Origin of the sequence: Pseudomonas sp. Root401 (assembly GCF_001425105.1) — a bacterium.
Lineage (GTDB): Bacteria > Pseudomonadota > Gammaproteobacteria > Pseudomonadales > Pseudomonadaceae > Aquipseudomonas > Aquipseudomonas brassicacearum.
In genome coordinates, this window is the sequence record NZ_LMDO01000065.1 from 1 (window position 1) to 56,193 (window position 56,193).

Consider the following 56,193-nt stretch of genomic DNA (forward strand, 5'->3'; position numbering starts at 1 on the left):
ATGAAGCGTTTCATGGGCAGCCCTTGCGATGAAATCCTGGGGGAATCATAGCAAGGGTTGGCTTCGGTGTTTTTACACACTCTGGGCCCAGCGCGGCTACCTCGGCATCCATGCCGAGGTGCCCACTGCGCAATACCTTCGTTCAGCCAGCGTGGTTAACGGGGCGCCGAGATCAACGTCCACCGCGAGGCGGCCTAACAGCCGACCTGGTTCTGGGTGGGACCGCGTTTTTCCTGTGGGAGCGAGCTTGCTCGCGATAGCGGTGGCTCAGCCACATAGAGGCCAGCATGTGCCCCGCTCTTGCTTTGCTTTGGATCGTGATCTTGATCTGGACGCCCCGTTAAACCACGCTGGCCGAACGCAGGCATTGCGCAGTGGGCCACGGAGCAATGCCTGCGTTCGGGCACACCGAGCCTAGGCGAGGTGCCGAGTGGTGGGGCAAGAGCGTTTTGGTTACTTTTGACTGGGCCGGCTTCCGGGCTTTTCAAAAGTGACCCTGTAAGAGCGGAACCATAAGTAGCCGTTACCCAAATAACGGATATACACACCAACCCACGGTAATCTCTAGACCCTCAGATCACCCAGCGGATCATAAGGCTTGGGCTTGCGCTCATCCTTCTTGTCCAGAGGCGCCTTGGCCGGCCCTACCGGATCGACCTGGGGATCCTCAAGGTCCGGCGAATCCGGATCAAACCCCAGGTCATCACCGCTGGAATGCTCTGACGAATGTGGCCCCGTAGGTGTTTTCGACTGTGCCATGCGTGCCTCCTCCAATCACGGTCGGAAAAATGCCCAACCCTGACGATAAGAGCCTCAGGCCTGCCAGGTTGTGCCCGGCAAGTGACGAACGGGGTGAACGATCAATGCGCCGCTTCCAAGGTCTTGGTGGCCCGCGCCGCCGCTTGCTCCTGCCCTGCCCCGCCCAATTCGGCCGCCGCTTTGAGCCACCGCTGCGAGTCGACATTGGCCGGAAGCTGCGTGGGACGCTGGACCAACACCGCCCAGCCGCCTGCGCTCTTGAAGGCCGATTCGAAGGCGCTGAAGCTCATCAACTGCCGTCGGTTCATGCCTGAGCGCAGCAATACCGTCTGCTTCTGACGGTTGTAGCCGGCGAGAATCCCGTACCGAGGCTCGGCCCAGAACGCCGAACCGTCGACATAGCGCACCAGCACCGGATAGCCCGCCGCGACCTGTTCCAACAGCGCGGGCAGCTTGGCGTCGAGGGGATACACCAGCAACCCGTATTCGCGCGCCAGGGTTTGCATATTCTGCTGCAAACCGGCTTCGCCACCCGGCAGGTGCAACGGTTTCTCCAGCAGCCCCGGCGTGATCACCGTGCCTTGCAACGTCAGCAGGGCCGCCAGGGACTGGGGGGCGCCCTGGTACATTTCACCGCGAAAGAACGGCACGCTGTTGAGCTCCACCCGCTCGGGCAGGCGCTGGATCTGCGGCGACACACTGCCCGCACACCCCACCAGGGCTACGAGGCAGGACACCGCCAGTACCAGTGATCGAAAAGATGAAATGACCGGCGACATGATGACTCTCTTGTTCAGGCACCCGGCATCCGGGCCAGGCTTGGGTCGACGATCATAAGGCGCGCACAGCCCTGGGTATAGCCATAACGGCAGTTTTACGAGCGCGATAGAACGAACCGATCCGTGCCCAACCGCCACGGATCGATTACCTGCAACACTTGAGCGACTAGACTGTCCATGTATTAGGTGCGTGATCCCGGACCAGGGATAAAAGGAGGCACAGATGAGCCTGACCACGACAATTCTGATGCTGATATTCGGCTGGCTGAGCGTAGCCACGGCCATGCTGTGGGGCGTGCTCCGGATTACCCGGCGCCATCATCACTCGCCACCTGCGCAATCGGAAAAAACCACCAAATCCGCGCGACGCCACGCCACCGCACACTGAGCATTCGCTTTTCAACCCCTCAAAAAAAAGCCACCCGGGCCTCGACCCGGGTGGCTTCTGTCTGCCTGGCATCAGGCGTTGTCGGCCAACGCCCTTTCCCTGGCCCGACGGGACAACATGTTCAACACCTCGATTGCCGCCGAGAATGCCATGGCCGCGTAGATATAGCCCTTCGGCACATGGGCACCGAAGCCTTCGGCGATCAGCGTCATGCCGATCATGATCAAGAAGCCCAGGGCCAGCATCACCACCGTCGGGTTGTCATTGATGAACTTGGCCAGCGGTTCGGCCGCCAGCAGCATCACCAACACCGATACGACAACTGCGATGATCATGATCGGCAAATGCTCGGTCATGCCCACGGCCGTTATGATGCTGTCGATGGAGAACACCAGGTCCAACATCAGGATCTGACCGATTGCCGCGGCAAAGCCCAGGGTCACGCCGGACGTGGCCGACTTGGGATCATCCGGTGCGGGGTCCATGCTGTGGTGGATTTCAGTAGTCGCCTTCCACAGCAGGAACAGGCCACCGGCGATCAGGATCATGTCTTTCCAGGAGAACGCCTGACCCAGGATTTCGATGACCGGTTCAGTCAACTGCACAATGAAGGCAATGGTGCTCAACAAGCCCAGGCGCAGGATCAGCGCCATGCCGATGCCGATCCGCCGTGCCTTGGCACGGTGCTGGGCGGGCAGCTTGTTGGTCAGAATCGAAATGAAGATCAGGTTATCGATGCCAAGCACGATTTCCATGACCACCAGAGTTGCCAGGGCGATCCACGCGGTGGGGCTGGCGGCGAGCTGTAAAAGATAATCCATGGGTCAGTCCTGACTGATGTGACGTGTTAGATGGTTTTGGTCGGGGTTTGTGTTTCATCAGCTTCGTCCGCCGGTTTTTTCTTCGGGCTGATCAACCCGCCGGTGGCTTCGCTGATCGCCTGCTCGGCAGCCTTGTGGGTGTCGTCGATGGCCTGCTTGGCGGTTTCTGCAGCCTGCCCCATCAGTTGCTGGGCACTTTTTTCAGCCTGTTCACAGCCCGCCAGCGTCGCTGCGGATATCACCAACAGGGCCGCAAGCCCCAGGGATTTGTATGTCATGGAATGAATGCCTCTTGAGAGAATAGAAAGCGCACGAAAGTGGCCCGCCAATGGCCAGGCATTCTAGAGACGCGAATAGTTCAGGAAAATTCGTATTTTCAGCGGTTATACTTCGGTTTTTACGAATCTGCGTGAACCCATGCTCAACTACCGACAATTGCATTACTTCTGGGTGGTGGCCAAAACCGGCAGCATCGTGCGCGCCTGCGAGCAGTTGAACCTGACCCCACAGACCATCAGCGGGCAGATTTCCCTGTTCGAGCAGACCTATAACCTCAAGCTGTTTCGCCGTGTCGGGCGACAATTGGAACTGACCGAGGCCGGCCGCCAGACCTTGCCCTACGCCGAACACATGTTCCAGTTGGGCGGTGAGCTGGAATTGATGCTGCGAGCCCAGCCCAACGAGCAGCAAACCCTGTTTCGGGTCGGGGTGGCGGATGTGGTGCCCAAGTCCATCGTCTACCGGCTGCTGGCACCGACCATGGAGCTGAGTGAACCGCTGCGCATCACCTGTCGCGAGGACAAGCTCGAACGGCTGCTGGCGGACCTGGCGATCCAGCGTCTGGACCTGGTGATTTCCGACAGCCCGATGCCGACCCACCTGGACATCAAGGGCTACAGCCAGAAGCTGGGGGAATGCGGGATCAGCTTTTTCGCCACCGCCGCGCTGGCCGAACGCTATGGGCAGGATTTCCCCCGCGGCCTGCACGACGCTCCGCTGCTGATTCCCGGGCCGGAAACCGTGGTACGCAGCCGCTTGCAACGCTGGTTCGCCGAGCAACAGATCCAGCCGCGTATCGTCGGCGAGTTCGACGACAGCGCATTGATGCAGGCCTTCGGCCAATCAGGCAGCGGGATTTTCATCGGCCCGAGCGTGATCGCCGAAGAGGTCAAGCGCCAGTACGGCGTAGAAGTGATCGGCCAGACCGATGCGGTGAGCGAATCCTTCTACGCCATTTCCGTGGAGCGCAAGGTCAGCCACCCCGGCATCGTCGCGATCGCCGAAGGCGCGCGTCGCGAGTTGTTCAGCGCTTAGCAGGTGACGCGAGGTTTGAAAGTCATCAGGAGCAACGCCAGCAGGATCGATACGAAGATGAACCCGGCCGCGGCAAACCCGACACTGCCCAAGCCCAGGGTATCAATGACCCGGCCACCGACCAGCGCCCCCAGGCCAATCCCCAGGTTGGCCCCGGCGATGTTCAACGATGCGGCAAAGGCCGGGGCCTGCGGGGCCGCCTTCATCAGTCGCACATGGCTGACCAGGAACAAGGCCGCCTGGGTCACGCCCCAGATGCCCATCGCCGCCGCCAGCGCGAGGGGCGAATGAATGCTCGGTACCAACGCCACCATGCCGCCGATCAGGAACAGGCAGAAGACCATCGATGCGATCAACGGATGCCGGTCCACCGCCCGGCCGCCCAGGGAATTGCCCAGCAACCCGACGGCGCCGAAGCCCATCAGGCACCAGCCCACCAAGGTGCCATCGAACCCGGCGAGGCGCTCGAGGATATCCGCCAGATAGGTGTAGGCGGTGAACATGCCGCTGAACACCAGGATCGACAACAGCACATGCCCTTGCATCAACGGGCTGCGCAGGATCTTGAATTGCGAACGAAAGCTCACCTGATGCTGGTGCAGGTTGGTTTTCGGCAAGTAGATAAACAGCAGCAAGGCCTTGGCGAAGGCGATGACCGCCAGGATCGCGAACGCGCTGCGCCAGCCAAAGGCATCGGAAATCAACGTGCCTACGGGAATACCGAACACCGTGGCACAGACGATGCCAAAGCCGATCCGGGCGATGGCCCGCCCAGCCAACTGTGGCCCGACAATGTCCACCGCCGTTTCACTGGCCAACGCCCAGAACACCGGCAGGCCCAGGGCCGGGATCAACCGGGCAACGGCCATCACCCAGATGTTGGGGGCGACTGCGGCGAGCATGTTGGCCAGGCCGAACATCACCAGCACGCTGATAAACAACTTGCGCCGCTCAAAGCGGGCGAACCAGGCAGTCAGGAATGGCCCGAACGCCGCCACCGTAAACGCGAACAACGTCACCAGCAGCCCGGCCTGGGGAATGCTGACGTGCAGGTCGCGGGCGATAGAGGGCAACAGGCCAACGATGACGAATTCCGTGGTCAGCACGGTAAAACCGGCGGCCGACAACAGGAAAATGGGTAACAACATGCAGAACTCCAACAAAACGACGACACCAGCGCGAGTGGCCTGTGTGGTCAGTTCGTTAGTTCAAGTTCGGATGACAGGAGTCCATAGCCAAGGCGCTGCGACGAGTCATAGCCCGCTATGGCGAGGAGCAGCAACGCAGGATATGGGCTTCTGGCGCCGAACTTGACTAACAGAACCGACCATACAGGCCACTAAAGGCCCGCTGGCGGAAAGAAAGTGAGAACGACAAAGCCTAACAGAATGCGCGCGTCATACAAACGCTCGGCATGGCCCGGATAAGGGTGACGGACTGTCACAGGTCCGTCAGATTTTTCACCGGCTGTGATAAAGTCCGCGGCCTGCAAACGCCGTACTTTCTCACGGTCCGCTCATGTGGCCTGCCCGCTTGTTGCCCTGACTCGTCGACCGTCGCACACAATAAAATCAGAGATGCCGCTATGACAGCTTCGTCCGTTACCCCTATGCAACGCCTCAAACGCACCAGCCTGGTGACGCAAATCGTCATCGGCCTGATCGCCGGTATCGTCCTGGCTTGGCTGGCGCCCGACCTGGCGAAATCCACCGAATTCATCGGCAAGGTTTTCGTGTCCGCGCTCAAGGCCGTGGCGCCGATCCTGGTGTTCGTACTGGTCATGGCCTCGATCGCCAACCACAAGCATGGCCAGGAAACCCATATCCGGCCGATTCTGTTCCTCTACCTGCTGGGCACTTTCGCCGCAGCGGTGGTCGCGGTGGTTGCCAGTACGCTGTTTCCCTCCAGCCTGGTGCTGTCGACCCAAGACGTCGCGGTCACGGCGCCCGGTGGCATCAGCGAGGTGCTGCAAAGCCTGCTGCTGAGCGTGGTGGATAACCCGGTCCGGGCGTTGATGAACGGTAACTTCATTGGCATCCTGGCCTGGGCCATTGGCATGGGCATCGCCATTCGTCACGCTGGCCAGACTACCCGCACCGTGCTCGAAGACCTGTCCAACGGCGTGACCGTCATCGTGCGCGTGGTGATCCGCTTCGCCCCGCTGGGGATCTTCGGCCTGGTCGCCTCGACACTGGCCACTTCCGGCTTCGGCGCGCTGCTCGGCTACCTGCACCTGCTCACCGTACTGATTGGCTGCATGCTGTTCGTGGCGTTGGTGGTCAACCCACTCATCGTGTTCTGGAAACTGCGTCGCAATCCCTACCCGCTGGTATTGACCTGCCTGCGCGAGAGCGGTATCACGGCGTTTTTCACGCGCAGCTCGGCGGCGAACATTCCGGTGAACCTGGAACTGAGCAAACGCCTGGGCCTGCACGAAGACACCTATTCGGTGTCGATCCCACTGGGCGCGACCATCAACATGGCGGGCGCCGCCATTACCATCACCGTACTGACCCTGGCGGCCGTGCATACCCTGGGTATCGCAGTGGATATGCCAACGGCCGTGCTGCTGAGCGTTGTCGCGGCCATTTGCGCGTGCGGCGCATCCGGGGTGGCCGGTGGTTCGCTGTTGCTGATCCCCCTGGCGTGCAGCCTGTTCGGCATTCCCAGCGAAATCGCCATGCAAGTGGTCGCGGTGGGTTTCATCATCGGCGTCCTGCAGGACTCGGCGGAGACGGCGCTGAACTCGTCTACGGATGTGCTGTTCACAGCGGCGGCGTGCCTGGGTGAGGAAGAGAAGCTCGCGCGTACGGCGTAATCAGGGAAAGAACTGAATCTTGCGATGTCGGTGCCGCCCTCATCGCGAGCAGGCTCGCTCCCACAGTGGATCTGTATCTGCCGCAAACCTTGTGGGAGCGAGCCTGCTCGCGATAGCGCCAGATCGCTCACCGCAAATTAGCATGCTTAACCACCTAGACTGCAGCCACAAAAAAGCCCGGGAACGGCCCACACCGTCCCGGGCTTTTTCACGCCTGCGGGGTTAAAACGCGCCCATGTAGTCGCGCTTGCCCACTTCCACGCCATTGTGGCGCAGCAAGGCGTAAGTGGTGGTGACGTGGAAGAAGAACTGCGGCAGGCCGTAGGTCAGCAGGTAGTTCTGGCCGCTGAAGCGCTTTTCCTTCGGCGTGCCCGGACGGGTGACGATTTCGATACCTTCCTTGCCATCGATCTGCTCAGGGCGGATGCCGTCGATGAAGGCCAGTACCTTGGCGATCAAGGCTTGCAGCTCGGCGAAGGTGGTCTCGCTGTCGTCATACTTCGGCACTTCGATCTCGGCCAGGCGGGCGGACACACCTTTGGCGAAGTCCACCGCGATCTGCACCTGGCGCACCAGCGGGAACATGTCCGGGTACAGACGGGCTTGCAGGAAGGCGTTAGGGTCGATGTTCTTCGCGGTGGCGTGAGCTTCGGCCTTGTTCAGAACGTCGCTCAACGCGTTGAGCATCTGCTTGAAAACCGGGACGGAAGCGGCGTACAGGGAAATAGTCATGGCGATCTCATGCAGGTGGCAGGAAAGAATGAATCAAACGGCTGCGATTATAGCCACGGCTTGTTGCACAGCTTGTCTTTTATTGCGCAAGGATTAGGCTAGGCGGCTTCCACAGCATAGGGAACGCGCGATGAGCATCGAAGAACAAAGCCAGGCTGAAGAACCACGGCTCAATAGCACGGAAATCCGCATCCTCGGCGCGCTGGTCGAGAAGCAGGCCACCAACCCCGAGACCTACCCGCTGACGCTCAACGCCCTGGTACTGGCCTGCAACCAGAAAACCAGCCGCGAACCGGTGATGAACCTCAACCCGGGCCAGGTCGGCCAGAGCTTGCGGGCACTGGAAGGTCGCGGCTTTACCAAACTGGTGATGGGCAGCCGCGCCGACCGCTGGGAACATCGGGTCGACAAAGCCCTGGAGCTGGTACCGGCCCAGGTGGTCCTGATGGGCCTGCTGTTCCTGCGTGGTCCGCAAACAGTCAACGAGCTACTGACCCGCAGCGGGCGGATGCACGACTTCGAAGACGCCGAACAAGTGGTGCACCAGCTTGAACGCTTGATCGCCCGAGGGCTGGCGCTGCTGGTGCCACGCCAGGCCGGCCAGCGCGAAGACCGCTATGTGCACGCCATGGGCGACCCGGCGGACATCGAGGCCATTCTCGCCGCCCGCCAGCACCCGGTGGAGCGTGGTGCCGGCGGCGCTGTCTCGCTGGAGCGCATCGAAGAACTCGAAGCGCGGATCGCGGCCCTGGAAGAACGCCTGGCAAGACTGGAGTAATCGCAGGTATCGCCGGTAGCGATCTATGCAGGAGCCGTGTAGGAGCTGTGTAGGAGCTGTCGAGTGCAACGAGGCTGCGATCTTTCCCCGACAAATTGAATCCCAGGTGAAAAAGAAAGATCAAAAGATCGCAGCCTTCGGCAGCTCCTACATGGACCGGGCGAAGGCCACGGCTTTTTCAAATTGCTCCAGGTTGGGCCGCACGCCGGTGTACAGCACGAACTGTTCCAGGGCCTGGATCGCAATGACTTCCAGCCCGGTGATGACCCGCTTGCCTTCGGCCCGGGCGCGCACGATCAGTGGCGTTTCCGACGGGATCGCCACGACATCGAACACAGTTTCTGCCGCGACGATCGTCTCGGGCTCAAACGCCAACTGGTCGGCCTCCGGGCCGCCGGTCATGCCGATCGGCGTGACGTTGATCAGCATCTGTGGCCGTCGGGTACCCAGCTCAGCTTGCCATTCATACCCCAAGGACTCTGCCAGGGCTCGCCCGGCGGCTTCATTGCGGGCAACGATCAGCCCGTTCTTGTAGCCCCCATCGCGCAAGGCACTGGCCACAGCCTTGGCCATGCCGCCGCTGCCGCGCAGGGCAAAGGTCGAGTCCTTGGGCACCGCGTGGCTTTGCAACAACTGGGCGATGGCGATGTAGTCGGTGTTGTAGGCCTTCAGATGGCCGTTGGTATTGACGATGGTGTTGATGGACTGGATCGCGGCGGCGGAAGGATCCAGCTCATCCACCAGGGCAATGCAGGCTTCCTTGAACGGCATCGACACGCCGCATCCACGAATCCCCAGGGCACGGATACCGCCCACTGCTCCAGGCAGGTCCTGGCTGCTGAACGCCTTATAATAGAAATTCAGGCCCAATTGTTCATACAGGTGATTATGAAAGCACAGGCCGAAGTTTCCGGGACGCCCCGATAGCGACATGCACAGTTGGGTGTCTTTGTTGGGATTGATCTGCATGCGTGTCTCCTTGCAATTCACTTTCGGACAGACGGAATCGCCGCCGCGAAAGGTTTTATTCGATGATGCTACCGCCAGCCCCCGGCACGGTCTCAGGTCCCCGGATGACGGCGGCGCGGTAAAGAAAAGCGCTATAGACCTTACACAATATTTACCCAACGGCGTCGCAAATCCTGAGAAAATCGCTGTCATAGCAAGTATCCCCGCGACTCTCATCGGGTCTGTTGCAGACTACAGGCGTCGGGGCCGAAACGAGGAACAGCCATGAATCGTAAACTTCCCATCATCGCCCTGCTCCTGGGGGCACTCGCGGTCACCGGCCAGGCATCCGCCAACGGTCGTGGTGGTTGGGAGGGGCCCGCAGTGTTTGGCGCAATCGTCGGTTCGGCCATCATCGGCTCGGCCATCATCAACCGTGATCGACCTGTGTATGTGCAGCAACCGGTCTACGTCCAGCCACAGCCGGTCTACTACCAGGCACCACCACCGGTCTACTACCAGCCGCAGCCGGTGTATGTAGAGCGACCGATCTACTATCGCCCAGCGCCGGTTTATTACGGGCCACCACGGGGCTACTACTATGGCCCGCCTCGTGGGCATTACGGTCGCTGGTAATCAGCTTCCCGGGGCACGCACAAAAAAGCCTGTGATCGATGATCACAGGCTTTTTCATGTTCGCTGGGTTTCAGTTTGCTCCCGCTGGGCTGCGCCGTAGGAGCTGTGTAGGAGCTGACGAGTGCAACGAGGCTGCGATCTTGTCCCAGACAATTGAGTCCCAAGCGAAAGATCAAGATCANGCTGACGAGTGCAACGAGGCTGCGATCTTGTCCCAGACAATTGAGTCCCAAGCGAAAGATCAAGATCAAAAGATCGCAGGCTTCGCCAGCTCCTACAGAGTCCAGCGGGAGCAAGCTCCCTCGCCACAGGGATTTTTGATCGTTCCCACGCTCTGCGTGGGAATGCATCCCGTGACGCTCTGCGTCACACTCCAGAAGCGGAACGCGGAGCGTCCCTGGCGACATTCCCACGCAGGAGCGNCGCTCTGCGTGGGAATGCATCCCGTGACGCTCTGCGTCACACTCCAGAAGCGGAACGCGGAGCGTCCCTGGCGACATTCCCACGCAGGAGCGTGGGAACGATCGATATGTATTTTCAGCCTTAAAAATCAAATGGTTGCAATTTGTTCCATGAGAGTTTGCTCCCGCTGGGCTGCGCCGTAGGAGCTGTGTAGGAGCTGACGAGTGCAACGAGGCTGCGATCTTGTCCCAGACAATTGAGTCCCAAGCGAAAGATCAAGATCAAGTAGGAGCTGTGTAGGAGCTGACGAGTGCAACGAGGCTGCGATCTTGTCCCAGACAATTGAGTCCCAAGCGAAAGATCAAGATCAAAAGATCGCAGGCTTCGCCAGCGCCTACAGAGCCCAGCGGGAGCAAGCTCCCTCGCCACAGGGATTTGTCAGACGTGCTCACTGCTTTTCAGACGGATCGGCGCATGTTCCGCCGCCCCGTGAACAGGCTCAGCCACCACGGGAATCTCATTGCCATCGCAATCATGCAGCTTGCCATCGCTGAAGTAATCACCTTCACGTAGCGCTGCCAGGTCCTGGTAGCGCAACACTCGCTCGGTGCCGGCGGCGAAAACCGACTGCTGGTCGGAGTTACCGGCGGTGAAGTGGTTGAACGCCAGGTTCAGCGCGATCGCCATGATTGCCGAAGAACTGATGCCCGAATGAAAGATGGTCGCGAACCAGCTCGGGAAATGGTCATAGAAATTCGGTGCAGCGATGGGAATCATGCCAAAACCAATGGAAGTGGCGACGATGATCAGGTTGACGTTGTTGCGGTAATCGACTTTGGACAGCGTGCGGATACCACTGGCAGCCACGGTGCCGAACAGCACGATACCGGCACCGCCCAGTACCGAGGTCGGCACCGCCGCGATGACCCGGCCCATGAACGGCAACAGGCCGAGCACCACCAGGAACACCCCGCCGGTCGCCACCACGAAACGGCTCTTGATCCCGGTCACCGCCACCAGCCCGACGTTCTGGGCAAAGGCACTCTGGGTGAAGGAACCGAAGATCGGCGCGATCATGCTCGACAGCATGTCGGCCCGCAAGCCGTTGCCCAGGCGCCTGGAGTCGACTTTGGTGTCGATGATCTCGCCCACCGCCAGGATGTCGGCGGAGGTTTCCACCAGGGTCACCATGATCACGATGCACATCGACAGGATCGCGGCGATGTGGAAAGTCGGCATGCCGAAATGGAACGGGGTCGGGAAGCCGAACATCGGGCCCTGGCTGACCGATGAAAAGTCCGCCATGCCGAGGAACACGGCGATGACGGTACCAATGACCATCGCCAGCAGAATCGACAAGCGCGAGATGGTTGCGTTGCCCATTTTGCTCAGCAGCAGCACCAGCACCAGGGTCACTGCGGCCAGGCCGATGTTGGCCATGCTGCCGAAATCAGCGGCGTGGCTGTTGCCCCCCATGGCCCAGCGCGCCGCCACCGGCATCAGGGTCAGGCCGATGGTGGTGATCACGATGCCGGTGACCAGTGGCGGAAAGAACCGGGTGATGCGCGAAAACACTGGGGTAATCAGCAAACCAATCAGGGACGCGGCGATCACCGCACCAAGGATGGCTTGAAAGCCGCCTTCCCCGCCGCTGCCGACAATCGCCACCATGGTCGCCACGCCCGAGAACGATACGCCCTGCACCAAGGGCAGTTGGCAGCCGAAAAATGGCAGGCCGAGGGTTTGCAGCAACGTAGCCAAGCCCCCCGCGAACAATGACGCGGCAATCAACAGACCGATGTCCGCGGGCGAGAGCCCGGCCGCCTGGCCGATGATCAACGGCACGGCAACGATGCCACCGTACATGGTCAACACATGTTGCAGGCCGTAAGCCATATTCGCGCCGACGCCAAGGTTTTCGTCCTCGGGCCGAGGGAGTGAAACATGGGGCGTTTTCATGGTTCGGGAGTTCCCTGTTTTTTGTTATGGGCACACTGTATTCAAAACTCAGGACAAATGTCCATAGAATTGTATACAACTTGTTGCCATACGCAGGAACAGGCTCCCCGGCCAGCAACCTTTTTATGGCTGGAGCAACCCCACGATCGCCGGCCGCAACAGCTCGCGCGGCGGCACGCGCAGGCCAAACTCTTGTTCGAGCAAGTCGATCAACTCATCGGCATCGGCGATCACCCGGCGTTCGCTCTCATGCCCGATCCGATGCACGGCATAGCTGTTGCCGTTCAGCGTCTGGCGCAACCCGTCACCGGTACGCGCGACCATCAACCGGCCCATGAACGGCGATTCCGGGTGGTTGCTGACATACCAATTGCCGAGGGTGTAGTCGATGTCTTCCTGGCGTTGCAGATCGAACAGGTACATCGGCCGCCATTCGTCGGCGACGTTGGCGCGCAGCATGTAACCATCCGCATGGGTTTCGATGCGGTACGGCTCATGGGGCGTGGCTTGGGCATCACGGCTGTCCAGTAGCAACGGCGCAGTGGGCACCATGCCACCAAAGCCGACGTCGGTGATGTAGCGCACGCCGTCGAACGTCACCAGGCTCAGCCGGTGGGTCCGGGCAGCCCAGGTGCCTTCAGGCGCATTCATCACCACGCGCCCGGTGATGCCGCGGGCATCGAAACCCAGTTCCTGCAACAACGCCAGGAACAGTTGGTTGAGTTCATAGCAATAGCCGCCGCGCCCTTGCTCGAACACTTTTCGTTCGACCGATTCAAGGTCGATGGGCACGGGTTGACGCAGTAACGTCGACAGGGTTTCAAAGGGGAATTCGGCGGTATGGCGCTGTTGCAGTTGGCGCAACGTGTCGAGGGTCGGCGCTGGGGGAGCGTCGAAACCCAGGCGCCGCAGATAGCGGGCCGTGTCGCTCAGTTGGGGGTGACTCATGAGGGGTGTCCTTTTCCAGGGTCGGCGCTGCGCTCACGACAAGCGCACTGCCATTGGGCGCCAGGTATAAGGCATTCCCCTCACAGAGACAACAATCGACCGGGATGCCTCGCCTGGTCACCGCCGCTTGCGTGACGCCAGCCGGATCCAGGTGGGCGCATGGTCACTGGGATGGGGTTGGTTCCGGACCCAGGCATCCACGCCGGCCTCGCTCAGGTAAGCGCTGGCCGCCGGGTTGAGCAGCAGGTGGTCGATACGCAGCCCGGAGTTTTTCTGCCAGTGCTGGCGGAAATAATCCCAGAAAGTGTAGATCCGCTCGTCCGGATACAGGTGGCGCAACGAATCGGTCCAGCCCTGGTCCAGCAGCCGCTGGTAGCACGCGCGGCTTTCTGGCTGCAACAGCGCATCCTTGAGCCAGGAGCGCGGGTTGTAGATGTCCATGTCGGTGGGCACCACATTGTAGTCACCGGCCAGCACCACGGGGTGATCGCTGGCCTGCAACCCTTGGGCGTAGTCGATCAGCCGTTCGAACCACGCCAGCTTGTAGTCGAACTTCGGACCCGGTTGCGGATTGCCGTTGGGCAGGTACAGGCAGCCCACCAGCACGCCATGCACCGCCGCCTCCAGATAGCGACTATGGCTGTCGTCATCCCCGCCGGGCAAGCCTCGGCGGCTCTCCAGCGGCTGCGCGTCACGGGCCAGGATCGCAACGCCGTTCCAGGACGCCTGCCCATGCCAGATCGCCCCGTACCCCACCGACTCCAGCTCCGCCGCCGGGAAATCCTTGTCCACGGCCTTGAGCTCCTGCAAACAGGCAATGTGGGGTTTTTCCCGCTCCAGCCATTCCAGCAGGTTGGGCAGCCGGGCCCGGATGCCATTGATGTTGAAGGTCGCGATCCGAAGGTTTTTCATAGCGCCAGAACTCGAAATGCCAGGTCACAGTTGTGACCGACAACCGGACTGGGTGGTTGCAACAGGTTTTCAGGAACCCGTTTTCGGCAACGGCAAGCCACTCTCCAATAAGTGTGCAAAGGCTTGCTTGTCGATCGGCCGGCTGAGGAAATAACCCTGCACTTCGTGGCATTGGTCCGAGCCCAGTGAGCCGAGCTGAGCCTGGGTTTCCACGCCCTCGGCAGTCACCGTCAGCCCCATGGCCTTGCCCAGGTTGATGATCGCCTGCACCACGGCGCGGTCATTGCTGCTGTTGCTCATCGAAGCAATGAAGCGCTTGTCGATTTTGATGCCATCGAATGGATAGGTGCGCAGATAACCGAGGGACGAATAACCGGTACCGAAATCGTCCATGTTCAAGCGCACGCCCAGTTCCTTCAGGGCATTCATGACCTGCAGAGCGCCATCAACGTCGTTGAGCATCACGTTTTCAGTGATCTCCAGTTCCAGGCGACTCGCCGGGAAACGGGTTTCGATCAACACCTGTCGCACATCCTCCACCACATCGCTACGCTCGAACTGCGCCGGCGACAGGTTGACCGAGACCATCAGTTCTCCCGGCCAGGTCAGCGCGGTTTCGCAGGCTTCGCGCAATACCCATCGCGAAAGCGGAACAATCAGGTCGGTTTGCTCGGCCAACGGAATGAAGGCGTCGGGGCTCAACAAACCTTGGGTCGGATGCTGCCAGCGAACCAACGCCTCGACCGCCACGATCTCCCGACCGTCGACGGTGTAGCGCGGCTGGAAATGCAGGACGAATTCGTTTTTCTTCACAGCCTGGCGCAGGTCGCTTTCCAGTTGGCGACGATGCTGGATCTGATCGTTCATCTGCGAGGCGAAATAACACCAGGTTTTCTTGCCCTCGGACTTGGCCTGGTACAAGGCAATGTCGGCGCAGCGGATCAGTTCTCCGGGTACATAACCCTGGCGGCGGCTGACAGCGATGCCAATGCTCGCGCCGATGTGCAACGAATGGGTTTCGTAGAGGATCGGCTGCTGCAGGCTGTCGATCAACCGCTCACAGAATCGATCGATCTCAGTGGTGCGCTCCATCCCATTGAGCACCACCACGAACTCGTCCCCTCCCAGGCGCGCCACCAGGTCTTGCTCGCGGGTACAGTCGCGCAGTCGCTGGGCCACTTCCAGCAACACCGCGTCGCCGGCCGGGTGGCCGAGGGAGTCGTTGATCGGCTTGAAGTTGTCCAGGTCGACCATCAGCAAGGTCAGCGGCGCGGAATGCTCCTTGGCCACCAGCGCATCATCCAGGTGCCGCGCCAGCTTGTTACGGTTCGGCAGGCCGGTCAGCGCATCGTGCATCGACAGATGTTGGACCTGGGCATGGGCCGCCACTTCATCGGTGATGTCGCTGGCGGTGCCGCGATAGCCCACCACCTCGGCCTTGTTGTAGATCGGGCGTGCCGATACACGGCAGAAACGCAATTGCCCGGAATAGTCGCGGTAGGAACAGCGCAAGTTGCTGGCGTTCTGTTCCTCCGTCAACTTGCCCAGCCAGAGGGCAATCGGCGTGGTATCGCAATACAGCAGTTGCTCGATGTCCTGCCCCAGCCATTGCTGGTCGGAAAACCCGGTGACCGTATTGAAACGCCCCGACAGATAAGTGATGCGTTGCTGCCCGTCGATTTCCCAAATCCAGTCGGAAGCCGCCTCGGCCACGGCTCGGAAGCGCTCTTCGCTGGCCTCGAGGGCATGCGCCGACTGTTCCAGGCTGTCGTAACTGGCGTCCACATGCCGTGCCGTGCGCAACGCATAGCGAGAAAAATAGGCAGTCAGCAGTGCGAGAATAAACAATGCGCCACCCAGCGGCGGCACCAGGGACCAGAGCAATTGCTGGCCCGGCCGCTCCAGGCGGGACACCAGGCTGAAACCGGTACTGTCCAGCGGCACGGCCGGCTGGCCGGGCTCAAGCTCGATGTCTTTCTTGAGGTTCAGGTCGGTGAGGCCATAACTCTTGCCCAGTTTGCGCAGCTTGACCGGTGTCAGTTGGTCGACGAACAGCAAGACCGAGGTGCCTTTGGACTCGACCTGGGGCCGTTCGTCGTTGGGCAGAATCACCGAAGCCGTGACGATGGCCGGCCAGCCCTCGAACAAGGTGTAGCGGGTCGTGGACATCGTCAGGTCGGGCTGCGCCTGGAGTTGGTCCACCAGGTCCGTCAGCGGCGTGTCCATATGAACCGAGGCGTCATCCTGGACATTGCGCCCGCGCACCACGGCGTATTTGGTGCGTTGCCGATCAATGACAAACACACCCTCGTATTCATCGTTGGTGAACAGGGTCTTGCCCATGTTCTGTTCGGCGTAGGCCCATTGCACGTCGACTTCGCCGTTGAGGCGCTCGTAGGCCGTGGTCCAGTAGGCGTAACTGGCGATGTAGTTTTTCGCGGCGGTGGTGCGATTCTCGAGGGCGCGCTCGATATAGAAATGCGTCTTGTGCACATCCTCCGCATCCAGTTTTTGCGCAATATTGAACAACGCGGCAACCGCCACCAGAACGCCAAGGACAAATAGTGCCCCGACCGCCACGACCAGGCGACGGGTAATCGGTGTGTGACGCGCAGTGTTTGAGGGGGTATCGGCAGCGGAATCCATTGATCTGCTCCTGTCCTGTCAACGCTGGCTTGGATCGAGAACGGTGAGGATCCGCGGCCAGTCCATGCTCCCAACCTTAGCACCCGCTGCCTGATCATTTGGCGAGCCCACGGTTTTTTGCGAAAGAACCTACACACCTCGTATATGGCACCAGCGCAGTGTCTGAACAATGGACCGTGGTACGTAGTCGATGATTCCAACCGATCTCAACGATCCGAGCGCGCCAGCGTATCGAGCCCACCTTCCGTCGATAACACCGCCACACGGTTGCGGCCGCTGTGCTTGGCCTGGTAAAGCGCCGCGTCGGCCCGCTGGATGAAGACTTCGATGCTGTCCAGGCTGCTGGGCACAAAGGCATAGCAGCCCAGGCTCACCGTGAGGTAGCCGGTCGGGGAGCCGGAATGGGTGATGTGCTTGTCGATGACGCTGCGACGAATCTGCTCGGCCAACGCCATGGCCCCCGAAAGATTGGTGTCAGGCAACAAAACCGCAAACTCTTCGCCGCCATAACGCACCGCCAGATCGGCCTTGCGATGGCAACAGTCCTTGAGCACCTTGGCCACTTCCGCCAGGCAATGATCCCCGGCCACGTGCCCATAGGCGTCGTTGTAGCGCTTGAAGAAATCGATATCGAGCATGATCAGGCTCAAGGGGCTGTGCTGGCGGGCACCCCGGCCGAACTCGACGTCCAGGGCCCGTTCGAACAGGCGCCGATTCGCCAGGCCGGTGAGGCTGTCATGGGTGGCAATCAGCTCCAACGCTTGCTGAGCCTTGCGCAAGTCCGCTTCGATCCGTTCGCTGTTACGTACCTGGCGCACGAATACCCAGCCGAACAAGCAAATGCCCAGCACCACCAGGCCGACAATGAGGCTGGATTGGAAAGCCCTGTCATGCCACCCCGACAGAATCGCGCCTTCAGACATCGCAGCAGTGACCACCAACGGATAGGCCTGGAGATGTTGGTGCCCATACAGCCTGACGACATCGTCGATGGCCGAACGGATGAGTGCATCGCCAGACATCCCACCCGCCAGGCCATGGTTGTAAATATTTTCCTGGGCCAGCGGGTGACCGATCCGCCCCTCATCGAAGGGGCGCCGGGCCAAGAGTGTCCCGTCAGACAAAGCCAAGGCCATCTCGCCTTGCTCATCCAGGCTGAAGCTTTTGAAGAATCGGTCGAAGTACGACATTTTGATGCCGGCCATCAACACGCCTTGGAAGTTGCCATCCTGATCGTTCAAACGGCGGGAAACGGGAATGATCCATTCGCCGTTTTGCCGGCTGCGAATCGCCGGGCCGATATGAGCGATCAAGGAGGCATTCTGTTGGTGGAAAGCAAAATAATCCCGGTCCGCGACCCCTGCGCCCCTGTGCAGGTAGTCAAAAGAGGTCACCACCCAGTGACCGTGCTTGTCGAACAGGAACAGGCCATGCAATTGCTCAAGCGATTGCACACGGCGGGCAAAGGTTTGCTGCAAGCGTGGTTGTACAGCGGGGCCGTAGCCATCGATCTGGATCCAATCCGTCAGACTGGCCAACACCAGATCAGCCTGGAGGAAGGTGTCCTGGGCCTGCTGGGCCATGGCCCGGGTAAGGGTTGCCGAAGCGACGCGGGCCGACTCCAGGTCGTGGCTGCGCGACTGCTCCAGTTGCAGGTAAAGCAAACCGCACAAGCACAGGCACACCGCCGCGATAAACGTAACCGCTGCCTTGAGCAACGGCAGGCGCTTCAAGGCACCGCCAGGGACGTGGAAAGGATCGAAAATAGGGATAGGCAAGCGAATTCCTGAAGGGGGCAAAACATGAGCGAATTCGCTCAAAGCCCCCAATATTCGTGAGCTTAGCCTACCGCTTGTGAGGCGGCAATTTGCCCGTGCAGCAGAGCCGATGGGTGGCTGCAGTGGATCCAAAAACTCGCCCAGGAGCCAACAAAAATACCCGTTTCAGAACGACGAAATTCCTCGGGTAGGAGCTGCCGAAGGCTGCGATCTTTTGATTTTGATCTTTCGCTTGGGATTCAAGTTTTTGATCTTTCGCTTGGGATTCAAGTGTCTGGGGAAAGATCGCAGCCTCGTTGCACTCGACAGCTCCTACACAACTCCTACACAACTCCTACACAACTCCTACACAACTCCTACACAACTCCTACACAGCTCCTGCACAGCTCCTGCACAGCAACATCGCTCCTACAGCGCAGCCGAGCGGGAGCAAGGTCCCTCGCCACGGGATCAGGTTGTGGCTCTCACCGTACCGGCGGCACCCGGATCTCCCCGGCCCGGCATTGTGTCCTGACGCCCCTGCCACACGCGGCGAACGCCAGGTCCTTGTCCATGCACACCCGCACTTCCGACAACTGCGGCCCGCTGCAAATCACCGCAATGCCGTCAGGCGCGATGCCTGGATTGCTTTGGCGGAACAGTCGGACGATGTCATCAGCCTCGAAATAATACGAGGAATTGAACGGTTGCAGCTGCGGTGGGATTTTCACCGCGCCCAAGGCTTTGTCGGCAACCTCCAGGTAGCCCATGGCCCCCAGGCCACTGCAAGTGCCGTGCTTGGACCATTCATGCGCCATCAACTTGCGGGTGGGAAACAAGGTCAGTCCCTTGTTCTGCTCCGCCGCCGTCAACGGCACCTGGGGCGCACAGGATTGCGGCCAGCCGCCCCGGGTGTATTGCGGCCAGAGACCATGGAGCACAAAGCCGTAGCCCTTGCCGGAACACTGCGCATCCTTCTGGTGAGTCAGGCAGAACGTCGGCGACCAGGACAGCGCCAGCAAGTAGTAATCGAACACCCCGGCCACGGATTGCGCCCGTGCGTTGCCGGATTCGCGGGCATTGGCCGCGCCCATGGAGCCCAGTGTCAGTACGATCAGTACGACAATGGCAAGACGTTGTTTCATTGACCCACTCCTTGGGGCGATTGTGCGAAAGCAGGATGATCGGGCGATGATTGTTCCAACCTTGTGTTTCAAATCTCTGAAGGGCTGTTTTTTACAAGCAAACCTTGCCGGGGGCTATCTAAATTGCGTAACGCCCCATAACGTAGATCGCCTTTGACTTTCACGTGCCCCGTCGCCCATGAGCAAACCGATCCGAACCGATGACGAACAGCCCCTGACCCGACCCGACGCCGTCAGCCTGCGCGTGGCCTTCTGGTTCTGGCTCAAACTGGGCTTCATCAGCTTCGGCGGCCCTGCGGGACAGATCTCGATCATGCACCAGGAGTTGGTGGAGCGCCGACGCTGGATTTCCGAACGACGCTTCCTGCATGCCCTTAATTACTGCATGTTGCTGCCGGGGCCCGAGGCCCAGCAACTGGCCACATACCTGGGCTGGCTGATGCACCGAAGCTGGGGCGGGGTGATCGCCGGGGCACTGTTCGTGCTGCCTTCGTTGTTCATTCTCATCGCGTTGTCCTGGCTGTACGTCGCCTTTGGCGAAGTGCCGATAGTGGCGGGCATTTTCTATGGCATCAAGCCGGCGGTAACGGCAATCGTGGTGCATGCCGCCCACCGGATCGGCTCCCGCGCACTCAAGAACAATTGGCTGTGGGCGATCGCTGCGGCGTCGTTCACCGCGATATTCGCCTTCAACGTGCCCTTCCCGCTGATCGTGCTGGGTGCCGCCGTCATCGGTTACCTGGGCGGTCGCTGGGTACCGGAAAAATTCAGCCTGGGCGGCCACGACGACAAGCACCAATCCTTCGGCCCGGCATTGATCGACGACGACACGCCGCCCCCGGACCACGTCCGGTTCAGCGCCTTCAGGCTCGCCCGGCTGGCGATCATCGGTACCTTGTTGTGGGCGTTGCCAATGGGCCTGCTGACCGCGGTGTTCGGCTGGGAAGGCACGCTGACGCAAATGGCCTGGTTCTTCACCAAGGCTGCATTGCTGACGTTCGGCGGCGCCTATGCGGTTTTGCCCTACGTGTACCAGGGCGCTGTCGGACACTTCGGCTGGCTGACGCCGACACAAATGATCGACGGCCTGGCCCTGGGCGAAACCACGCCCGGGCCGCTGATCATGGTCGTGGCCTTCGTCGGTTTCGTCGGAGGCTACGTGATGCAGGTGTTTGGTCCCGAACAGGCGTTTCTCGCCGGGGCCGTCGCGGCCACGCTGGTGACCTGGTTCACGTTCCTGCCCTCGTTCCTGTTCATCCTCGCCGGCGGCCCGTTGGTGGAATCAACGCACAACGCGCTGAAATTCACCGCGCCGCTGACCGCGATTACCGCGGCGGTGGTCGGGGTGATCCTCAACCTGGCGTGCTTCTTCGGTTACCACGTACTCTGGCCCAACGGTTTTGCGGGTGCCCTGGACTGGCCGTCGGCAATCATCGCAATCGCGGCGGCCATTGCGCTGTTTCGCTACAAGCTGGGGGTGATCCAGGTGTTGCTGGCTTGCGGGCTGGCTGGGCTGGCGGTGCACTTGCTGCGCTAGACGAGGCGTTTGCTCAGGTACGTCGCCGAAGCCGGGCACAAGGTTTTGAATTGGGCCGTCGCACTGATCGAAGCAGGCGCCAGCGAGCGGTCCCGCGCCTGATAGCCCTGGCCGGCAAAAAACGCCGCGGCGCTGTCAGTCAGCAGATGGAGCTGCTCTACACCCTCACGTTTCGCAAACGCCTCGATAGCGGCCAACACCGCCGCGCCAGTGCCCTTCCCCCGCTGCCCCTCGAGGACAACCAGCGAACGCAGCAACCGGTCAGCCCCCTCCCCCTCGATGCCAGCAAACGCCACATCGACGCCTTGGTGGCTGAAGCTGAAGAACTGTCGACCGGGATACGCCAGATCGTCCACGGGAAGACCGGCCAGGGTGAGCGCATCGCGCAAAGGTCCCAGGTCGTTATTGCTCAGTGTTGTCATGTGCATGACTTGCTCCTCGTAAATTGTTCCGGTGATCGTCATCGCACTGAAACTCAACAACACACCACCCCATGACCCAGCGCAAATGAACACCCCAGCCCATCAGCTAAGCTCAACCTATCATCACGACAGGGAATCGACATGAGCAAGGCAGACGAGCTAGCGGCCAAACTGAGGAAAACCCAGCAAACCCGCGCGGATACCGACAACTGCGCCGACCTGGCGATCGAGCACTGGCCCGCCCAGGTCTACGAACTGTATCGCCAGATCGAAATCTGGTTGGCGCCCGTGTGCGAGGCGGGCCTGGACATTCGACGCAACCCCACCCATGTATTTGAAAGTCATTCCAGCGGTTCGACGTACAGCTACGCCATCGATCAATTGGTGATCGAAGGCAATCATCACCGCATTTCATTCGACCCGATTGCGCGTTTCTCGTCCAAGGGCGAAGGCTGCATCGAAGTCCATATGAAGGAGCAGGAACACTGCATCGTGCGCACACTCGGCGAACATGGTGAATCGCTCTGGCATATCCAGGCACTGCGCCTGTCCGCACAACCGCATCCTGAACCGACCATGCTGGACGAGGACACCTTGCTCGCGCTGGTCGAGCAAGGCCTGGGGCTTTAACGCAAATGGGCGACCCTTGAGGTCGCCCTTTCAACTGTCTTTGGCTTTGCGTCCGCGCGAGGTCCCCTTCACAGGCACGCTGTTGCCATATTCCGTCCACCAGGTCGTCAGCGCTTCCATCGTCGGCCCAAGCCCTCGGGCCTTTTGCGTGATTTCGTATTCCACCCGCGGCGGCACTTCTGCGAACACCGTGCGAGACACCAGGCCGTCTCTTTCCAGCTCGCGAAGTTGCGCCGTCAACATGTGTTGCGTGATGCCGGGAATGGCCTTTCGCAGCTCCCCAAAGCGGTAGATCCGCTGATTGAGCAACCACATGATTTCCAATTTCCACTTGCCCGAGAGCAGCGCGAATGCGCGGCGCATTTGCTCGTGCATGTTGATGCTGGCGTGCTCATTAGTCTGGTTTTCCATACTAACCATCACTTTTTCATCCTTCTTGTGGGCTTTCATGTTAGGCGACATTCTCGCCCCTTGTCGATTCAACCCAGCCCACTCAGGAAGAACCTCATGATTGAACACTACCTCTACTGGATCAGTACCGCGGCGTTGGCCCTGCTTTACCTGGCATCCGCAACGCTGTACGTCACCAAGAAGGCCTGGGTCGGCCAGGCGCTGGCCGACCTCGGTTACCCCAGCTATCTGGTACCGATGCTCACCGTCCTGAAGATCCTCGGGGTGGTCGCCATCCTGTCGCGCACCAGCGTGGCGCTCAGCGACCTGGCTTATGCAGGCATGCTCTATCACCTGCTGTTGTCGGCGTCCGCGCACATCGGCGTGCGCAAGCCGCGCGGTGCACTTCCTGCAGCGATAGGCATCGTGTTGCTGGTCGCTTCCTTCCTGACCCAGAATGCGGTCCGAGAAGCTCCGTCGCCTTATGCGCCTGGCATGGCGCAGCACCAGGTCATCCTCGACTGACGGATATTTATCTCAACCCACCGTGCTGTAGGGCGTTGCTTGCGTTGTTGATGAAGACTCCCGGAGCGCTGACCGAGCGGCCAGCACCGCAAGAACAGCGGCAACGCCCAACACCGCCGCACTGGTTTCGAAGGTCGCGCGATAGCCACTCAGGTCAAACAGAAGGCCGCCCACTGTCGCGCCCGCGGCGATGGCGAGCTGGACGATCGCCACCATCAGGCCGCCGCCGGCTTCGGCATCTTCCGGCAGCGTTCGCGAAAGCCAGGTCCACCAACCTACGGGCGCCGCCGTGGCCACCAAGCCCCAAAGGCCGAGCAGGACGGTCGTGATCGTTACCGAGCCACCGAACCCCACCAGGGCAATGGCAATCGCGGCCATCAACAGCGGGATGACGATGAGCGTCCGATAGAGGTTGTTTTTCAGGCAGGCCCCGATCAGGAAGGTGCCCAGCAAACCCGCCACACCGATCACCAGCAACATGAAGGACAGCATGGAAACGCTCACCTGCGTCACCGTTTCAAGGAACGGGCGCAGGTAGGTGAACAACATGAACTGGCCCATGAAAAACGTGCTGACCGCCAGCATGCCGAGTGCGACCGGTGCCCGGGTCATCAACTTGAAGACATTGGTGCTGCCCTGCTTTCCCCGCGAAGGCATGGAGGGCAGGCGTAACAGCAGCCAGACCAGGGCGATGGCGGCGACGGGCACGATGCAGAAAAACGCGCCACGCCAACCGATGACCGCCCCCAGGAAACTGCCCAGCGGCGCAGCGATCACCGTCGCCAAGGCATTGCCGCCATTGACGATGGCCAGCGCCTGCGGAACCTGATCGTCCGGCACAAGCCGCATGGCGGTGGCCGCCGACAACGACCAGAAGCCGCCAATCGCCACGCCGATCAATGCGCGACCGAGCATGAATACCGCATAGTTTGGTGCAAACGCCGCCACGGTGCCTGAAACGATCATCAGCAAGGTCAGCCCCAGGAGAAGCCATTTGCGATCGACCCGGGCGGCAATCGATGCGATGAACAGGCTGGTGATCAGGGCAAAGGCGCCAGAGACGGCAATGCCTTGGCCGGCCTGCCCTTCGCTGACGTGAAGATCGGCCGCTACCGGCGTCAGCAAGCTGACTGGCATGAACTCCGAGGCAACGAGCACGAACGCGGCGAGGGCCATGGCAAGTACCGCGCCCCAGGCGGGCTGGACTTGTGGCGATGAGTTATCTGTCATTGGAGGACAATCCTGTGTTTCTTTGATGGATCTGTGGGCAGATTGACGGCGGCATATTCAACACCACTGTCTCAGGCAGACCGCTATCGCGAGCAAGCTCGCTCCCACAGTTTTGAATGGGGGTGTTCACATATTTCGTGCCCGCCACACCTCCCCCCTGTGGGAGCGAGCCTGCTCGCGATGACGGTGGCACATCGAACATCACCGTCTCAGGCAGACCGCTTTCGCGAGCGGTCCGCTGGCGCCTGTCTTCAGCCGACCAAGGTCGCGTTATCGATCACGAAGCGATACTTCACATCGCCCTTGAGCATGCGCTCGTAGGACGCGTTGATCTGCTCGGCCCGGACCAGTTCGATGTCGGCGACGATGCCGTGCTCTGCGCAGAAATCGAGCATCTCCTGGGTCTCGGGGATGCCGCCGATCATCGACCCGGCCAGGGTGCGCCGCTTCATGATCAGGTTGAAGACATTCGGCGAAGGATGCGCAGTTGCCGGGGCGCCCACCAGGGTCATCGTGCCGTCGCGCTTGAGCAGCACCAGCAACGCGTCCAGGTCGTGAGGGGCTGCCACGGTGTTCAAGATGAAATCGAAACTCTTGGTGTGCGCCGCCATTTCTTCGGCATTGCGCGACACGACGACCTCGTCGGCCCCCAACTGCCTGGCATCCTCGCGCTTGGACTCGGACGTAGTGAACGCCACGACATGAGCCCCCATAGCATGGGCGAGCTTGATGCCCATGTGGCCCAGGCCACCGATGCCGACCACGCCGACTTTCTTGCCCGGCCCGACGTTCCAGCGGCGCAGCGGCGAATAGGTGGTGATGCCTGCGCAAAGCAGCGGCGCGACGGCGGCAAGCTGGGCTTCGGGGTGACGAATGCGTAACACATAGCGCTCATGCACCACGATGTTTTGCGAATAGCCACCCAGCGTCCAACCGGGTTCATCCGGGGTGGGGAAGTTGTAGGTCCCGATCATCCCGTCACAATAGTTTTCCAGGCCGCTGTCGCAGTCGTCGCAATGCTTGCAGCTGTCGACGATGCAGCCAACGCCCACCAGGTCGCCAGTCTTGAAGCCGGACACATGGGCACCGACCGCCGCGACCCGACCGACGATTTCGTGGCCCGGCACGCAAGGGAACTGGGTACCCGCCCACTCGGCACGCACCTGGTGCAGGTCCGAATGGCAGATGCCACAAAAAGCGATGTCGATCTGGACGTCGTGGGCGCCCGGCGTGCGACGAGTGATCTGCAGGGGTTCAAGGGGCTTGTCGCCCGCGTGGGCGCCATAGGCTTGTACACGCATCAGAAGACTCCTTGCTGGATTGAATGAGGTTCTATCTTCAGGGCTCGGCCCGGCCGGCCGGTAGTGCATTACGCTGAGATACTTGCCTGATCCTATGAGTGTTTCTATTGCGTATAGGCAGCGCTTCGCTTGGCGAGTTAATGTTCTGCCTATAGCGCTTGAGCTCAGATGACACCCGGACCCGACATGGCCATTCAACGCAGATCCGTACAAGAGACTCTGGCCGCCATCATTGGCGCCCGGACCTCACACCCGGGCGACTTTGAAACGCCCATCGCCGGCCTCGTCTTCTTTCGGCGTGACGCCCCGGCGCCGCCGGTGATTTGCATGATCGAACCGAGCATCGTGCTGGTGGCCCAAGGCGAGAAGCAGGTCTGGATCGGCGGCGAAGCCTATGGCTACGACACCGGGCGGTTCCTCATGACCTCCCTGGACATCCCGGCCAATTCCGAGGTGATGCAGGCCAGCCCGGAACAGCCCTGCCTGGGCCTGGTCCTGAGGCTCGACTTGCGCATGGTGGCCGATCTGATCGCCCAAGGCAGCCTGTCGCCGCCGCGTGATCGAGCAGTCGGGATCGGCGCGGGAATCGGCACCGCAACGCCGGACCTGCTGGCGCCGTTCGCACGCCTGCTGGGGTTGCTGGATGAACCCGAAGCGATCCCCATCCTGGCGCCGTTGATCCAGCGCGAGATTCACTACCGGCTGCTGCTCAGCGACCAGGCCGCCCGACTGCGGCAGATCGTTTCGGTCGATAGCCAGGGCTACCGGATCGCCAAGGCCATCGACTGGTTGAAATTGAACTACACCGAACCCGTGCGCATAGACGACCTCGCGGCACGGGTGCAAATGAGTACGCCGACGTTTCACCACCACTTCCGTCAGCTCACGGCGATGAGCCCGCTGCAATACCAGAAGTGGCTGCGGTTGAACGAAGCAAAACGCTTGATGCTCAACGAGCACGTGGACGTGGCGAGTGCGGCTTTCAAGGTGGGCTATGAAAGCCCTTCCCAGTTCAGCCGCGAATACGCCCGCTTGTTTGGCGTGCCGCCCAAGCGCGACATTGCGGCGTTGCGTGAGCCGGCCAAGGCTGGTTGATTCATCAGTGGGAGCAAAGCTTGCTCCCACTGAGCGGTGCCTTTTGCGCCAACGCAACGCACCTCTGCGCCAGGATCATCGTTGGGTCAACCAGCGCCACCCTGTGCCCATTGATCTCGAACGACTCGCAATGTTCCAGCACCAGCGGCAACTCCGTACACCCCAGGATCAACACCCCCGCCCCCAGCTCGCACAGATGCTCGGCCGCCAGCAACAGTTGCTCCTTGCAGAGCCCCTGCGTAAAGCCGGCCTTGATACCGCGCGGTCCGTAGATGGCGTCCATGACCATCGCCTGGTAATCGACACCTGGCGTGAGCACCTGGAGCCCGGCATGGCGCGCCGCCTGGTGATAGACCTGGCTCTGCACCGTACCGGAAGTCGCCAGCAAGCCAATCGCCTTGCCCGAACCATAGGTGCGCGCGATCCACTCCACGGTCTCGCTCAGCATGTTCACGATGGGCACCCTCAGGTGCGCCTGGATTCGTTCGACGAAGGCATGCGCGGTGTTGCAGGGAATCGCAATGGCGTTGGCGCCGGCACTTTCGAGACGCTTGCAGGTGGCATACATCGCCATCGTCGGGTCGGTTTCATCGCGCAGCAGGTTGGCCGTCCGATCCGGTATCTGCGGGTTTTGCTCGACCACCATCTTGATGTGGTCCTGGTCCTTTCCCGCCGGGGTATTGGCCACCACCTTGGCCATGAAGTCCACCGTGGCGGCAGGCCCGACGCCGCCCACGATGCCCAGTTTGAACGGTGGGCGCCTGGGCTGCTGGTCCAGCGTTGCAAAGTCGGCGTAGATCTCATTGATGTCCAGCACGGTGATCCCGCGACGCTGCAAATCGGCACAGACCAGGGACAGCTCGGTCATGCCGGGCAGGATCACCGTCGCACCCTGGGCCTGCAACGACAGGCACGCCTGGTAGACCGCTTCAAGCGGCACGCCTTCGAGGTGGCCATCCTTGATGCCGTTGAGACCGTACATCGCCTCCATCAACCCCGCTTGAGCGTCTGCGTCGGGGTAAACAATCTGGAAGTCTTTGCCGAAATGTCGCTCGAACAATCCGCAATGGCGCACGAAGTCGGAGGCGATCACCCCCAACATCGTCTGGGGCGGCACCGTGTGGCTGACGTGCCGGGTCAAGGCAGCCATCATGTCCAGCACGGGAATGCCCAACTCCTCCTCGATTTCAGCGCGAAAGGTATGGCTGGCGAAACATGGGAGCATCACCGCATCGAAGCCACTGTCCTCGAACGACTTGCACACCTGGAACACATAGAACTTGCGCGACGTCATACTCGCGCCCTGGTCCAGCGGCAGCAGCACGTCCTTGAAGGGGTGCTGCTCGAACAGGAAATGGTAGCGCCCCTGGTCCTCGAGCACCGCCCGGGACTTGACCAACTTGTAGAACAGATCGCCCCCGGCCAAAGACCCAAGCCCGCCGACGATGCCCAACTTGCGAACCACAGAGGCCTTGTGACTCGACTTCGCTTTAGCCTTCATGAACGTCTCCTCAAGCCACCGGCACCGGCTCGGATCGTGACCGAACTGGAGCGTGTGCGCCCTCGTCCTCGTCGGCTTCTTCGTGGGGTTCGGACTTGGCGACCACCGCCGTCGCAATGCTGTTGCCCACCACGTTGGTGGCCGTGCGGGCCATGTCGAGGAACTGGTCGATGCCGATGATCAACAGCAGCCCCGCCTCGGGAAGATTGAACATCGGCAACGTGGCCGCGACCACGACCACCGAAGCCCGCGCGACACCGGCCATGCCCTTGCTGGTGATCATCAGCGTCAGAAGAATCAGCATCTGCTGAGTGAAACTCAAATCAATGTTGTAGGCCTGGGCGATGAACAGGATGGCGAACGCCTGGTACATCATGGAACCGTCGAGGTTGAACGAATAACCCAGGGGCAACACGAAACTGGACACGCGTTTTGGCGCACCAAACTTCTCCAGCGCCTCGATGGTTTTCGGGTAGGCGGATTCGCTGCTGGCGGTGGAAAAGGCCAGGAGAATCGGTTCGCGAATAAGCTTGCCGAGGTGAAAAACCGAGCGACCAAGGAACAGGTAACCGGCACCGAACAGCAACGCCCAGAGAATCAGGATCCCCAGGTAGAACTCAGCAATCAACTTGCCGTAATCCACCAGCAGGCCAAGCCCCTGGGTGGTAATGGCCGAGGCAATGGCGGCAAACACCCCAATCGGCGCGAACGCCATCACGTAGTCGGTGATCTTGAACATCACCTTCGCCAGCTCTTCGATGGAGTCGGTGATCCGGGTGTAACCCGCCCGTTTCACGCCGGCCAGTGCGAAGCCGAAGAACAGCGAAAACACCACGATCTGCAGGATCTCGTTGTTGGCCATCGCTTCGGCAATGCTGCGCGGAAACACATGGCCGATGAACGCCTTGAGACTGAAGTCACCGGTGTTGACCGGCACGGCCGCCGTTGCATGCTGGGCCACATCCATGTTCAACCCGGCACCGGGTTGAAACAGGTTGACCAGGCCCATCCCGATCAGCAGCGAGACGACCGAGGCGGTGACAAACCAAGCCATCGCCCGAGCCCCGATCCTGCCAACGGAACGGGAGTTGCCCATGCTGGCGATACCACCGACCAGCGTCGCAAAAACCAGCGGCGCGATGATCATCTTGATCATGCGCAGGAAAATATCAGTGACCATCGAGAAGTAACTGGCGATCTCTTTGGCACTTTGCTCGCTCCCTGCGAAATGGTGACACGCCCAACCAACAAGTACGCCCAGGGCAATGCCCATTGCAATTCGACGTGGGAGCTTATTCTTCTTCACGGTGCTGTCCTCAAGTAGTTCTTGGAGTTTTTTACTTGGCAGGGATCGATTCTAAGGAGCGGATTCGGAGGGATGATGAGTAATCCTGCTAGCCCCATGCGCTTTTGGAATAGTTAGCGAAAGGCCGCGCTATGCCGGGGAGTTGCACAGTAAAATCGAGCCCTCACAACGGGGATTCCGATATGCAACTCAAATGGCTGGATGATCTTCTGGCGATTGGCGAATGGAAAAATTTCTCCCGCGCCGCCGAGGTGCGTTGCGTGACGCAATCGGCCTTGTCCCGGCGCATCCGCTCACTTGAGGAATGGGTGGGCGTCAAGCTGGTGGACCGGGGCACCTACCCTGTCCAACTCACCCCCGCGGGAGTCACCTTCTGCGATGAAAGCCGAGAGGCCCTCGCCGGATTACTGAGGTTGCGCTCGACATTGCGTGACGTGGAACGAATGCCCGGACGCTCGATCCAGATCACCGCCGGCCACAGCCTGTCGATGACCTTCCTGCCCAAGTGGCTCTCGCAGTTCCAGCAACACAACGAACAGTTCAACGCCCGGGTGGTGGCCGCCAACATTCATGACGCCGTCATTGCACTGGAGGAAGGCAGTTGCGACTTGATGATGGTCTACCACCATCCGCTCGCCCCCATCCTGCTGGACCCCGAGCGTTTTGGCAGCCTGGTGCTCGGCCACGATGCGTTCATCCCCTTGTGCGCGCCCAACCGCAAGGGCGAACCGCTGTTCCGCCTGCCCGGCCGCGCCGGCAAACCGGTGCCTTACCTGGCCTACACAGCAACGACGTTCCTGGGACGCGTGGCGGACATCGTCATCAACAACGGCCCTGAACCGATCGCGCTGGAACGCTGCTATGAAGCGGACATGGCGATGCTACTGATGCGCATGGCCATCGAGGGCTACGGCGTGGCCTGGTTGCCGCAGAGTGCGGTGGCTGACGAGTTGGAGCGTGGGCTGTTGGTGCGGGCCGGTGGCGAGCAATGGAGCACGCGCCTGGAGATTCGCTCGTACTGTGCGATTGCCAATCGCAACCCAACGATGCGTAAGCTGTGGAAGACCTTGGAAGGCGCTTCGTTGCAGCGGCCGGGCAGCGCACCCTCTGCGCCAGAAGGTGCGAACTGATCAACGCCACTAAAGCGCTGTCCGCAAGTTTTACTGTGAGCGAGCCTGCTCGCGATGACGGCATCACATCCAACATTCTCACCAACTGACCCACCACTATCGCGAGCAGGCTCCCATGCAGGGATTTATGGTGAACACAATATCTGTGAACACCCCGGAAAAACTGTGGGAGCGAGCTTGCTCGCAATGACGGCATCACATCCAACGCCTCCATCAACTGCCCCACCGCTATCGCGAGCAGGCTCCCACGCAGGGATTTATGGTGAACGCAATATCTGTGAACACCCCGGAAAAACTGTGGGAGCGAGCCTGCTCGCGATGACGGCATCATATCCAACATGCTCACCAACGGACCCACCGCTATCGCGAGCAGGCTCCCACGCAGGGATTTATGGTGAACACAATATCTGTGAACACCCCGGAAAAACTGTGGGAGCGAGCCTGCTCGCGATGACGGCATCACATCCAACATCCTCACCAACGGACCCACCGCTATCGCGAGCAGGCTCGCTCCCACAGGATTGCAGACTGCAAAGGGTGATGAGCAAGACAGTGCAGGCGACCTCGTGAGGTCGCCCACTTCCCTTACGAAGCCAGGACCTGCGCCTGCAATCGCCGCCCAATCACATCCAGCAGATCACACCCATCGCGCAGGGGAATCGCTAGCACTTGGGCGAAATCATGGAGTATCACGGCGTCCGTACTGATGTCGGATCGCATGGCGAGGTTTTCCAGCAACTGAGTAACAGCGGCGATGCGGTAAGCGGCGGTGTCGTGCAGCACGTCCAGCGGCGCTTCTGTGTCGATCAGGAGCGCGTGGAAATTGTTTTCGATACCGGTGATAGGCATGTAACGGGACATGAGGGGTTACTCCTGCGGGGTTGGGAGGTCAGTGGCGGATTGGGATGCCGCTGGCAAAGAGGTCGAATCCGGGATCGGGATTCGGATATTCAGCAGGAGATACGTTTGGGTGACGCTAGACGAAAGCCACCTTGGATTGGCTGTGGCTTTCGGAGGGTTGGGGGTGAGCTTTTTCATTGGCTTGTACCTAGGTTATGTAAAGGAACTGCCTTCACCACTTCCACCTGGTGGGTGGCAGCTGTACGCGGGTGTGGAAGACCGAGAACCTAGGACCCGGCGCACCCGAAGGCGCCCCGCGTACAGCCGCCGTAATTTAACAGCAGACCTAGGAAAAGCGTCTGCTTTTTAATTTAGCGGTGCAACGCGCTAGGTTTTCGTGAGGGCTTCCACACCCTCTCGCTGAATTTGCAGCGACGGAGAAAACTTAGCGCACGGGGTGATCGGGTGGATAGTCAGCGGGGAGCGACGCGTCTTGAGGGAAATTTCCGATGGGGGTGTCCGGCGATGGATTGAGCAGCACAGCTATGAGCACAAGGAAAAATCTCGAAACGAATGAGCGCTCAACGCCTTTCGTCCAGGCCGCAACATAGGCCACGCCAACGGGATGGGCTATAATCCGCCCACCAGCGCGATTTGAGGTCCAGCCCATGGGCAATGTCAGCCTTGAAACCAAAAAGGCCTATGCCGCCAGGACGCGTAGATCCAACTACGCGGCTAGCCTCCGTCTGGAAGGTTTCAAAACGACCTTCGCCGACGGCGAACGCAAAATGCCAACGCGTGAAGAGGTCTTGAAGGCCTTCACCCAGACCAGAACCTGATGGCTGACAAATATGGAGTCGGCGAGGACGCTTATTGCTATCCCGGCTCCACCGTCCTTCGCAACAAACTCGATATTCGAGACGAACCGACCCTAAGCGAAGCCGAACAACAACTTTCGGCCATCGCAGCCGACAACGTCGAATTCAGCCCTCCCCCCTACAGCCTGGCCTACCTTCAAAACATTCATCGAATCCTCTTTTCAGACCTGTTCGAATGGGCCGGAGAGCTGCGCACCGTTGGCATGTCCAAACAAGCCACCCGCTTCTGCCAACCCGAGTACATGGAAAAGGAAGCCAATAAGATCATCGCCAACATGGCCGCGGCAAACTGGTTCGAGGGCATGGAGCGGGCTGAGCTGATCGTCGCTGTGGCAGAGGCCTATTCCGACATCAACGTCGTACACCCCTTCCGCGAAGGCAACGGTCGTGCGCAACGCATCCTGTTTGAACACCTCATCATGAATGCCGGGTTTGAAATCAGTTGGTGGGGGATTGAGAAGGACGAGTGGATCTACGCCAATATCGCGGCTTATAACGGCGTCATGGAGCCTATGGAGCAGGTTTTTGAGAAGTGTATCGGGCTGGCGATTCAAGCTTGACCGCACGACGTTATTCCCCCCCGCCCAGCGGCTTACTGTTTATTTCGCCAAGTGATAAAGTCACCGCCAATCAACATCTGCTGAAGCACTGAAAATGTACAGGACGAGATCTTTCCCATCCAACAAAAAAGGTCGCGACTTTGTAGTGGGCGACGTTCACGGACATTTCAAACTTCTAACAGCAGCCTTAGACAAACTAAACTTCAACACTGAGCTGGATCGCATCTTTTCCGTGGGAGACCTCATCGACCGAGGCCCCGATCCCATAGACATATTGAATTGGCTTGAGAAGCCGTGGTTCCACACCGTGCGCGGCAATCATGAACAGATGCTTATTGACTGCATTTCAGGTCACGGAAACATACCCGGACATATCCGAAATGGTGGAGCCTGGCTCTACGAGTTACAACCCGACATTCAGCAAGAACTATCAAAAACCCTGCAAGCACTTCCATTGATCATTGAAATTGAACTTTCAAACGATCACACAATTGGAATAGTTCATGCCGAAGCCCCCGTCATCCAAAGTAACGATGGCTGGCAGGAAGCCAAAGATGCAATCACAGGAAAATCTGGGGAGCAGCATCAGCGGCAAGCCTTGAAGACGGCGCTGTATGCCAGAGAAAAAATTGATCAGCAAGATCATACAACCATTAAAGGAATAGACCGGATCTATGTTGGGCACTCAACGGTGCCCAGCGTTACGCGCCTGGGCAATGTTGTATATATTGATACTGGCTGCGCATTCTCTGATGGTGCGTTGAGCCTGGTAGACATTCAGACCGAAACCATGATCAGCATAAGCATGAGCCCGTGAGAGAAGAGACAGTTTTATTGATTTGAATCCCCAGGGTGCAGAAGTACCGAAAATAGGACTATTTCGCCCGCAAGCGAGGGGTGCGCATCTCCTTTCCGACACTCGCCGTAGTCGAATCGATCGTCTTCCACGATCAAGGCCGTAGATTCAAAGGAACCTATAAATACATGCCTCACATGGAACTGGCTCACCACCAGGGCAGCACCTTCGCCTGTATGGGCGTGCATATGCGTCTCTGGTTCGCCGCATCGAAGGGCAAGTCCCTGTTCAATCGCGGTTGTGCGGCGCTGCTGTGGGCTGCGGCTTCGATGTTATTGATGGCGCGGTGGGCCTGAGGTTCGTCAATCTGTCGAAATCTATAGCGCCATTTCATGAGGCCAAATAGCTTGAGAGAGGCTGACCCCCGTGTCTTTTACCTAACCCCAGCATCTATTTGTGCCCAGCCGCGTCGACAGCTTCAAAACCATGAACTATGGTCAGATTCAATATCACTATCGCGTCGGTGCAGCCGATCAGCATCGTGCGCTTTTCGCAACTTGGATCTACATGGCACAAGGATCAGCAATCTATGAACACAACACAATCGGTAACCGTATCCGTGGTGGGAGGTCCCAGCGCAACAGTACCTTGGTCCTCGGGCATGAACGCACAACAGGCGTTGGAAGGGGCCTATAACATAATCAACAATACCAGCGTATTTACCTATGCACTGCAATATTACGGGGACAACCTTGGATATTTGGTCATGATGATTAATGAGACCTACGACTCATTCATTTCATCCTCGGCGCCATTTCTTTACTGGGAATTTTTAGTCAACGGCTCACCTGCCGCGACGGGAATAGACTCTATCATGCTCGAGCCCGGTGATGCCGTAAGCTTCGAGCTTGAAATCTATGATGCTGCCAAACACACCCACTCGACAATAGCGGGCAAGAGACAGTTCCAAGCAAGCATTACCAAATTGCAAAATCAAGATTAAAGCATCGAGGAGTTGCAGAGTCGCCGATTTCGATATTTTTGAAAAAATTCTTATAAGCCGATAATGCAACACCCTTACTATCGTTTGTCAGCAGCCTGAAAAAAAGTGAAAAATGGAGTGCCCATGATCATTCCGATTACCGATAACACTGTCCCTAATGGGGGTAGTTATGAAAAAGACGAAACCCTTAGAATCGGGGTTAAGTCCATGCAAAAAAAAGAAATTTTGCGTCCGCAAAGAATAAAATTCAACATCAAACTCGGTACGGCTTCCCGAGGAATAATGGTTGCTGACGAAGGGGCTCCGCTGGCAACGCTCGGACCGGAAGAGAGGCTCTATATACTTGGACATAGCTCCTCAGGTGACAATCTACTGTCAGGAAAAACACCATCTGAGCTACTTGACCACCTTATCAAGCGTGGCTTGGACTTGATGCGCCCACTAAAAATTGTTCTTGTATCCTGTAATGCAGGTAGTCGCCTCACAGGAAAAAGTTTCGCCGAAATATTTTTTGCTGAAGCATTTACACGAATAGAAAAAAAACTCAGCTGGGATAACATGCAGATCGACATAAACTACAAAGCAAAAAACAATGGTGGTCATACATTATGGGTAAAAGCTCCGAAGGGAATGATCTCTTTTTCAAATCTCCACGATCTCAAGCCTCACATCCTCCCTCCTGAGTTCTACCCGGAATACCAAAAACTAAAATTAAACCTCGATCTTAAAAAGATAGAAGAAGCAGATCTCGAAGAGTGGCTTCAACAAAAGATGCGAATAACTTTACGCACCGATTGGCAGTTCCTTCCCGAGTCCTCCGCACAAATGCATTGGGGGCTGGGCGGCGAGAATCCAGCAGCACCTTGATATTGCCTTGAGCAAAAGGAAGCAAAAAAGAACAAAAAAGGGGACAAATTTATTAGAAGCCCTGCGATGGCTTGCAATCCCAACATAGCAACCAGCGCTCCAAGATCCCCGATTAAAACTGGGAATCTCTGACCCTGCCGGGAGATTCAACTCTCTCACCGAGCTAGCCCGCCAACCTTACCCGATCCCATTCCTGATAAACTCCCCTCCTCTGCCCCACCCACTCAGATTCCCCAATGTCCTTAATCAAAGCTGCCCCCCAATCACTCTCCCGCCGCTTCTCCGTCGCCCCGATGATGGACTGGACCGACGCCCACTGTCGTTTCTTCCTACGCATCCTCTCCAAGCACGCCCTGCTCTACACCGAAATGGTCACCACCGGCGCCCTACTCAACGGTGACCACGAACGCTTCCTGCGCCACCACGAGTCCGAACACCCGCTAGCCCTGCAACTCGGCGGCAGCGTCCCGGCCGACCTGGCCGCCTGCGCCCGTATGGCCCAGGAGCACGGTTACGACGAGGTGAACCTCAACGTCGGCTGCCCCAGCGATCGGGTGCAGAACAACATGATCGGCGCCTGCCTGATGGGGCATCCGGGTTTGGTGGCTGACTGTGTGAAGGCCATGCGCGATGCGGTGTCGATTCCGGTGACGGTCAAGCATCGCATCGGGATCAATGGGCGGGACAGTTACGAGCAGTTGTGTGAGTTTGTCGGGACGGTGCGTGAGGCCGGTTGCACGAGTTTTACCGTGCATGCGCGGATTGCGATTCTGGAGGGGTTGTCGCCGAAGGAGAATCGCGACATCCCGCCGCTGCGTTATGACGTGGCCGCGCGGTTGAAGGCGGATTTTCCGGAGTTGGAGATTGTGCTCAACGGCGGGATCAAGACGCTGGAGGCGTGCCACGAGCATTTGCAGACCTTTGACGGTGTGATGCTGGGGCGCGAGGCTTATCACAACCCGTATCTGCTGGCCGAAGTCGATCAACAGCTGTTCGGCAGTACCGCGCCAGTCATCACCCGGGCCGAGGCGTTGGCGCAGTTGCGGCCGTATATCGCCGATCACCTGGCCGCTGGCGGGGCGATGCATCACATCACTCGGCATGTGCTGGGGTTGGGCACCGGGTTCCCGGGGGCGCGGCGGTTTCGGCAGTTGTTGTCGGTGGATATTCACAAAACCAAGGATCCGCTGGCGTTGCTGGATCAGGCGGGGCAGTTGCTGGAAGGGCGCTGACGCGCGTAGTTGACGCAATGTTGTTTGTTCGCCACCCGCTACTTGCATTCAAGGATCCGATTCATGGACTCGCCCCAGAGAGGGCTAATATTGGATCCATAACACTCGCGCCTTGCTCCAACAGTATGTAAAACTGTTGTGCCATCACGGATCACAAGGACGAGTATCCCCATGCAAGGGCAACATCCGCTTATTGAAAAGCTTTTTGAATTTGTCCATGCCGAGCGCGATGCAAACCTTCATCAACTCCTGCAAACCTGGCAGCGCCCGTTACATCAGAAGCTTGAAAAGGGCCTGACCCAAGGCTTCACGCATCTTGAAAAAGCCGACAAGGCTACTTGTCTTTGGGCGTACCTCGATGACAGCGAATCGCGCTTTCGTGAAGGGGACATGCTGCGCTTGCACTTGGGCGATCCGTCCACAGGGTTGTTATGCGCCCGAATGACGTTTGAGCGGGAAGAAGACGGCCGTTGGTTACTGAGCGAGAAGCTGGCCAATACAGTCTGGGACAACTATCAGGACGGACCTTGCTACGCCGACATGGACGCGTTGGACCTGACGCCTCGCTACGAAAAGACCTTGGAAGATATCGCCGATTCGATCAATGCCGATAACATCATTGTCCCGTTGCTCGGCGATGCGCCGATCATCACATTCAACGACGCAGATCTGGATTACGCTGAAAGTTTCGCCATCAAGAACAAGTGTAACGAGCATCAGGCCCGAGCCGTTGCCATGGCTTTTGCCGCCGAGCAGATTGCTTGCATTCAAGGCCCGCCAGGGACAGGCAAGACCCGTGCTCTGGCGCTTATCGTCCAATTGCTGGTAGAGCGTCACGAGCGGGTATTCGTCACCTCCCATACGCACATGGCTATCAATAATGCCCTGACAAAGATTGCCGAGCGAAAAATCCCAACCGTGAAGATTGGTGGCCGCCGGGATGATCTAAGCAAAACCGTTGACTGGGCAAAAACACCCGCCGACTGGGAAAATCTACCGGCGGACGGAAGTGGCTATGTCATTGGCGCGACACCCTTCGCCACCTGCAGCCAGCTGGAGCATTTCAAATTCGACACGGTGATCTTTGATGAAGCCAGTCAGATCACCCTCCCCCTCGCGCTAATGGCCATGCGCAAAGGTAAGCGGTTTATCTTCATCGGAGACCAGAAACAGCTGCCGCCGGTGCTGTTGTCCCAGTCGGTTCTTTCTGGCGAATCGATGTCGATATTTGGTCGCCTCACCTCCCAAACTGCCGACCATACGGTGATGCTCGAAGAAACCTATCGGATGAACCAATGGCTGACCGAATGGCCGAGCAAAAACTATTACAAAGGCAAATTACGGGCAGCGGGCCCTAACAAGGAGCGGCGTTTCAATTACGTTGATGCAGAGGCCCCTATGGACCGCGTATTTGATCCAGATGCAAGCGCCGTGTTTATCCCCACCACAGACAGAACCGCCAAGACCCGCAATTATCGCGATGCCCAGCATGTACTGGAACTCTGTAAGACCGCCCAGACCATGGGCCTTGCCCTGTCTGATATCGGCATCGTCACACCTTACCGAGCCCAGGGCCGGGCGATTCGAACGCTGTTGGCGCGTAGCTTCGGGCGCGAGATCGCCAGCACCGTTGTGGCGGACACTGTTGAGCGCATGCAGGGACAGGAACGTGAACTGATCATCGTCTCGTTGGCCAGTGGCGATGAGGAGTTCATTGGGGCTGTGGCGGAGTTTTTCTTCCAACCCGAGCGATTGAACGTATCCATCACCCGGGCGATGACTAAATTGATCATCATCGGGCCTGAACTGAGCCAAGGAATTGAATGCAGCAACAGCATCACGCAGCAATGGGCCAATGACTATTTGAGCCTGGTCAGTCGATGCCGCAAAGTGGTGCTTACCCCATGACGCTATTTATCCCTGAATGGCAACGCAGCACTGGCGCGCATGTCCACGTCAAACGGGTGTTGCGCAAGCTGGACGACCACCATGTCGTTCGCCAGTGCCTCCCTCGAGAGGCCTGGGCGCCGGACTTTTTCCTTCAGCACGCACAACATCAATGGCTGGCCATTGTGCTGTGTGAACTCTCTTTTGAAACACTGGACCCTGATCAACTGTTCGCGGCTACCGGACAGCAGGCTTTCAAGGAGTTGCTCTCGCGCCTGGAAGCAACCGAGCCCGACGGGATGCCGACCGGGCAGCGGCTCGGCAGGCTGATCGTCATGTGGAACTGCACACCCGACCAGACCAAGCGGCTGTGGCAGCACTACTCAATGCCTGGTGGCCCGCGGCTGATGTCAAAAAACACCTTTATCGAACATGGCCACGAACAACTGCCCAAGTTGCTTAACTCACTGAGCCATGAGGCCAGCGACACGCTCATGGGGCACTACTTTCCAGAAGCGGAAATACCCGCGATATGTACGACGCGCCGGCATTTCTCACGGGATAACTCGGCAAAGACCACTCGATACTTTCTGGACTCACAACAAGAGTGGGCCAGTAAGCTGGATCTGGAACTGCCTGAAGAACAAACGCAAACCTTGAATGATTTTTCGGTGCGTCTGGTCAACGGCGTGGCGGGTAGCGGCAAAACATTGATCGCCGCTAACCGGGCATTGATCCTGGCAAAGAAATTTCCCGATCAGAAGATATTGATGCTGATCCACAATGTCCCGGTGGTTAAAGACCTCAAGCATCGCTTGAAGAAGGCCAGCCCGGGAGATCTACCGCGCAACCTGACAATCATGACCGCGCTGGCCTGGATACGGCAGCAATGGGTGAATCATTTTGAGCCGCAACCAGAGATGGCATCCCCTATCAAGGTTACAAGCCAGATCGCCCATTACCGAAAAGCCTTTCCGGACCTGAAGCCCGGCGATCAACAACTTCTGGATGAGTTCGACTTCATCAATGAATCACTGATCTGCGACGAGCAGAACTATTTGGCTGCTGAGCGCGCTGGCCAAGGGTTTGCCTTGCGTAAGGAAGAACGGGTGCAAGTGTGGTCGCTCTACGGGCAAGTCAATGACGCGCTGAGCAAACAAGGCGCTCGCTTATGGAGTTCACTGTCTCGGGATCTATGTCTCACGAAGCTCGACAAGCTCGATAAATACCAGCATATCCTGGTAGACGAAGCTCAATTCTTTGCGCCGACTTGGTTTCAACTGGTCAAGAGCACCTTGACCGACTCCGAGGGCAGCCTGTTTTTATGTGCCGACCCCAACCAGGGCTTTTTGAAAAGCCGACTCAGTTGGAAGCGTGTCGGCTTGGATGTGGCGGGTAAAACCAAGAAACTTCACCACTCCTATCGAACCACTCAAGCCATATTGCGGGCTGCCGGCCTTGTCCTGGCCGAATTCACCCAAACCGACCCGGACGATTATCTGCAACCTGATTTCGACGGCATGGATGAAGGCGTTGCCCCGCTATTGATCCGATCAGAGACTCCCCAGGATGCGGTCATACAGACCTGTAACGAAATAGTGGGCTACCTGGAAACCCAGCAGATCAATCTATCGAATATGCTGGTTCTGTATGGACGAGATACCAACAAGAAGCTTCTGTTCAAGGCGTTGAGCAAGCGATTCGGTTCGCGCAAAGTCTGGGATCTGAACAGTATGGAGTCTGTACACGTAGACACTGATAACCTACGCGTTTCCAGCCTGGACACCGCAACCGGGCTTGAAGCCAGTGTCGTGTTTCTGTTGGGCCTGGAAAAGCTCATGAAGGAAACGGCCCAGGCGGGAGTACTTTCCGCCCAGGAGTGCGAACAAAACTCGCGAAAACTCTATATGGCAATGACTCGGGCAGGCCAGCGATTGGTCCTGATTTCGACGGCACGTCTGCCAGAGGGTATCGCAGGCTTGTTCCTAAATGCACAGCAACCATAACCGTCAGGCAATGGTGTTGAACCTGCGCGCTGTTTTGGCATCGTATCTACCGATACCGCCCCGGCCTTTCAAACAGCCGTTTTCAGGTTGTTGCCGCTGGGGCCCGTCGATACCCCTTCACGCCCTTGAGTGGCTGCCAGCCCTCGGGTAATGTCAACGGACCCATAGGACAGAGCACGCTCATGACTTCCAAGCTGGAACAACTCAAACAGTTCACCACCGTCGTGGCCGATACCGGCGACTTCGAGGCCATCGCCCGCGTCAAACCCGTGGACGCTACCACCAACCCTTCCCTGCTGCTCAAGGCCTCGGCCATTCAAGGTTATGCCGAGCAGCTGAACGCCTGCGTGGCGGACTGCAAGGGCGATGTGGGCCTGGCCAGCGACCGTTTTGCCGTGGCGGTCGGGCAAGAAATTCTGAAAGTGATCCCTGGGCGTATTTCCACTGAAGTGGACGCGCGCCTGTCGTTCGACACCGAGGCCATGCTCAAGCGTGCGCATCGCCTGATCGATCTGTACGAAAAGGCCGGCATTGGCCGCGAGCGTGTGCTGATCAAGATCGCTTCCACCTGGGAAGGCATTCGCGCCGCCGAGCAACTGGAGCGTGAAGGCATCCAGTGCAACCTGACCTTGCTGTTCTCCTTCGCCCAGGCTGCGGCCTGCGCCGATGCCGGGGTGTTCCTGATTTCGCCGTTCGTGGGCCGTATCTACGACTGGTACAAGAAAGCCAATGGCAACGACTACACCGGCGCTGATGATCCGGGCGTGCAGTCGGTGACACGCATCTACAACTACTACAAGGCCAATGACTACAAGACCGTGGTCATGGGCGCGAGCTTCCGCAACCTCAACCAGATCGAGCAACTGGCCGGCTGCGACCGCCTGACCGTCAGCCCGGACCTGCTGGAAAAACTGGCCGCCGACGAAGGCAAGCTGGAGCGCAAGCTGGCGCCAGGGCAAGCCGGGGAAGCGCGCTTGATCCTCAATGAAGCGCAGTTCCGCTGGTTGTCCAACGAGGACGCCATGGCAACCGAGAAACTGGCCGAAGGCATTCGTCAGTTTGCCCGGGACCAGGAGAAGCTGGAGGCGTTGCTGCAAGCCAAGCTTTGAGCTGATTCACAAGGCATGCAAAAAGGGCGAACCTTGATGGGTTCGCCCTTTTTTATGTGGCTTGGCCTGAGGGATGTGGCGGCTGACCAGCCCAATCGCGAGCAGGCTCGCTCCCACAGGAGAATTGGGGCAAATCCAGATACTGTGGTCGATGCAAGACATTGTGGGAGCGAGCCTGCTCGCGAAAGCGTCAGTTCGATCTACACGGGCCCAGGGGTCAAGGCCCTTCCAGCGCATTCACCAGGTCATGGAAGGCTTCACGATTGGAATCGTTGAGCCCCATCAGGATCTTGTGGGCTTCGAGCACCTTGATCCGCACTTCTTCTTCGGACTGGTCCTGGTCAGGCAGGTCGTCCAGGCATTCCGGGCACGGCACAGGGTCGCCCACGATGTTGAACACCTGGTCGAAACCCATAGACTGCAGCAGACGGGTGATGTCGTTGTGGGTGGTGACGACTGTCGGCAGCAGGCCGACCTTCTGCCGCGACAGGATCGACAGTTTGGCCAGCAGGCCCAATGTGGTGCTGTCGATGCTGCGGGTTTCGGTCAGGTCGATCACGATGGCGTTGAAATTCAACGAAGTGAAGATCCGCTCAATAATCGCATCCAGCGCCGAACACAGGGTCAGGCGCACTTCACCGACAAACTTCAGGACAAAGGTGCCGTCCTGCTCGGCGAACTGGATTCTACCGGTACTCATCAAAGGTTCCTGCTCAACACTAACAGGGCGATATCATCCGGCATCTCCCCTAGCGTGGCTAATCCAAACACTTGACGCAAGCCTTCCAGGCTGCCGCCCGCTGCACTCACCCGTTCAGGCAAGGCCGCTTCTTTCTCTTTGAGTGTAGGTTCTGTCAAAAGGTCCAAAATGCCATCAGACATCAGCGTCAGGCTGAATGTCGGCGGCAATTCCAGTACGTGGTCTTCATAGGTGGCCTCGTTGAACAGGCCCACCGGTAAACCGCGCCCTTCCAGGTAACGCACACTGTCTGGCGTATACAACACAGGCAAAGGCAGGTGACCGCCGATGCTATAGGTCAACAAACCCGTCTCCTCGTCGATGACTCCACCGACCATTGTGACGTGTTTGCCCAGCTTACAACTGATCAGGCCTCGGTTGATATGCCCAAGGACTTCAGAAGGCTTGAACTCTGGCAGCGTGCCGTTGCGCTTGGACTCGAACAACAGGCGCGTGGTCATGAACTTCAGCAGCACCGTGACGAATGCCGAAGAAGCACCATGGCCGGAGACGTCCGCCAGGTAGAACGCCACTCGCCGCTCGTCGACCCGGAAATAGTCCACGAAATCGCCCGACAGGTACAACGACGGGATGATCTGGTGGGCAAAACGGAAATCGTCGACGGCCCAGGGGCTGACCGGCAGCATGTTCATCTGCACCTGGCGCCCGGCGTTCTGGTCTTCCTGCAACAGGTTCAGGCTGGCTTCCAGCTCGCGGTTGGCGGTTTCCAGCTTTTCGCGGTAACGCTGGTTCTCCAACAACAGGCGCGAACGGTCCAAGGCCCGGCGCACCGAATGCTCGAGCACCGCCAGGTCTTCAAGGGGCTTGATCAGGTAATCCGCCGCGCCCAGGCGCAATGCCTCGACCGCGTCGTTCATCACGCCCGCGCCCGAAACCACGATCACCGGGGTCTGCGAGGAAAGCTCGGTGACCTGGCGAATGAGTTCGAGTCCGCCCATCTGCGGCATGCGCAGGTCGCAGATGACCAGGTCGGGCTTGTCTTGCTCGAATACCTGAAGACCCTGTTGGCCATTGCTGGCCTGCAGGACGCTGAAACCACTGTCTTCCAAGTAGGCTGCGAGACTGGCTCGCACCACTTCGTCATCATCGATTATCAGCAGCGTGGCACTGGTTTTTGGCATGTGGGCAAACGGCGCCAGAATTAGGTTGGCGTAGCGGGCTGGGCCGTCTGGCCTTGCACGCACTACTGGATTCGCTTTCTAGCCTCTCTGTCGTACAGGTTTCAGGCCTTTGCCCTACACACAACTACATCAGAGGTGCCCTTCTAAGGCGCAGACGGTACTCCCATCCGCGGGGCGTTTCAAGCTCAGGCAGATAGCCGCTTGCCGTCTTTATTTGTCAAAGTACAGAGAGTTATAAGAACCGAGCGAAGCGTAACTCAATGGAAGGATCAAACCGGCTCAAACACGACGCCAAAGCACAGAAGGCGGCCTTTTTGGCCGCCTTCGTGGTTTTACTGGTCGGAATTAAAAATCGTCTTCGACCTGGCCGTCCTTGACCTTGAATTCGCGGTTTTGCAGGTAGGCGTTGCGGATGAAGACATACTTGTCGCCGCTCACCATCTTCTCGGCCGACAACAGGCTGGCGCGGGTGTCGACGACGTTCAGGCCTCGAATGGAGTTACGCACCGAGACGTTATCGATATAACGATACGGGGCCGTGTAGTCATCGACCAGCTTGGCCGGCGCGTCACGCAGGGTGCTTGGCCCCAGCAGCGGCAGCATCACATACGGCCCGCTGCCCAGGCCCCAGTAGCCCAGGGTCTGGCCAAAATCTTCATCGCTGCGCTGCAGGCCCATCTGGGTGCCCACATCGAAGAAGCCCAGCAGGCCGAAGGTGGTGTTGAAGATCAACCGGGCAGTGTCGACCCCGGCCGCGGCCGGCTTGGCCTGCAGCACGTTGTTGGCCAGGTTGCCCACGTCACCGATGTTGCGGAACATGTTGTGGATGCCGTCTTCGAGGAACTGCGGCGTCACGTATTGATAACCCTGGGCCAGTGGCTTGAGCGCATAGGTATCAACGGTGTCGTTGAAGGTGAAGATCGGACGGTTGATGCTTTCCCAAGGATCTTCTTCCGTGGCGGCCTGGGTGGCGAACGGAACCAGCAGCACGCTGGCAGACAAACATAGCTGAGCTAGACGATGGCTCCAGCGCATAGGGGAAAACTCCTTGGATTAATCAGGCAAGGGCGCCGAGCCCAGGCGGTAAGGCGGCTAGTATAAGACGGAACGCGTGGATAGGCAGCACCGAAAAAACAAGCGGGCCGTAGGACGTTTCCGCGACCGCTGCCCTTCACTTCACTGTCACCGGACTGTCATCGAGGCCCTTTAGGCTGCAGGTTATTTCAAGGACGTTCCCATGCCCCGCGCCGAAGCCCTGCCCCTCCCCGCCCCCAGCCTGACCGCCGTACTGTTTGGCCTGAGCGGATGCCTGGTGGATTTCGGCGCGCGCATCCGTCAGCCAGGGGCAGCGCCGGATGAGCATGCACAGCCAACACCTGGCGCCCTGGAGAGCTTGCACCACTTGCAGCTCCAGGAAATCCCCTGCGCCTGGCTCGATGAATTGCCGCCTGCCGTCAGCCACGCCCTGGCGGCGTCGTTACCGACATGGATCAAACCGCCGCAACTTCCAGCAACAAATAATCCTTGGCCGGCGCCACATGCCTGCTGGCAGGCGCTGATGGCGCTGAACGTCCAGCAATTGGACGGCTGCGTGTTGGTCAGTGGCGAACCCCGGTTGTTGCAGTCAGGGCTCAACGCCGGTTTGTGGACCATCGGCCTGGCGTCCTGCGGCTCGCTGTGTGGCCTGACGCCTGGCGAATGGCAGGCGCTGAGCCAACAGGAACGGGAAACCAAGCGCGCCAAGGCCACCGTGCAATTGTTCGGCCTGGGGGTGCATTCGGTGATCGATCACCTGGGCGAACTCGACACCTGCCTGGCGGACATCAGCCTGCGCCGACTCAAAGGCGAGAAGCCATGACCGGGATCATGCAGGGAGCGCGAGGGTAGATTACTCTTAAGGCAGGCCATGGACTTTTGACCCAGCGTCGCGGTCCATGGCAGTGCCTATCAATAAAGGGAGTACGCCAATGCCTGCCCGCGAATTGCAAGAACAGCTCAACAAACTGCGCGAGCAATTGGAACAGAATCCACCGCTTTCCGAAGTCGAGCGCGATGACCTGCACGCGCTGATGCAAAAGATCGAATTTGAGCTTGAGCTGGAAACCAAAACACCGGACAACAACCTCGCCGACAATGTGAACCTGGCTGTCGAGCGCTTCGAGGTGGAACACCCCACCCTTGCCGGAACCTTGCGCAACATCGTGCAAGCGTTGGGCAATATGGGAATCTGAACCCTTTAAATGCAAAAAGCCCTGCTATCGCTAGCGGGGCTTTTTTATTTAGGCAACTTGAAATGCAGTTCATTGTGGGAACGAGCCTGCTCGCGATTGCGCACTGTCAGCCAACATCAATGTTGAATGTGCCGCCCTCATCGCGAGCAGGCTCGCTCCCACAAGGGGGAATTACTGGCGGGCCAGGCGATGGTTCGGCAGTTGGACATCTTCGGTGCTGCGATACGGGTTGATATCCAACCCGCCCCGACGCACATACCGCGCGTACACCGTCAGTTTTTCCGGCTTGAGCAAGCGCTGCAGGTCGAGAAAGATCCGCTCCACGCACTGCTCATGGAAATCCGAATGCTGGCGGAAGCTGACGATGTAGGCCAGCAGGCTGGCGGGGTCCAGGGCCGCACCGCGATATTCCACCGCCACGCTGCCCCAGTCTGGCTGGCTGGTCACCGGGCAGTTGGACTTGAGCAAGTGGCTGTGCAGGCTTTGCTCGACGATGCGCGAAGCATCGCAACGCAGCAGCTCCGGACGCGGGTGCGCGTAGGAGTCGACGCTGATGTCCAAATCGTCGATGCACGTACCGGGCAACGCCACGATGCCTTCACGCTCCACGTCCTTGAGACTGCGGATCCGCACGCCCACTGCTTTGCCGGCAGCCGCCGACAGGTCCTGGCGCAGGGTCGCTTCCAGGCTCGCGGTATCGGCAAACGGGGTCTGGTTCAAGGAGTTGAGGTACAGCTTGAAGGATTTGGACTCGATGATATTCGGCGAATCCGCCGGGATCGCGAATTCACCGATGGCCACCACCGGCTTGCCGGACGGCAGCAGCCACGACAGCTCGAAGCAGTTCCAGAAATCCACGCCTTTGTACGGCAGGGTCTCGGCCGTCAGGCCCAGTTCCGCCCATTTCGCCGTGCGCGGGATCGGGAACAGCAGTGACGGCGTGTACGTGGCGATGTATTCGCTGGATTTGCCCAGCGGCGAATGTTCGGCTGCGGGATGCATGACGGAAACCTGACTGAATAATCAGCCGATTCTATCAGCCTTTGCCGCAGCCTTTGAGTGCTTACTGACTGACTGTCAGGTTGCCCTTCATCCCGGCCTGGTAATGACCGGGGACATTGCAGGCAAATTCCAGCCGGGTAGCCTTGCCAAAAGCCCAGGTCAGCTCGGCGGACTTGCCCGGCTCAACCAGCACGCTGTTAGCGTCGTCGTGGCGCATCATGCCGTCTTTGCCACCGTGCCCCATCGAGGCCGGATTCATCGAAGCATGGTCCATTCCCGGCTTCATCCCGGTCGGCGTCAACATGCCGCTCTGTTGCATCTTGAGCATTTCCTGCTGGTGCTGGGCATGCATCGCGGCGTTACCGAGATTGAATTCGTGCAACAACTGGCCTTTATTGATCAGTACGAACCGCACCGTCTCGCCTGCCTTGATATCCAGCGCACCGGGATTGAACGACATGTCGCCCATCACCACCTCGATGGTGCGACTGGCCTTGGCCGCCGGTGCGGGCTGGCCGAAATTAAAGTGCGCACCGGGCGACGCCCACAACGAGGTACTCAATGCCAACGCAGAAGCGGCCAGAATCAGACGGTTTACCATCAACATGTTCATACTCCGACAAGGTAAGGTTCAACTTGCCCAAGACTCTAGATCGGTGCGGCTGCCATTTGACTGACAGTTGCATTACAACTCTGTCAGGTTGTGCCACGGCCCCGGCCGCCGCGGTATAACGCCCACGTTCAAACCATGCCCTGAGCTGCCCATGAAACTGCTGATCGTCGAAGACCAAACCAAAACCGGCCAATACCTGCGCCAGGGCCTGGGCGAAGCCGGGTTCAACGCCGACCTGGTGGCCGATGGCATCACTGGCCAGCAACTGGCCTTGAGCGGTGAATACGCCTTGCTGATCCTCGACGTGATGTTGCCCGGTCGCGATGGCTGGCAGATCCTGCAAGCCGTCCGTGGGGCCGGGCTGGACACACCGGTGCTGTTCCTTACCGCGCGGGACGCGGTACAGGATCGGGTCCACGGCCTGGAGCTGGGTGCCGATGATTACCTGGTCAAGCCCTTTGCTTTTTCCGAGTTGCTGGCACGGGTGCGCAGCCTGTTGCGCCGAGGCAGTTCGACGCACCAGGAAACCAGCCTGCAACTGGCCGACTTGCGCCTGGACCTGATCCGCCGCCGCGTCGAACGCAGCGGCCGGCGCATCGACCTCACCGCCAAGGAATTCGCCTTGCTGGAAATGCTTCTGCGCCGCCAGGGCGAAGTGCTGCCCAAATCGCTGATCGCGTCCCAGGTCTGGGACATGAATTTCGACAGCGACACCAACGTCATCGAAGTCGCGATACGGCGCCTGCGAATCAAGATTGACGACGACTTCCCCAGCAAACTGATCCATACCGTGCGGGGCATGGGCTATGTGCTTGAAGAGCGCAGCCTGTGAGGGGCCGGTGGTCGCTGAGCAGTCGCCTGGCGCTGCTGTTCGCCGCCTGCACCGCCGTGGTGTCATTGTTCGCCGGGGTGTTGTTCAGCCGTGGCAGCGAGGCGCACTTCATCGAGCTGGACCAGCAACTGCTCGAAGGCAAGCTGATCGGCCTGCGCCGGGCCCTGCAAGACCTCGACGCTGAACAGACCCAGGCGCGCCTGGAGGATGAACTGAGCCGTCAGGCCGACCTGGCGCTGCGCATCAAAGGCAGTGATGGTGTGCGTTGGTACGACAGCTCGATCCGGATTCCGGCTCAATTGCCGGAGCGGCCCGGCCTGTCGACCCTCAGCGACGCCGACACCGATTACCGGGTGTTGAACGCCCCGCTGTATCCCGACCGAGCCGATTCGCCGCAACTGACCCTGCTGCTGGACATCACCCACCACCAGCACTTCCTGCAACGCATGCAGCGCCTGATCTGGCTGACCGTCGGCCTCTCGGCCCTGGCCACCGCCCTGCTCGGCGCCTGGGCCGCCCGGCGGGCCTTGCGCCCCTTGCGGCGCATGGGCGCCATTGCCGGCAGTGTCTCGGCCCGCTCCCTCAACGCCCGACTGCCCGAAGAGCAAATGCCCGCCGAACTGGCGGAATTGGCCCACAGCATCAACGCCATGCTCGGACGCCTCGACGATGCGTTTCAGCGGCTCTCAGCGTTCTCTGCCGACATCGCCCATGAATTGCGCACGCCGCTGTCGAACCTGCTGACCCACACCCAGGTCACCCTCACCCGCGAACGCCCGCTGGAGGATTACCGCGAGGCGTTGCACAGCAATCTCGAAGAACTGCAATGGATGGCCCAACTGGTCAACGACATGCTGTACCTGGCCAAGGCCGACCACGGCTTGCTGGCGCCCAATCGCGAACCGCTGCAATTGGCCGAAGAGGTGGACGTGCTGCTGGACTTCTTCGCACCCCTGGCCGAAGACACCAACGTAAGCCTGAGCCGCGAGGGCGATGGCCGCATAGAGGGTGACCGCAACATGTTGCGCCGGGCGCTCTCCAACCTGCTGGACAACGCCCTGCGCTTCACCCCCGCTGACGGCGAAGTGCGGGTGCGCATTGTCGATGAGACTCAAGGGGTGAACATCAGCGTGGAAAACAGTGGCGAGGGGATTGCAGCGGACTTGCTGCCGCGCCTGTTCGACCGCTTCTACCGCGCCGACCCAGCCCGCCAGGAAGGCAGCAGTGAACACGCGGGGCTCGGACTGGCCATCACCCGCTCGATCATCCGCGCCCATGGCGGGCAGATCCGCTGTGAATCGGCCGATGGCTGGACGCGGTTCCTGATCGAATTGCCGAAGGGAGATTAAGCCCCCGCTGAGCCTGTAGGAGCTGTGTAGGAGCTGTGTAGGAGCTATGTAGGAGCTGTGTAGGAGCTGTGTAGGAGCTGTCGAGTGCAACGAGGCTGCGATCTTTCCCCAGACACTTAAATCTAAAGCGAAAGATCAAAAAATCAAAGATCAAAAGATCGCAGGCTTCGCCAGCTCCTACAGAGCCCAGCGAGAGCAAGCGCGGCCCCATGTTCCCAGAGTCTTGCGACAGCCTCAGGAATACCGCAACGCCTGCGCCGGTTCGATCTTCGCCGCACGCCACGCCGGGTATACGGTGGCGAGGAAGCTCAGAATGAACCCGGCCGAGCAGATCAGCACCACGTCGCCACGCTGCAGCTCCGACGGCAGGTTGCTGACGAAGTACACATCGGAACTGAAGATGTGCTGGCCGCTGACCCGTTCCAGCCAGCCCACCAGCGCACTGACGTTCAGCGCCGCGATCACCCCCAGCACGCCGCCAATCAGCGTGCCGACAACGCCGATCACCGTGCCCTGGACCATGAAGATCGCCATGATCTGCCGCGGCGTGGCGCCGATAGTGCGCAGGATCGCGATGTCCGCGCCTTTGTCGTTCACCACCATGATCAGGGTAGCGATGATGTTGAACGCCGCCACCGCGACGATCATCAGCAACAGCAAGCCGATCATGGTTTTTTCCATTTTCATGGCACTGAACAGGCTGCCCTGGGTGTGGGTCCAGTCGTCGGCCTTGTAGGCCGCGCCCAGGCCGGTGGCGATGTCACCGGAGACCTTCGGCGCCGCGTACAAGTCCTTCACCGCCAGGCGCACGCTTTGCACCTGATTCGGCTGCCAATGCTGCATCTGTGCGGCATCGGCCAGGTGGATCAGCGCCATGGAGCCGTCCAGTTCGGCGCCCACCTTGAACACACCCACCACATTCAGTCGCTGCATCCGTGGGGTGATGCCGCCGGGGGCCGTGCTGACTTCCGGCACGATCAAGGTGATTTTGTCGCCGACATTCAGACGAAAACGCCGGGCGGTGATTTCGCCGATCACCACGCCAAACTCGCCCGGCTTCAAGGCATCGAGACGCCCCTGGACGATATGCTGGGCGACGATGGACACCTTGCCTTCCTGGGCCGGGTCGACGCCGCTGATCTGGATCGGTTGCATCGAACCCTTATGGCTGAGCATCCCTTCCATCTCGGTAAACGGCACGGCGGCAGTCACTTCAGGGTTTTTCAACGCCGCGGCGGCCACCGGCTGCCAATCGTCGATCGGATTGACACCGACGATAGTGGCGTGGGGCACCATGCCGAGGATGCGCGAGCTCATTTCGCGCTGGAAGCCGTTCATCACCGACAACACCACGATCATCGCCAGCACACCCAGGGCGAGGCCGATCATCGAGGTCATGGAGATGAACGAAACAAAGCGATTGCGGCGCTTGGCGCGGGTATAGCGCGTGCCGATAAAGATCGATAACGGTCTGAACATTCGCGGGGCACCGTATAAAAATAAAAGACCCGGCGTGTGTTGCAAACGCCGGGTTTCGGTCGGTCAGATGGGCGTCAGGCAACCTTCCTGCAAGTGCAGGACGCGGTCCATCTGCCGGGCCAGGTTCATGTCGTGGGTCACCACCAGGAACGCAGTGCGCATCGACGTGCTGAGCTCCAGCATCAAGTCCTGGATGCCTTGGGCGGTGTGGGAGTCGAGGTTGCCGGTCGGTTCGTCGAGCATCACCAGGCCAGGCTTGTTGACCAGGGCCCGGGCAATCGCCACGCGCTGGCGCTCGCCACCGGACAGCTCGGCCGGCTTGTGCTCCAGGCGATGCCCCAGCCCTACCCGCTCCAGCAACGCCGTGGCACGCTGACGGGCCTCGGGAATCGCCGTGCGGCCAATCAACAGCGGCATGCAGACGTTTTCCAGCGCGGTGAACTCGGGCAGCAAATGGTGGAACTGGTAGACGAAACCCAGGGAACGGTTGCGCAGCAGGCCACGGGCCTTCTCGTTCAGCGCCGAAAGCTCTTCGCCGGCCAGCCAGACACTGCCGGCGGTTGGCGTATCCAGGCCGCCCAGCAGGTTGAGCAAGGTACTTTTGCCCGACCCGGAGGTGCCGACAATCGCCACGCGCTCGCCAGGATGCAACTCCAGTTGCAGGCCCGACAACACCACCACCGACTCCGGACCTTCCTCGTAGGATTTGCCCAGGTTGCGGCAGCTCAAGATTGCTTTTTCACTCATGCCCGACTCACTCATAACGTAACGCCTCCGCAGGCTGGGTGCGCGCGGCACGCCAGGCAGGATACAGGGTGGCGAGGAAACTCAGGACCAACGCGGCGCCGCAGACCATCAACACGTCATCGGCCTGCAATTGCGATGGCAGGTAGTCGATGAAGTACACGTCGGCGTTGAGAAACTTGTGCCCGATCAGGCCTTCGAGGGCGGCAATCGCGGCGCTGACATTCAGCGCGGCGAACATCCCGACCAGGGCGCCGACGAACGTACCGATCACGCCAATGACCGTGCCCTGGACCATGAAGATCCGCATGATCTGCCCCGGCGTGGCGCCGAGGGTGCGCAGGATGGCGATGTCGCCCTTCTTGTCGTTCACCACCATCACCAGCGTGGAGATGATGTTGAACGCCGCCACGGCAACGATCAGCAACAGCAGCAGGCCGATCATGGCTTTTTCCATGCGGATCGCCTGGTACAGGTTGCCGTGGGTGCGGGTCCAGTCCCGGGCGTAGTAGCGGTCTTCGCCGAGCTGCTGGGCGAGGGTCCACGCAACGCGCGGTGCCTGGAACAGGTCGTCGAACTTCAACCGCAGGCCCTGGACCTGGTCCGGCTTCCAGCGATGCAGGCGCGCCAGGTCCTGGAGGTTGGTGACGCCCAGGTAACCATCCAGCTCGCCGGCGCCGACATGGAAAATGCCGACCACGGTAAAGCGTTTCATGCGCGGGAACATGCCGCCCGGGGTCACGGTGACTTCCGGGGCGACGAAAGTCAGCTTGTCGCCAATGGCAACGCCGAGCTTGGTCGCGGCCTTGTCACCGATGACGATGCCGAAACTGCCCGGCGCCAGGTCATCGAGTTTTCCCTGTTGCATGAAGTTGTCGATGATCGACACCTGCCGCTCGAGCCCGGGGTCGATGCCATTGAGCAAGACTTTGGACACCTTGCCGTCGTTGGTCAGCAGCCCCTGCATCTGGGTGAACGGCGCCACGGCCAGCACCTGCGGGTTCTGCTTGACCTTGGCGGCCAGGCTCGGCCAATCGCTGATGGCTTCGCCGGATTCGAGGGTCGCGTGGGGCACCATGCCCAGCACGCGGGTGCGCATCTCATGGTCGAAGCCGTTCATCACCGAGAGCACGACGATCATCACGACCACGCCAAGGGCCAGCCCGATGATGGACGTCAGGGAAATGAACGATACGAAATGATTGCGACGCTTTGCACGGGTATAACGCGTGCCGATAAATACGAAGAGAGGTCTGAACATGTCGGGGCTTGTTCGGAGGGAAAAGGAACGTCCTTGTGGCGGGGGTCACAAACCAGCTTTACACTCAGACCACCGCCGCTACCATGGGTTCGCCATGTCGACATTAGATGAAGAAGATCGCCGCGAATACTACCGTATCGAGGACACGATCGCACTGGAAATTCGGCCCCTGTCCATTCCTGAAGCTGCTGGCCAGGATGTGTTGCAGGATGCTTCTCCATTGTTCAATCTGCTCAGTGAATTGCACCTGAGCGAATTCGAGTCACAGCACCTGCTGCGCCAGATCAGCGAGCGCGAACGCAGCATCGCGGCGTACCTCAAGGCAATGAACAAACGCATCGACCTGCTCAGCCAGGTCATTGCCCTGACGGTGCTCGGCGAAATCGGCGAGCCGCAGCCGGTGATCATTTCCGAAGGCGGCATCGACTTCCAGCACCCCACGCCGATTACGGTCGGCAGCCACTTGTCGATCAAACTGGTGCTGATGCCGCAGGCCCTCGGCTTGTTGCTGCGGGCGCGGGTTACCCACTGCGACCCCAAGGGCGACGGCTTCGACATCGGCACCGAGTTTGAACGCCCGACCGACGCCCAGCGCCAGTTGCTGGCCCGCTACATCCTGCAGAAACAGGCGCAAGAGCGTCGCCTGGCCCGGGAACAGAACGACTCAGGTATCAATAAGGAAGAACCGTGACCCTCATTTATGGCCACCGCGGCGCCAAGGGCGAAGCACCGGAAAATACCCTGACCGGCTTTCAGGAGTGCCTCAAGCACGGCGTACGCCGTTGCGAGCTGGACTTGCACCTGTCCATGGACGGCGAGTTGATGGTGATCCACGACCCGACCCTCAAGCGCACCACCGATCGCCGCGGCAAGGTAGTGGAGCATACCGCCGCCGAACTGGTGACCTACGATGCGCGCAAGGGCGGCCCGGGCTGGATCAAGCCGTGCCCGATCCCACGCCTGGAGGAGCTGTTCGAGAAGTGTGATTTCGAGCACTGGCAACTGGAGGTCAAGAGCGCCTCGCGCACCCGCGCCGCCGCCACGGTGCTGGGCATCCGCGAAATGGCCCAGCGTTTCGGGCTGCTGGACAAAATCACCATCACCTCCAGTTCCCGGGAAGTGCTCAAGGCAGCCCTGGACCTGACCCCGGACATCTCCCGCGGACTGGTGGCCGAATACGCCTGGCTCGACCCGTTGAAGGTCGCCCAGAGTTACGGCTGCGAGATTCTGGCGCTGAACTGGACCCTGTGCACGCCGGAACGCCTGATCAAGGCGCAGCGCCAGGGGCTGCATGTGTCGGTGTGGACCGTCAACGAGCCTGCGCTGATGCGCAGGCTCGCCGACTTTGGCGCTGACAGCCTGATTACAGACTTTCCCGGTTTGGCCACTGCCACCCTCGAGAATTGCTGAAATCGGTCTCCCCGGCCGGCTCAGGCCACCGGCCGGAGCCGCTCAAAAAAGCCGGTTGAGCCCGTCATAGGCCGCTACCCGATAGGCTTCGGCCATGGTCGGGTAGTTGAACGTGGTGTTGACGAAGTACTTCAACGTGTTCAATTCGCCCGGCTGGTTCATGATCGCCTGGCCGATGTGCACGATCTCCGAGGCCTGGTAGCCGAAGCAGTGCACGCCCAGCACTTCCAGGGTCTCGCGGTGGAACAGGATCTTCAGCATGCCTTGCGGCTCGCCGGCGATCTGCGCGCGCGCCATGCTCTTGAAGAAGGCCTTGCCCACTTCGTACGGCACCTTGGCCTGGGTCAGCTCCTGCTCGTTCTTGCCGATCGAGCTGATCTCCGGAATGGTGTAGATCCCGGTCGGCACGTCGTTGACGAAGCGCCAGCTGCCATTGTCGACAATGCTGCCAGCAGCCGAACGGCCCTGGTCGTGGGCGGCACTGGCCAGGCTCGGCCAGCCGATCACATCACCGGCACCGTAGATGTTCGGCACGCACGTGCGGTAGTTCTCGTCGACTTCGATCTGGCCGCGGCTGTTGACCTTCACGCCGATGTTTTCCAGACCCAGGGTGTCGGTGTTGCCGGTACGACCGTTGCACCAGAGCAAGGCATCGGCCTTGATCTTCTTGCCAGACTTGAGGTGCAGGATCACGCCATTGTCGACGCCTTCGACGCGGTCGTAGTCTTCGTTGTGGCGCACGGTGATGTTGTTGTTGCTGAAGTGATAGCTCAGGGCCTGGGAGATTTCCGAGTCCAGGAAGCTCAGCAACTGGCCGCGGTTATCCACCAGTTCCACCAGCACACCCAGGCCGCTGAAGATCGAGGCGTATTCGCAACCGATCACGCCAGCGCCGTAGACGATGAGCTTACGCGGGGTGTGACCCAGGCTCAGGATGGTGTCGCTATCGTAGATACGTGCGTGGTTGAAATCGATGTCGGCCGGGCGATACGGGCGCGAACCGGTGGCGATGATGATGTGCTTGGCCACCAGCTTCTCGACCACGCCATTGCCGCAGACCACTTCAACCGTCTGCTCATCGGCAAAGCTGCCGGTACCGAAGAACACATCAACGCGATTGCGGGCGTAGTAGCCGGTGCGCGAGGCCACCTGCTTGGAGATCACCTTCTCGGCGCTCTTGAGCACGTCCGGGAAGGAGAACCAGCGCGGCTCGCCGATGGCCCGGAACATCGGGTTGGTGTTGAACTGCATGATCTGCCGGACCGAGTGACGCAAGGCCTTGGACGGGATGGTACCCAAGTGGGTGCAGTTGCCGCCGACCTGCCGACGGCTGTCGACCATCGCCACCTTGCGCCCTGCCTTGGCCGCGTTCATTGCCGCGCCTTCCCCCGCCGGGCCGGAGCC

General features: G+C 59.7%; 55 protein-coding genes (1 of these 55 only partly in view). 26 read left to right on the forward strand and 29 right to left on the reverse strand.

Features of this window, described 5'->3' with window-relative positions; genetic code table 11:
* Window positions 1-564 precede the first annotated feature (564 nt).
* Together ASC85_RS28930 and ASC85_RS28935 are read right to left on the reverse strand one after the other, a co-directional pair.
* Window positions 565-759: a DUF6021 family protein gene (locus tag ASC85_RS28930; RefSeq protein ID WP_057452346.1), complete on the reverse strand. Its 195-nt coding sequence runs from the start codon at window positions 757-759 to the stop codon at window positions 565-567.
* A gap of 101 nt (window positions 760-860) precedes the next feature.
* Window positions 861-1,538 (reverse strand): hypothetical protein, encoded by a 678-nt coding sequence (locus tag ASC85_RS28935; RefSeq protein WP_057452347.1) that lies wholly within the window; start codon window positions 1,536-1,538, stop codon window positions 861-863.
* A gap of 223 nt (window positions 1,539-1,761) precedes the next feature.
* Here ASC85_RS28935 and ASC85_RS32685 point away from each other — a divergent pair, with 223 nt between their 5' ends.
* On the forward strand, window positions 1,762-1,926 hold the full coding sequence (locus ASC85_RS32685) for a hypothetical protein (RefSeq protein ID WP_164488502.1): 165 nt from the start codon (window positions 1,762-1,764) through the stop codon (window positions 1,924-1,926).
* Window positions 1,927-1,997: 71 nt separating this feature from the next.
* Here the strand turns inward: ASC85_RS32685 and ASC85_RS28940 are convergent, their stop codons facing one another.
* The gene (locus tag ASC85_RS28940; protein ID WP_003199850.1) at window positions 1,998-2,747 is read right to left on the reverse strand and encodes a TerC family protein; all 750 of its coding nucleotides are present in this window, start codon (window positions 2,745-2,747) and stop codon (window positions 1,998-2,000) included.
* A 26-nt stretch (window positions 2,748-2,773) separates the two neighbouring features.
* Complete coding sequence (locus ASC85_RS28945; protein WP_057452348.1) at window positions 2,774-3,025, reverse strand: hypothetical protein; 252 nt, start codon at window positions 3,023-3,025, stop codon at window positions 2,774-2,776.
* Window positions 3,026-3,164: 139 nt separating this feature from the next.
* Between ASC85_RS28945 and nhaR the strand changes: the two genes are divergently transcribed.
* A complete protein-coding gene (nhaR, locus tag ASC85_RS28950; RefSeq protein ID WP_057452349.1) occupies window positions 3,165-4,061 on the forward strand; it encodes a transcriptional activator NhaR in 897 nt (298 codons plus the stop codon).
* Here nhaR and ASC85_RS28955 read toward each other — a convergent pair.
* Window positions 4,058-5,209 carry an MFS transporter gene (locus ASC85_RS28955; protein WP_057452350.1) on the reverse strand — a complete coding sequence of 384 codons (1,152 nt, stop codon included), beginning with the start codon at window positions 5,207-5,209 and terminating at the stop codon, window positions 4,058-4,060. The genes nhaR and ASC85_RS28955 overlap by 4 nt on opposite strands.
* Window positions 5,210-5,646: 437 nt before the next feature.
* Between ASC85_RS28955 and sstT the strand changes: the two genes are divergently transcribed.
* Window positions 5,647-6,879 (forward strand): serine/threonine transporter SstT, encoded by a 1,233-nt coding sequence (sstT, locus tag ASC85_RS28960; protein WP_057452351.1) that lies wholly within the window; start codon window positions 5,647-5,649, stop codon window positions 6,877-6,879.
* Between the two features lie 222 nt (window positions 6,880-7,101).
* Here the strand turns inward: sstT and ASC85_RS28965 are convergent, their stop codons facing one another.
* A complete protein-coding gene (locus ASC85_RS28965) occupies window positions 7,102-7,611 on the reverse strand; it encodes a DUF1993 domain-containing protein (RefSeq protein ID WP_057452352.1) in 510 nt (169 codons plus the stop codon).
* 130 nt (window positions 7,612-7,741) lie between these two features.
* On the opposite strand from ASC85_RS28965, the gene ASC85_RS28970 reads away from it, so the two are divergent.
* A complete protein-coding gene (locus ASC85_RS28970; protein WP_057452353.1) occupies window positions 7,742-8,389 on the forward strand; it encodes a YceH family protein in 648 nt (215 codons plus the stop codon).
* A 147-nt stretch (window positions 8,390-8,536) separates the two neighbouring features.
* On the opposite strand, the gene ASC85_RS28975 is transcribed toward ASC85_RS28970, so the two are convergent.
* Window positions 8,537-9,358 (reverse strand): shikimate 5-dehydrogenase, encoded by an 822-nt coding sequence (locus ASC85_RS28975; protein ID WP_057452354.1) that lies wholly within the window; start codon window positions 9,356-9,358, stop codon window positions 8,537-8,539.
* Between the two features lie 264 nt (window positions 9,359-9,622).
* Between ASC85_RS28975 and ASC85_RS28980 the strand changes: the two genes are divergently transcribed.
* Entirely contained in the window at window positions 9,623-9,973 is a 351-nt protein-coding gene (locus ASC85_RS28980) for a hypothetical protein (RefSeq protein WP_014339318.1), read from the forward strand.
* Between the two features lie 840 nt (window positions 9,974-10,813).
* Here the strand turns inward: ASC85_RS28980 and ASC85_RS28990 are convergent.
* From ASC85_RS28990 to ASC85_RS29015, 6 genes are all read right to left on the reverse strand, one after another.
* A complete protein-coding gene (locus ASC85_RS28990) occupies window positions 10,814-12,334 on the reverse strand; it encodes a nucleobase:cation symporter-2 family protein (protein WP_057452356.1) in 1,521 nt (506 codons plus the stop codon).
* A gap of 123 nt (window positions 12,335-12,457) precedes the next feature.
* On the reverse strand, window positions 12,458-13,282 hold the full coding sequence (locus ASC85_RS28995) for an arylamine N-acetyltransferase family protein (protein ID WP_057452357.1): 825 nt from the start codon (window positions 13,280-13,282) through the stop codon (window positions 12,458-12,460).
* A gap of 117 nt (window positions 13,283-13,399) precedes the next feature.
* On the reverse strand, window positions 13,400-14,194 hold the full coding sequence (gene xth / locus ASC85_RS29000) for an exodeoxyribonuclease III (RefSeq protein ID WP_057452358.1): 795 nt from the start codon (window positions 14,192-14,194) through the stop codon (window positions 13,400-13,402).
* Window positions 14,195-14,263: 69 nt separating this feature from the next.
* A complete protein-coding gene (locus tag ASC85_RS29005) occupies window positions 14,264-16,840 on the reverse strand; it encodes a bifunctional diguanylate cyclase/phosphodiesterase (protein WP_057452359.1) in 2,577 nt (858 codons plus the stop codon).
* Window positions 16,841-17,046: 206 nt separating this feature from the next.
* Window positions 17,047-18,618: a sensor domain-containing diguanylate cyclase gene (locus ASC85_RS29010; protein ID WP_057452360.1), complete on the reverse strand. Its 1,572-nt coding sequence runs from the start codon at window positions 18,616-18,618 to the stop codon at window positions 17,047-17,049.
* Window positions 18,619-19,082: 464 nt separating this feature from the next.
* Window positions 19,083-19,742, reverse strand: coding sequence for a ribonuclease T2 family protein (locus ASC85_RS29015; protein WP_057452361.1), 660 nt, complete (start codon window positions 19,740-19,742; stop codon window positions 19,083-19,085).
* Between the two features lie 178 nt (window positions 19,743-19,920).
* On the opposite strand from ASC85_RS29015, the gene chrA reads away from it, so the two are divergent.
* Window positions 19,921-21,279 (forward strand): chromate efflux transporter, encoded by a 1,359-nt coding sequence (gene chrA / locus ASC85_RS29020; RefSeq protein WP_057452362.1) that lies wholly within the window; start codon window positions 19,921-19,923, stop codon window positions 21,277-21,279.
* Here chrA and arsN2 read toward each other — a convergent pair.
* The gene (arsN2, locus tag ASC85_RS29025) at window positions 21,276-21,707 is read right to left on the reverse strand and encodes an arsenic resistance N-acetyltransferase ArsN2 (RefSeq protein ID WP_057452363.1); all 432 of its coding nucleotides are present in this window, start codon (window positions 21,705-21,707) and stop codon (window positions 21,276-21,278) included. The genes chrA and arsN2 overlap by 4 nt on opposite strands.
* 135 nt (window positions 21,708-21,842) lie before the next feature.
* Between arsN2 and ASC85_RS29030 the strand changes: the two genes are divergently transcribed.
* Window positions 21,843-22,331, forward strand: coding sequence for a hypothetical protein (locus ASC85_RS29030; RefSeq protein WP_057452364.1), 489 nt, complete (start codon window positions 21,843-21,845; stop codon window positions 22,329-22,331).
* Between the two features lie 30 nt (window positions 22,332-22,361).
* On the opposite strand, the gene ASC85_RS29035 is transcribed toward ASC85_RS29030, so the two are convergent.
* On the reverse strand, window positions 22,362-22,751 hold the full coding sequence (locus ASC85_RS29035) for a winged helix-turn-helix transcriptional regulator (RefSeq protein ID WP_201785311.1): 390 nt from the start codon (window positions 22,749-22,751) through the stop codon (window positions 22,362-22,364).
* Window positions 22,752-22,838: 87 nt separating this feature from the next.
* Between ASC85_RS29035 and ASC85_RS29040 the strand changes: the two genes are divergently transcribed.
* Window positions 22,839-23,246: a DoxX family protein gene (locus ASC85_RS29040; RefSeq protein WP_057452366.1), complete on the forward strand. Its 408-nt coding sequence runs from the start codon at window positions 22,839-22,841 to the stop codon at window positions 23,244-23,246.
* Window positions 23,247-23,258: 12 nt separating this feature from the next.
* On the opposite strand, the gene ASC85_RS29045 is transcribed toward ASC85_RS29040, so the two are convergent.
* Both ASC85_RS29045 and ASC85_RS29050 read right to left on the reverse strand, forming a co-directional pair.
* Window positions 23,259-24,476 carry an MFS transporter gene (locus ASC85_RS29045; RefSeq protein WP_057452367.1) on the reverse strand — a complete coding sequence of 406 codons (1,218 nt, stop codon included), beginning with the start codon at window positions 24,474-24,476 and terminating at the stop codon, window positions 23,259-23,261.
* Between the two features lie 251 nt (window positions 24,477-24,727).
* Window positions 24,728-25,777: an NAD(P)-dependent alcohol dehydrogenase gene (locus ASC85_RS29050; protein ID WP_057452368.1), complete on the reverse strand. Its 1,050-nt coding sequence runs from the start codon at window positions 25,775-25,777 to the stop codon at window positions 24,728-24,730.
* 186 nt (window positions 25,778-25,963) lie between these two features.
* Here ASC85_RS29050 and ASC85_RS29055 point away from each other — a divergent pair, with 186 nt between their 5' ends.
* On the forward strand, window positions 25,964-26,872 hold the full coding sequence (locus tag ASC85_RS29055) for an AraC family transcriptional regulator (protein WP_057452369.1): 909 nt from the start codon (window positions 25,964-25,966) through the stop codon (window positions 26,870-26,872).
* Window positions 26,873-26,876: 4 nt separating this feature from the next.
* On the opposite strand, the gene ASC85_RS29060 is transcribed toward ASC85_RS29055, so the two are convergent.
* Window positions 26,877-28,373, reverse strand: coding sequence for an amino acid racemase (locus ASC85_RS29060; protein ID WP_057452370.1), 1,497 nt, complete (start codon window positions 28,371-28,373; stop codon window positions 26,877-26,879).
* Between the two features lie 10 nt (window positions 28,374-28,383).
* A complete protein-coding gene (locus ASC85_RS29065; RefSeq protein ID WP_046064733.1) occupies window positions 28,384-29,679 on the reverse strand; it encodes a dicarboxylate/amino acid:cation symporter in 1,296 nt (431 codons plus the stop codon).
* A gap of 182 nt (window positions 29,680-29,861) precedes the next feature.
* Between ASC85_RS29065 and ASC85_RS29070 the strand changes: the two genes are divergently transcribed.
* Window positions 29,862-30,809, forward strand: a complete 948-nt coding sequence (locus tag ASC85_RS29070) for a LysR substrate-binding domain-containing protein (protein ID WP_053178649.1) — start codon at window positions 29,862-29,864, stop codon at window positions 30,807-30,809.
* Window positions 30,810-31,394: 585 nt separating this feature from the next.
* Here the strand turns inward: ASC85_RS29070 and ASC85_RS29075 are convergent.
* Window positions 31,395-31,670, reverse strand: a complete 276-nt coding sequence (locus ASC85_RS29075; RefSeq protein ID WP_013692639.1) for a hypothetical protein — start codon at window positions 31,668-31,670, stop codon at window positions 31,395-31,397.
* A 647-nt stretch (window positions 31,671-32,317) separates the two neighbouring features.
* Here ASC85_RS29075 and ASC85_RS32445 point away from each other — a divergent pair.
* The 10 genes from ASC85_RS32445 (at window position 32,318) to tal (ending at window position 41,987) form a co-directional block, all read left to right on the forward strand.
* On the forward strand, window positions 32,318-32,488 hold the full coding sequence (locus tag ASC85_RS32445) for a YhfG family protein (RefSeq protein ID WP_003199786.1): 171 nt from the start codon (window positions 32,318-32,320) through the stop codon (window positions 32,486-32,488).
* Window positions 32,488-33,087: a putative adenosine monophosphate-protein transferase Fic gene (locus tag ASC85_RS29080; protein WP_057452371.1), complete on the forward strand. Its 600-nt coding sequence runs from the start codon at window positions 32,488-32,490 to the stop codon at window positions 33,085-33,087. The genes ASC85_RS32445 and ASC85_RS29080 overlap by 1 nt, the downstream gene beginning before the upstream one ends.
* A 145-nt stretch (window positions 33,088-33,232) precedes the next feature.
* Window positions 33,233-33,904, forward strand: a complete 672-nt coding sequence (locus tag ASC85_RS29085) for a metallophosphoesterase (RefSeq protein ID WP_236712424.1) — start codon at window positions 33,233-33,235, stop codon at window positions 33,902-33,904.
* Window positions 33,905-34,071: 167 nt separating this feature from the next.
* Window positions 34,072-34,239, forward strand: coding sequence for a hypothetical protein (locus ASC85_RS31935; protein ID WP_177343188.1), 168 nt, complete (start codon window positions 34,072-34,074; stop codon window positions 34,237-34,239).
* A gap of 233 nt (window positions 34,240-34,472) precedes the next feature.
* Window positions 34,473-34,886, forward strand: a complete 414-nt coding sequence (locus ASC85_RS29090; RefSeq protein ID WP_162254904.1) for a DUF4430 domain-containing protein — start codon at window positions 34,473-34,475, stop codon at window positions 34,884-34,886.
* A gap of 123 nt (window positions 34,887-35,009) precedes the next feature.
* Window positions 35,010-35,753: a hypothetical protein gene (locus ASC85_RS29095; RefSeq protein WP_057452374.1), complete on the forward strand. Its 744-nt coding sequence runs from the start codon at window positions 35,010-35,012 to the stop codon at window positions 35,751-35,753.
* A gap of 236 nt (window positions 35,754-35,989) precedes the next feature.
* Window positions 35,990-36,985, forward strand: a complete 996-nt coding sequence (dusA, locus tag ASC85_RS29100; protein ID WP_057452375.1) for a tRNA dihydrouridine(20/20a) synthase DusA — start codon at window positions 35,990-35,992, stop codon at window positions 36,983-36,985.
* A 171-nt stretch (window positions 36,986-37,156) separates the two neighbouring features.
* Window positions 37,157-38,893: a DEAD/DEAH box helicase gene (locus ASC85_RS29105; RefSeq protein ID WP_057452376.1), complete on the forward strand. Its 1,737-nt coding sequence runs from the start codon at window positions 37,157-37,159 to the stop codon at window positions 38,891-38,893.
* Window positions 38,890-40,878, forward strand: a complete 1,989-nt coding sequence (locus tag ASC85_RS29110; protein WP_057452377.1) for a UvrD-helicase domain-containing protein — start codon at window positions 38,890-38,892, stop codon at window positions 40,876-40,878. The genes ASC85_RS29105 and ASC85_RS29110 overlap by 4 nt, the downstream gene beginning before the upstream one ends.
* Before the next feature lie 182 nt (window positions 40,879-41,060).
* On the forward strand, window positions 41,061-41,987 hold the full coding sequence (tal, locus tag ASC85_RS29115; protein ID WP_003199698.1) for a transaldolase: 927 nt from the start codon (window positions 41,061-41,063) through the stop codon (window positions 41,985-41,987).
* A gap of 217 nt (window positions 41,988-42,204) precedes the next feature.
* Here the strand turns inward: tal and rssC are convergent, their stop codons facing one another.
* From rssC to ASC85_RS29130, 3 genes are all read right to left on the reverse strand, one after another.
* Window positions 42,205-42,687 carry an anti-sigma factor antagonist RssC gene (gene rssC / locus ASC85_RS29120; RefSeq protein ID WP_057452378.1) on the reverse strand — a complete coding sequence of 161 codons (483 nt, stop codon included), beginning with the start codon at window positions 42,685-42,687 and terminating at the stop codon, window positions 42,205-42,207.
* A complete protein-coding gene (rssB, locus tag ASC85_RS29125) occupies window positions 42,687-43,868 on the reverse strand; it encodes a two-component system response regulator RssB (protein ID WP_057452379.1) in 1,182 nt (393 codons plus the stop codon). Before rssB ends, rssC begins: the two co-directional genes overlap by 1 nt.
* 345 nt (window positions 43,869-44,213) lie before the next feature.
* The gene (locus tag ASC85_RS29130; RefSeq protein WP_014339339.1) at window positions 44,214-44,903 is read right to left on the reverse strand and encodes an MlaA family lipoprotein; all 690 of its coding nucleotides are present in this window, start codon (window positions 44,901-44,903) and stop codon (window positions 44,214-44,216) included.
* Window positions 44,904-45,105: 202 nt separating this feature from the next.
* Here ASC85_RS29130 and ASC85_RS29135 point away from each other — a divergent pair, with 202 nt between their 5' ends.
* Window positions 45,106-45,726: a hypothetical protein gene (locus ASC85_RS29135; protein WP_057452380.1), complete on the forward strand. Its 621-nt coding sequence runs from the start codon at window positions 45,106-45,108 to the stop codon at window positions 45,724-45,726.
* Between the two features lie 109 nt (window positions 45,727-45,835).
* Window positions 45,836-46,099, forward strand: coding sequence for a DUF4404 family protein (locus ASC85_RS29140; protein ID WP_057452381.1), 264 nt, complete (start codon window positions 45,836-45,838; stop codon window positions 46,097-46,099).
* 171 nt (window positions 46,100-46,270) lie between these two features.
* Here ASC85_RS29140 and queF read toward each other — a convergent pair whose 3' ends face one another.
* Together queF and copI are read right to left on the reverse strand one after the other, a co-directional pair.
* Entirely contained in the window at window positions 46,271-47,101 is an 831-nt protein-coding gene (gene queF / locus ASC85_RS29145) for an NADPH-dependent 7-cyano-7-deazaguanine reductase QueF (RefSeq protein ID WP_057452382.1), read from the reverse strand.
* A 61-nt stretch (window positions 47,102-47,162) separates the two neighbouring features.
* Entirely contained in the window at window positions 47,163-47,708 is a 546-nt protein-coding gene (copI, locus tag ASC85_RS29150; protein WP_057452383.1) for a copper-resistant cuproprotein CopI, read from the reverse strand.
* Window positions 47,709-47,865: 157 nt separating this feature from the next.
* Between copI and ASC85_RS29155 the strand changes: the two genes are divergently transcribed.
* Window positions 47,866-48,546 carry a heavy metal response regulator transcription factor gene (locus ASC85_RS29155; protein ID WP_057452384.1) on the forward strand — a complete coding sequence of 227 codons (681 nt, stop codon included), beginning with the start codon at window positions 47,866-47,868 and terminating at the stop codon, window positions 48,544-48,546.
* Window positions 48,543-49,895: a heavy metal sensor histidine kinase gene (locus ASC85_RS29160; RefSeq protein WP_057452385.1), complete on the forward strand. Its 1,353-nt coding sequence runs from the start codon at window positions 48,543-48,545 to the stop codon at window positions 49,893-49,895. The genes ASC85_RS29155 and ASC85_RS29160 overlap by 4 nt, the downstream gene beginning before the upstream one ends.
* A 234-nt stretch (window positions 49,896-50,129) precedes the next feature.
* Here ASC85_RS29160 and ASC85_RS29165 read toward each other — a convergent pair whose 3' ends face one another.
* The 3 genes from ASC85_RS29165 to ASC85_RS29175 all read right to left on the reverse strand — a co-directional run bounded on the left by ASC85_RS29165 (window position 50,130) and on the right by ASC85_RS29175 (window position 53,379).
* Entirely contained in the window at window positions 50,130-51,374 is a 1,245-nt protein-coding gene (locus ASC85_RS29165; protein WP_057452386.1) for a lipoprotein-releasing ABC transporter permease subunit, read from the reverse strand.
* Between the two features lie 63 nt (window positions 51,375-51,437).
* Window positions 51,438-52,121 (reverse strand): lipoprotein-releasing ABC transporter ATP-binding protein LolD, encoded by a 684-nt coding sequence (gene lolD, locus ASC85_RS29170; RefSeq protein ID WP_162843734.1) that lies wholly within the window; start codon window positions 52,119-52,121, stop codon window positions 51,438-51,440.
* A 7-nt stretch (window positions 52,122-52,128) separates the two neighbouring features.
* Window positions 52,129-53,379 carry a lipoprotein-releasing ABC transporter permease subunit gene (locus tag ASC85_RS29175; RefSeq protein WP_057452387.1) on the reverse strand — a complete coding sequence of 417 codons (1,251 nt, stop codon included), beginning with the start codon at window positions 53,377-53,379 and terminating at the stop codon, window positions 52,129-52,131.
* A gap of 94 nt (window positions 53,380-53,473) precedes the next feature.
* On the opposite strand from ASC85_RS29175, the gene ASC85_RS29180 reads away from it, so the two are divergent.
* Window positions 53,474-54,070 carry a PilZ domain-containing protein gene (locus ASC85_RS29180; protein WP_057452388.1) on the forward strand — a complete coding sequence of 199 codons (597 nt, stop codon included), beginning with the start codon at window positions 53,474-53,476 and terminating at the stop codon, window positions 54,068-54,070.
* Window positions 54,067-54,789 carry a glycerophosphodiester phosphodiesterase gene (locus ASC85_RS29185; RefSeq protein ID WP_003199672.1) on the forward strand — a complete coding sequence of 241 codons (723 nt, stop codon included), beginning with the start codon at window positions 54,067-54,069 and terminating at the stop codon, window positions 54,787-54,789. The genes ASC85_RS29180 and ASC85_RS29185 overlap by 4 nt, the downstream gene beginning before the upstream one ends.
* A gap of 42 nt (window positions 54,790-54,831) precedes the next feature.
* Here ASC85_RS29185 and sthA read toward each other — a convergent pair whose 3' ends face one another.
* Window positions 54,832-56,193, reverse strand: the 3' portion of a protein-coding gene (gene sthA / locus ASC85_RS29190) for a Si-specific NAD(P)(+) transhydrogenase (RefSeq protein WP_003183399.1). Its footprint extends 33 nt past the window's final position; 1,362 of the gene's 1,395 nt are visible here — the last part of the coding sequence; its start codon lies off the right edge, out of view — the gene reads right to left on this strand; its stop codon occupies window positions 54,832-54,834.

Coding starts and splice junctions, on each gene's coding strand:
- ASC85_RS28930 (WP_057452346.1), bottom strand. CDS start 759: ATGGCACAGTCGAAAACACCTACGGGGCCACATTCGTCAGAGCATTCC.
- ASC85_RS28935 (WP_057452347.1), bottom strand. CDS start 1,538: ATGTCGCCGGTCATTTCATCTTTTCGATCACTGGTACTGGCGGTGTCC.
- ASC85_RS32685 (WP_164488502.1), top strand. CDS start 1,762: ATGAGCCTGACCACGACAATTCTGATGCTGATATTCGGCTGGCTGAGC.
- ASC85_RS28940 (WP_003199850.1), bottom strand. CDS start 2,747: ATGGATTATCTTTTACAGCTCGCCGCCAGCCCCACCGCGTGGATCGCC.
- ASC85_RS28945 (WP_057452348.1), bottom strand. CDS start 3,025: ATGACATACAAATCCCTGGGGCTTGCGGCCCTGTTGGTGATATCCGCA.
- nhaR (WP_057452349.1), top strand. CDS start 3,165: ATGCTCAACTACCGACAATTGCATTACTTCTGGGTGGTGGCCAAAACC.
- ASC85_RS28955 (WP_057452350.1), bottom strand. CDS start 5,209: ATGTTGTTACCCATTTTCCTGTTGTCGGCCGCCGGTTTTACCGTGCTG.
- sstT (WP_057452351.1), top strand. CDS start 5,647: ATGACAGCTTCGTCCGTTACCCCTATGCAACGCCTCAAACGCACCAGC.
- ASC85_RS28965 (WP_057452352.1), bottom strand. CDS start 7,611: ATGACTATTTCCCTGTACGCCGCTTCCGTCCCGGTTTTCAAGCAGATG.
- ASC85_RS28970 (WP_057452353.1), top strand. CDS start 7,742: ATGAGCATCGAAGAACAAAGCCAGGCTGAAGAACCACGGCTCAATAGC.
- ASC85_RS28975 (WP_057452354.1), bottom strand. CDS start 9,358: ATGCAGATCAATCCCAACAAAGACACCCAACTGTGCATGTCGCTATCG.
- ASC85_RS28980 (WP_014339318.1), top strand. CDS start 9,623: ATGAATCGTAAACTTCCCATCATCGCCCTGCTCCTGGGGGCACTCGCG.
- ASC85_RS28990 (WP_057452356.1), bottom strand. CDS start 12,334: ATGAAAACGCCCCATGTTTCACTCCCTCGGCCCGAGGACGAAAACCTT.
- ASC85_RS28995 (WP_057452357.1), bottom strand. CDS start 13,282: ATGAGTCACCCCCAACTGAGCGACACGGCCCGCTATCTGCGGCGCCTG.
- xth (WP_057452358.1), bottom strand. CDS start 14,194: ATGAAAAACCTTCGGATCGCGACCTTCAACATCAATGGCATCCGGGCC.
- ASC85_RS29005 (WP_057452359.1), bottom strand. CDS start 16,840: ATGGATTCCGCTGCCGATACCCCCTCAAACACTGCGCGTCACACACCG.
- ASC85_RS29015 (WP_057452361.1), bottom strand. CDS start 19,742: ATGAAACAACGTCTTGCCATTGTCGTACTGATCGTACTGACACTGGGC.
- chrA (WP_057452362.1), top strand. CDS start 19,921: ATGAGCAAACCGATCCGAACCGATGACGAACAGCCCCTGACCCGACCC.
- arsN2 (WP_057452363.1), bottom strand. CDS start 21,707: ATGCACATGACAACACTGAGCAATAACGACCTGGGACCTTTGCGCGAT.
- ASC85_RS29030 (WP_057452364.1), top strand. CDS start 21,843: ATGAGCAAGGCAGACGAGCTAGCGGCCAAACTGAGGAAAACCCAGCAA.
- ASC85_RS29035 (WP_201785311.1), bottom strand. CDS start 22,751: ATGGTTAGTATGGAAAACCAGACTAATGAGCACGCCAGCATCAACATG.
- ASC85_RS29040 (WP_057452366.1), top strand. CDS start 22,839: ATGATTGAACACTACCTCTACTGGATCAGTACCGCGGCGTTGGCCCTG.
- ASC85_RS29045 (WP_057452367.1), bottom strand. CDS start 24,476: ATGACAGATAACTCATCGCCACAAGTCCAGCCCGCCTGGGGCGCGGTA.
- ASC85_RS29050 (WP_057452368.1), bottom strand. CDS start 25,777: ATGCGTGTACAAGCCTATGGCGCCCACGCGGGCGACAAGCCCCTTGAA.
- ASC85_RS29055 (WP_057452369.1), top strand. CDS start 25,964: ATGGCCATTCAACGCAGATCCGTACAAGAGACTCTGGCCGCCATCATT.
- ASC85_RS29060 (WP_057452370.1), bottom strand. CDS start 28,373: ATGAAGGCTAAAGCGAAGTCGAGTCACAAGGCCTCTGTGGTTCGCAAG.
- ASC85_RS29070 (WP_053178649.1), top strand. CDS start 29,862: ATGCAACTCAAATGGCTGGATGATCTTCTGGCGATTGGCGAATGGAAA.
- ASC85_RS29075 (WP_013692639.1), bottom strand. CDS start 31,670: ATGTCCCGTTACATGCCTATCACCGGTATCGAAAACAATTTCCACGCG.
- ASC85_RS32445 (WP_003199786.1), top strand. CDS start 32,318: ATGGGCAATGTCAGCCTTGAAACCAAAAAGGCCTATGCCGCCAGGACG.
- ASC85_RS29080 (WP_057452371.1), top strand. CDS start 32,488: ATGGCTGACAAATATGGAGTCGGCGAGGACGCTTATTGCTATCCCGGC.
- ASC85_RS31935 (WP_177343188.1), top strand. CDS start 34,072: ATGCCTCACATGGAACTGGCTCACCACCAGGGCAGCACCTTCGCCTGT.
- ASC85_RS29090 (WP_162254904.1), top strand. CDS start 34,473: ATGAACACAACACAATCGGTAACCGTATCCGTGGTGGGAGGTCCCAGC.
- ASC85_RS29095 (WP_057452374.1), top strand. CDS start 35,010: ATGATCATTCCGATTACCGATAACACTGTCCCTAATGGGGGTAGTTAT.
- dusA (WP_057452375.1), top strand. CDS start 35,990: ATGTCCTTAATCAAAGCTGCCCCCCAATCACTCTCCCGCCGCTTCTCC.
- ASC85_RS29105 (WP_057452376.1), top strand. CDS start 37,157: ATGCAAGGGCAACATCCGCTTATTGAAAAGCTTTTTGAATTTGTCCAT.
- ASC85_RS29110 (WP_057452377.1), top strand. CDS start 38,890: ATGACGCTATTTATCCCTGAATGGCAACGCAGCACTGGCGCGCATGTC.
- tal (WP_003199698.1), top strand. CDS start 41,061: ATGACTTCCAAGCTGGAACAACTCAAACAGTTCACCACCGTCGTGGCC.
- rssC (WP_057452378.1), bottom strand. CDS start 42,687: ATGAGTACCGGTAGAATCCAGTTCGCCGAGCAGGACGGCACCTTTGTC.
- rssB (WP_057452379.1), bottom strand. CDS start 43,868: ATGCCAAAAACCAGTGCCACGCTGCTGATAATCGATGATGACGAAGTG.
- ASC85_RS29130 (WP_014339339.1), bottom strand. CDS start 44,903: ATGCGCTGGAGCCATCGTCTAGCTCAGCTATGTTTGTCTGCCAGCGTG.
- ASC85_RS29135 (WP_057452380.1), top strand. CDS start 45,106: ATGCCCCGCGCCGAAGCCCTGCCCCTCCCCGCCCCCAGCCTGACCGCC.
- ASC85_RS29140 (WP_057452381.1), top strand. CDS start 45,836: ATGCCTGCCCGCGAATTGCAAGAACAGCTCAACAAACTGCGCGAGCAA.
- queF (WP_057452382.1), bottom strand. CDS start 47,101: ATGCATCCCGCAGCCGAACATTCGCCGCTGGGCAAATCCAGCGAATAC.
- copI (WP_057452383.1), bottom strand. CDS start 47,708: ATGTTGATGGTAAACCGTCTGATTCTGGCCGCTTCTGCGTTGGCATTG.
- ASC85_RS29155 (WP_057452384.1), top strand. CDS start 47,866: ATGAAACTGCTGATCGTCGAAGACCAAACCAAAACCGGCCAATACCTG.
- ASC85_RS29165 (WP_057452386.1), bottom strand. CDS start 51,374: ATGTTCAGACCGTTATCGATCTTTATCGGCACGCGCTATACCCGCGCC.
- lolD (WP_162843734.1), bottom strand. CDS start 52,121: ATGAGTGAAAAAGCAATCTTGAGCTGCCGCAACCTGGGCAAATCCTAC.
- ASC85_RS29175 (WP_057452387.1), bottom strand. CDS start 53,379: ATGTTCAGACCTCTCTTCGTATTTATCGGCACGCGTTATACCCGTGCA.
- ASC85_RS29180 (WP_057452388.1), top strand. CDS start 53,474: ATGTCGACATTAGATGAAGAAGATCGCCGCGAATACTACCGTATCGAG.